At 30.6% G+C, this 57,671-nt stretch carries 66 protein-coding genes and 1 other annotated feature (2 of these 67 cut by a window edge); of the genes, 59 read left to right on the top strand and 7 right to left on the bottom strand.

Annotation, left to right across the window (positions count from 1 at the left end; translation table 11 throughout):
* The 31 genes from rplX to JMO20_RS12670 all read left to right on the top strand — a co-directional run.
* A protein-coding gene (gene rplX / locus JMO20_RS12820) for a 50S ribosomal protein L24 (RefSeq protein ID WP_202710074.1) crosses the window boundary here: on the top strand, positions 1-66 show its final stretch. 246 nt of this gene lie to the left of the window's left edge; the window shows 66 of its 312 coding nt (coding positions 247-312); its start codon lies beyond the left edge, outside the window; it ends in the stop codon at positions 64-66.
* 28 nt (positions 67-94) lie between these two features.
* Positions 95-637 (top strand): 50S ribosomal protein L5, encoded by a 543-nt coding sequence (gene rplE / locus JMO20_RS12815; protein ID WP_202710073.1) that lies wholly within the window; start codon positions 95-97, stop codon positions 635-637.
* Positions 638-657: 20 nt separating this feature from the next.
* Complete coding sequence (locus tag JMO20_RS12810) at positions 658-843, top strand: type Z 30S ribosomal protein S14 (protein WP_202710072.1); 186 nt, start codon at positions 658-660, stop codon at positions 841-843.
* Positions 844-875: 32 nt separating this feature from the next.
* Positions 876-1,274, top strand: coding sequence for a 30S ribosomal protein S8 (gene rpsH, locus JMO20_RS12805; protein WP_202710071.1), 399 nt, complete (start codon positions 876-878; stop codon positions 1,272-1,274).
* A gap of 35 nt (positions 1,275-1,309) precedes the next feature.
* The gene (rplF, locus tag JMO20_RS12800) at positions 1,310-1,849 is read left to right on the top strand and encodes a 50S ribosomal protein L6 (protein WP_202710070.1); all 540 of its coding nucleotides are present in this window, start codon (positions 1,310-1,312) and stop codon (positions 1,847-1,849) included.
* 17 nt (positions 1,850-1,866) lie between these two features.
* The gene (gene rplR / locus JMO20_RS12795) at positions 1,867-2,229 is read left to right on the top strand and encodes a 50S ribosomal protein L18 (protein ID WP_202710069.1); all 363 of its coding nucleotides are present in this window, start codon (positions 1,867-1,869) and stop codon (positions 2,227-2,229) included.
* 16 nt (positions 2,230-2,245) lie between these two features.
* Positions 2,246-2,752 carry a 30S ribosomal protein S5 gene (rpsE, locus tag JMO20_RS12790; RefSeq protein WP_202710068.1) on the top strand — a complete coding sequence of 169 codons (507 nt, stop codon included), beginning with the start codon at positions 2,246-2,248 and terminating at the stop codon, positions 2,750-2,752.
* Between the two features lie 12 nt (positions 2,753-2,764).
* Positions 2,765-2,941 (top strand): 50S ribosomal protein L30, encoded by a 177-nt coding sequence (rpmD, locus tag JMO20_RS12785; protein WP_202710067.1) that lies wholly within the window; start codon positions 2,765-2,767, stop codon positions 2,939-2,941.
* 28 nt (positions 2,942-2,969) lie between these two features.
* Positions 2,970-3,419, top strand: a complete 450-nt coding sequence (rplO, locus tag JMO20_RS12780; RefSeq protein WP_202710066.1) for a 50S ribosomal protein L15 — start codon at positions 2,970-2,972, stop codon at positions 3,417-3,419.
* Between the two features lies 1 nt (position 3,420).
* The gene (gene secY / locus JMO20_RS12775; RefSeq protein WP_202710065.1) at positions 3,421-4,695 is read left to right on the top strand and encodes a preprotein translocase subunit SecY; all 1,275 of its coding nucleotides are present in this window, start codon (positions 3,421-3,423) and stop codon (positions 4,693-4,695) included.
* 40 nt (positions 4,696-4,735) lie between these two features.
* On the top strand, positions 4,736-5,386 hold the full coding sequence (locus tag JMO20_RS12770) for an adenylate kinase (RefSeq protein WP_202710064.1): 651 nt from the start codon (positions 4,736-4,738) through the stop codon (positions 5,384-5,386).
* Positions 5,386-6,132 (top strand): type I methionyl aminopeptidase, encoded by a 747-nt coding sequence (map, locus tag JMO20_RS12765; protein WP_202710063.1) that lies wholly within the window; start codon positions 5,386-5,388, stop codon positions 6,130-6,132. The genes JMO20_RS12770 and map overlap by 1 nt, the downstream gene beginning before the upstream one ends.
* Before the next feature lie 20 nt (positions 6,133-6,152).
* Positions 6,153-6,434, top strand: coding sequence for a KOW domain-containing RNA-binding protein (locus JMO20_RS12760; RefSeq protein ID WP_202710062.1), 282 nt, complete (start codon positions 6,153-6,155; stop codon positions 6,432-6,434).
* 30 nt (positions 6,435-6,464) lie between these two features.
* Complete coding sequence (gene infA, locus JMO20_RS12755) at positions 6,465-6,683, top strand: translation initiation factor IF-1 (RefSeq protein ID WP_202710061.1); 219 nt, start codon at positions 6,465-6,467, stop codon at positions 6,681-6,683.
* Between the two features lie 15 nt (positions 6,684-6,698).
* Positions 6,699-6,812, top strand: coding sequence for a 50S ribosomal protein L36 (gene rpmJ, locus JMO20_RS12750; RefSeq protein ID WP_202710060.1), 114 nt, complete (start codon positions 6,699-6,701; stop codon positions 6,810-6,812).
* A gap of 153 nt (positions 6,813-6,965) precedes the next feature.
* The gene (rpsM, locus tag JMO20_RS12745; protein WP_202710059.1) at positions 6,966-7,334 is read left to right on the top strand and encodes a 30S ribosomal protein S13; all 369 of its coding nucleotides are present in this window, start codon (positions 6,966-6,968) and stop codon (positions 7,332-7,334) included.
* A gap of 20 nt (positions 7,335-7,354) precedes the next feature.
* A complete protein-coding gene (rpsK, locus tag JMO20_RS12740) occupies positions 7,355-7,759 on the top strand; it encodes a 30S ribosomal protein S11 (protein WP_202710058.1) in 405 nt (134 codons plus the stop codon).
* 28 nt (positions 7,760-7,787) lie between these two features.
* On the top strand, positions 7,788-8,414 hold the full coding sequence (gene rpsD, locus JMO20_RS12735; RefSeq protein WP_202710057.1) for a 30S ribosomal protein S4: 627 nt from the start codon (positions 7,788-7,790) through the stop codon (positions 8,412-8,414).
* A gap of 70 nt (positions 8,415-8,484) precedes the next feature.
* Positions 8,485-9,432, top strand: coding sequence for a DNA-directed RNA polymerase subunit alpha (locus JMO20_RS12730; RefSeq protein WP_202710056.1), 948 nt, complete (start codon positions 8,485-8,487; stop codon positions 9,430-9,432).
* 35 nt (positions 9,433-9,467) lie between these two features.
* Positions 9,468-9,809 (top strand): 50S ribosomal protein L17, encoded by a 342-nt coding sequence (rplQ, locus tag JMO20_RS12725; RefSeq protein ID WP_202710055.1) that lies wholly within the window; start codon positions 9,468-9,470, stop codon positions 9,807-9,809.
* A 76-nt stretch (positions 9,810-9,885) separates the two neighbouring features.
* Positions 9,886-10,704 (top strand): energy-coupling factor transporter ATPase, encoded by an 819-nt coding sequence (locus tag JMO20_RS12720; protein WP_279380132.1) that lies wholly within the window; start codon positions 9,886-9,888, stop codon positions 10,702-10,704.
* Positions 10,701-11,564 (top strand): energy-coupling factor transporter ATPase, encoded by an 864-nt coding sequence (locus JMO20_RS12715; protein ID WP_202710053.1) that lies wholly within the window; start codon positions 10,701-10,703, stop codon positions 11,562-11,564. Before JMO20_RS12720 ends, JMO20_RS12715 begins: the two co-directional genes overlap by 4 nt.
* On the top strand, positions 11,557-12,354 hold the full coding sequence (locus JMO20_RS12710) for an energy-coupling factor transporter transmembrane component T family protein (protein WP_202710052.1): 798 nt from the start codon (positions 11,557-11,559) through the stop codon (positions 12,352-12,354). The genes JMO20_RS12715 and JMO20_RS12710 overlap by 8 nt, the downstream gene beginning before the upstream one ends.
* A gap of 9 nt (positions 12,355-12,363) precedes the next feature.
* Positions 12,364-13,098 (top strand): tRNA pseudouridine(38-40) synthase TruA, encoded by a 735-nt coding sequence (gene truA / locus JMO20_RS12705; protein ID WP_202710051.1) that lies wholly within the window; start codon positions 12,364-12,366, stop codon positions 13,096-13,098.
* Between the two features lie 149 nt (positions 13,099-13,247).
* Positions 13,248-13,676 (top strand): 50S ribosomal protein L13, encoded by a 429-nt coding sequence (rplM, locus tag JMO20_RS12700; protein WP_202710050.1) that lies wholly within the window; start codon positions 13,248-13,250, stop codon positions 13,674-13,676.
* A gap of 20 nt (positions 13,677-13,696) precedes the next feature.
* A complete protein-coding gene (gene rpsI / locus JMO20_RS12695) occupies positions 13,697-14,089 on the top strand; it encodes a 30S ribosomal protein S9 (protein ID WP_202710049.1) in 393 nt (130 codons plus the stop codon).
* Positions 14,090-14,461: 372 nt separating this feature from the next.
* Positions 14,462-15,676 (top strand): gluzincin family metallopeptidase, encoded by a 1,215-nt coding sequence (locus JMO20_RS12690; RefSeq protein ID WP_202710048.1) that lies wholly within the window; start codon positions 14,462-14,464, stop codon positions 15,674-15,676.
* Positions 15,677-15,960: 284 nt separating this feature from the next.
* Positions 15,961-16,680 carry an N-acetylmuramoyl-L-alanine amidase CwlD gene (gene cwlD / locus JMO20_RS12685; protein ID WP_202710047.1) on the top strand — a complete coding sequence of 240 codons (720 nt, stop codon included), beginning with the start codon at positions 15,961-15,963 and terminating at the stop codon, positions 16,678-16,680.
* 385 nt (positions 16,681-17,065) lie between these two features.
* Positions 17,066-17,659 carry a biotin transporter BioY gene (locus JMO20_RS12680; protein WP_202710046.1) on the top strand — a complete coding sequence of 198 codons (594 nt, stop codon included), beginning with the start codon at positions 17,066-17,068 and terminating at the stop codon, positions 17,657-17,659.
* A gap of 186 nt (positions 17,660-17,845) precedes the next feature.
* On the top strand, positions 17,846-18,568 hold the full coding sequence (gene cuyB, locus JMO20_RS12675) for a cysteate racemase (protein ID WP_202710045.1): 723 nt from the start codon (positions 17,846-17,848) through the stop codon (positions 18,566-18,568).
* A gap of 32 nt (positions 18,569-18,600) precedes the next feature.
* Positions 18,601-20,970, top strand: a complete 2,370-nt coding sequence (locus JMO20_RS12670; RefSeq protein WP_202710044.1) for a homocysteine S-methyltransferase family protein — start codon at positions 18,601-18,603, stop codon at positions 20,968-20,970.
* A gap of 9 nt (positions 20,971-20,979) precedes the next feature.
* Here JMO20_RS12670 and JMO20_RS12665 read toward each other — a convergent pair whose 3' ends face one another.
* A complete protein-coding gene (locus JMO20_RS12665) occupies positions 20,980-21,453 on the bottom strand; it encodes a PRC-barrel domain-containing protein (RefSeq protein ID WP_202710043.1) in 474 nt (157 codons plus the stop codon).
* 303 nt (positions 21,454-21,756) lie between these two features.
* On the opposite strand from JMO20_RS12665, the gene JMO20_RS12660 reads away from it, so the two are divergent.
* Complete coding sequence (locus JMO20_RS12660; protein ID WP_202710042.1) at positions 21,757-22,719, top strand: GGDEF domain-containing protein; 963 nt, start codon at positions 21,757-21,759, stop codon at positions 22,717-22,719.
* 114 nt (positions 22,720-22,833) lie between these two features.
* Here JMO20_RS12660 and JMO20_RS12655 read toward each other — a convergent pair whose 3' ends face one another.
* Positions 22,834-23,892 (bottom strand): AI-2E family transporter, encoded by a 1,059-nt coding sequence (locus JMO20_RS12655; RefSeq protein ID WP_341534027.1) that lies wholly within the window; start codon positions 23,890-23,892, stop codon positions 22,834-22,836.
* A 291-nt stretch (positions 23,893-24,183) separates the two neighbouring features.
* Here JMO20_RS12655 and JMO20_RS12650 point away from each other — a divergent pair, with 291 nt between their 5' ends.
* From JMO20_RS12650 to serS, 5 genes are all read left to right on the top strand, one after another.
* Positions 24,184-24,840, top strand: coding sequence for a TraX family protein (locus JMO20_RS12650; protein ID WP_202710041.1), 657 nt, complete (start codon positions 24,184-24,186; stop codon positions 24,838-24,840).
* 216 nt (positions 24,841-25,056) lie between these two features.
* Positions 25,057-25,809: a metal ABC transporter ATP-binding protein gene (locus JMO20_RS12645; protein ID WP_207753498.1), complete on the top strand. Its 753-nt coding sequence runs from the start codon at positions 25,057-25,059 to the stop codon at positions 25,807-25,809.
* A complete protein-coding gene (locus JMO20_RS12640; RefSeq protein ID WP_202710040.1) occupies positions 25,806-26,627 on the top strand; it encodes a metal ABC transporter permease in 822 nt (273 codons plus the stop codon). Before JMO20_RS12645 ends, JMO20_RS12640 begins: the two co-directional genes overlap by 4 nt.
* A 102-nt stretch (positions 26,628-26,729) precedes the next feature.
* On the top strand, positions 26,730-26,951 hold the full coding sequence (locus JMO20_RS12635) for an alpha/beta-type small acid-soluble spore protein (protein WP_279380127.1): 222 nt from the start codon (positions 26,730-26,732) through the stop codon (positions 26,949-26,951).
* Between the two features lie 464 nt (positions 26,952-27,415).
* Positions 27,416-27,615: a binding site (T-box leader), on the top strand.
* A 153-nt stretch (positions 27,616-27,768) separates the two neighbouring features.
* A complete protein-coding gene (gene serS / locus JMO20_RS12630; protein WP_202710039.1) occupies positions 27,769-29,052 on the top strand; it encodes a serine--tRNA ligase in 1,284 nt (427 codons plus the stop codon).
* A gap of 162 nt (positions 29,053-29,214) precedes the next feature.
* Here the strand turns inward: serS and JMO20_RS12625 are convergent, their stop codons facing one another.
* On the bottom strand, positions 29,215-29,754 hold the full coding sequence (locus JMO20_RS12625; RefSeq protein WP_202710038.1) for a ribonuclease H-like YkuK family protein: 540 nt from the start codon (positions 29,752-29,754) through the stop codon (positions 29,215-29,217).
* A 126-nt stretch (positions 29,755-29,880) separates the two neighbouring features.
* Here JMO20_RS12625 and JMO20_RS12620 point away from each other — a divergent pair, with 126 nt between their 5' ends.
* From JMO20_RS12620 to JMO20_RS20405, 3 genes are all read left to right on the top strand, one after another.
* Complete coding sequence (locus JMO20_RS12620) at positions 29,881-30,939, top strand: DNA polymerase IV (RefSeq protein ID WP_202710037.1); 1,059 nt, start codon at positions 29,881-29,883, stop codon at positions 30,937-30,939.
* A 280-nt stretch (positions 30,940-31,219) separates the two neighbouring features.
* Positions 31,220-31,654, top strand: a complete 435-nt coding sequence (locus JMO20_RS12615) for a hypothetical protein (RefSeq protein ID WP_202710036.1) — start codon at positions 31,220-31,222, stop codon at positions 31,652-31,654.
* 53 nt (positions 31,655-31,707) lie between these two features.
* A complete protein-coding gene (locus JMO20_RS20405; RefSeq protein WP_279380126.1) occupies positions 31,708-31,833 on the top strand; it encodes a hypothetical protein in 126 nt (41 codons plus the stop codon).
* Positions 31,834-31,874: 41 nt separating this feature from the next.
* Here JMO20_RS20405 and JMO20_RS12610 read toward each other — a convergent pair whose 3' ends face one another.
* A complete protein-coding gene (locus tag JMO20_RS12610) occupies positions 31,875-32,384 on the bottom strand; it encodes a ferritin family protein (protein WP_202710035.1) in 510 nt (169 codons plus the stop codon).
* A gap of 167 nt (positions 32,385-32,551) precedes the next feature.
* Positions 32,552-33,298, bottom strand: coding sequence for a protease complex subunit PrcB family protein (locus JMO20_RS12605; RefSeq protein ID WP_202710034.1), 747 nt, complete (start codon positions 33,296-33,298; stop codon positions 32,552-32,554).
* A gap of 218 nt (positions 33,299-33,516) precedes the next feature.
* On the opposite strand from JMO20_RS12605, the gene JMO20_RS12600 reads away from it, so the two are divergent.
* From JMO20_RS12600 to JMO20_RS12560, 9 genes are all read left to right on the top strand, one after another.
* Positions 33,517-34,101 carry a TetR/AcrR family transcriptional regulator gene (locus JMO20_RS12600; protein ID WP_202710033.1) on the top strand — a complete coding sequence of 195 codons (585 nt, stop codon included), beginning with the start codon at positions 33,517-33,519 and terminating at the stop codon, positions 34,099-34,101.
* A gap of 62 nt (positions 34,102-34,163) precedes the next feature.
* Complete coding sequence (locus JMO20_RS12595) at positions 34,164-36,209, top strand: methyl-accepting chemotaxis protein (RefSeq protein ID WP_202710032.1); 2,046 nt, start codon at positions 34,164-34,166, stop codon at positions 36,207-36,209.
* A 172-nt stretch (positions 36,210-36,381) separates the two neighbouring features.
* Entirely contained in the window at positions 36,382-39,135 is a 2,754-nt protein-coding gene (locus JMO20_RS20620) for an ATP-binding protein (protein WP_202710031.1), read from the top strand.
* Positions 39,136-39,402: 267 nt separating this feature from the next.
* Positions 39,403-41,157: a methyl-accepting chemotaxis protein gene (locus JMO20_RS12585; RefSeq protein WP_202710030.1), complete on the top strand. Its 1,755-nt coding sequence runs from the start codon at positions 39,403-39,405 to the stop codon at positions 41,155-41,157.
* A 227-nt stretch (positions 41,158-41,384) separates the two neighbouring features.
* Positions 41,385-43,352, top strand: a complete 1,968-nt coding sequence (locus JMO20_RS12580; RefSeq protein WP_202710029.1) for an ATP-binding protein — start codon at positions 41,385-41,387, stop codon at positions 43,350-43,352.
* A gap of 361 nt (positions 43,353-43,713) precedes the next feature.
* Positions 43,714-44,574: a YitT family protein gene (locus JMO20_RS12575; RefSeq protein WP_202710028.1), complete on the top strand. Its 861-nt coding sequence runs from the start codon at positions 43,714-43,716 to the stop codon at positions 44,572-44,574.
* Positions 44,575-44,649: 75 nt separating this feature from the next.
* The gene (locus tag JMO20_RS12570; protein ID WP_202710027.1) at positions 44,650-45,405 is read left to right on the top strand and encodes a (S)-benzoin forming benzil reductase; all 756 of its coding nucleotides are present in this window, start codon (positions 44,650-44,652) and stop codon (positions 45,403-45,405) included.
* Positions 45,406-45,689: 284 nt separating this feature from the next.
* Positions 45,690-45,839 (top strand): hypothetical protein, encoded by a 150-nt coding sequence (locus tag JMO20_RS12565; RefSeq protein WP_202710026.1) that lies wholly within the window; start codon positions 45,690-45,692, stop codon positions 45,837-45,839.
* Positions 45,840-46,183: 344 nt separating this feature from the next.
* On the top strand, positions 46,184-46,693 hold the full coding sequence (locus JMO20_RS12560) for a ferritin (RefSeq protein WP_202710025.1): 510 nt from the start codon (positions 46,184-46,186) through the stop codon (positions 46,691-46,693).
* A gap of 77 nt (positions 46,694-46,770) precedes the next feature.
* Here JMO20_RS12560 and JMO20_RS12555 read toward each other — a convergent pair whose 3' ends face one another.
* Both JMO20_RS12555 and JMO20_RS12550 read right to left on the bottom strand, forming a co-directional pair.
* Positions 46,771-46,995: a small, acid-soluble spore protein, alpha/beta type gene (locus JMO20_RS12555; RefSeq protein WP_202710024.1), complete on the bottom strand. Its 225-nt coding sequence runs from the start codon at positions 46,993-46,995 to the stop codon at positions 46,771-46,773.
* A 153-nt stretch (positions 46,996-47,148) separates the two neighbouring features.
* Positions 47,149-47,700 (bottom strand): manganese efflux pump MntP, encoded by a 552-nt coding sequence (locus JMO20_RS12550; RefSeq protein WP_207753497.1) that lies wholly within the window; start codon positions 47,698-47,700, stop codon positions 47,149-47,151.
* A 314-nt stretch (positions 47,701-48,014) separates the two neighbouring features.
* On the opposite strand from JMO20_RS12550, the gene JMO20_RS12545 reads away from it, so the two are divergent.
* The 10 genes from JMO20_RS12545 to JMO20_RS12500 form a co-directional block, all read left to right on the top strand.
* Entirely contained in the window at positions 48,015-49,145 is a 1,131-nt protein-coding gene (locus JMO20_RS12545; RefSeq protein WP_243414729.1) for a sodium ion-translocating decarboxylase subunit beta, read from the top strand.
* Between the two features lies 1 nt (position 49,146).
* The gene (locus JMO20_RS12540; protein ID WP_202710023.1) at positions 49,147-49,281 is read left to right on the top strand and encodes an OadG family transporter subunit; all 135 of its coding nucleotides are present in this window, start codon (positions 49,147-49,149) and stop codon (positions 49,279-49,281) included.
* Positions 49,282-49,405: 124 nt separating this feature from the next.
* On the top strand, positions 49,406-49,756 hold the full coding sequence (locus JMO20_RS12535; protein WP_202710022.1) for a cupin domain-containing protein: 351 nt from the start codon (positions 49,406-49,408) through the stop codon (positions 49,754-49,756).
* 69 nt (positions 49,757-49,825) lie between these two features.
* Entirely contained in the window at positions 49,826-50,245 is a 420-nt protein-coding gene (locus JMO20_RS12530; protein ID WP_202710021.1) for an acyl-CoA thioesterase, read from the top strand.
* A gap of 487 nt (positions 50,246-50,732) precedes the next feature.
* Entirely contained in the window at positions 50,733-53,279 is a 2,547-nt protein-coding gene (locus JMO20_RS12525; protein ID WP_202710020.1) for an ABC transporter substrate-binding protein, read from the top strand.
* Positions 53,272-54,057 (top strand): Na-translocating system protein MpsC family protein, encoded by a 786-nt coding sequence (locus tag JMO20_RS12520; protein ID WP_202710019.1) that lies wholly within the window; start codon positions 53,272-53,274, stop codon positions 54,055-54,057. Before JMO20_RS12525 ends, JMO20_RS12520 begins: the two co-directional genes overlap by 8 nt.
* Positions 54,058-54,392: 335 nt before the next feature.
* Positions 54,393-55,730 (top strand): uracil-xanthine permease family protein, encoded by a 1,338-nt coding sequence (locus JMO20_RS12515; protein WP_202710018.1) that lies wholly within the window; start codon positions 54,393-54,395, stop codon positions 55,728-55,730.
* A gap of 190 nt (positions 55,731-55,920) precedes the next feature.
* Entirely contained in the window at positions 55,921-56,724 is an 804-nt protein-coding gene (locus JMO20_RS12510) for an FAD binding domain-containing protein (protein ID WP_202710017.1), read from the top strand.
* Positions 56,714-57,181: a (2Fe-2S)-binding protein gene (locus JMO20_RS12505; protein WP_202710016.1), complete on the top strand. Its 468-nt coding sequence runs from the start codon at positions 56,714-56,716 to the stop codon at positions 57,179-57,181. Before JMO20_RS12510 ends, JMO20_RS12505 begins: the two co-directional genes overlap by 11 nt.
* Positions 57,162-57,671, top strand: the beginning of a protein-coding gene (locus JMO20_RS12500; protein WP_279380125.1) for a xanthine dehydrogenase family protein molybdopterin-binding subunit. 1,794 nt of this gene lie beyond the right edge of the window; only the first 510 of its 2,304 coding nucleotides appear in the window; the start codon lies at positions 57,162-57,164; its stop codon lies off the right edge, out of view. The genes JMO20_RS12505 and JMO20_RS12500 overlap by 20 nt, the downstream gene beginning before the upstream one ends.

Raw genomic sequence — 57,671 nt, 5'->3', positions numbered from 1 at the left:
TATAAATTCTTAGAAAACGGTGAAAAAGTTAGAATTTGTAAAAAATGTGGTGAGGTTCTAGACTAGAAACTTACTGGTGAAAGGAGGTACAACTATGACTTCACGCTTAACAGAAAAGTACAAAAACGAAGTTGTTCCAGCATTAATGGAAAAATTCAAATATGATAATATTATGCAAGTGCCTAAGCTTGAAAAAATAGTTATAAACATGGGTGTTGGAGAGGCTAAAGATAACCCAAAAACTTTAGAAACAGCAGTAGAGGAATTAGCTATTGTTACTGGTCAGAAGCCAATAGTTACTAAAGCTAAAAAATCGGTTTCGAACTTTAAAATAAGAGAAGGTATGCCAGTAGGATGCAAAGTTACATTAAGGGGAGAGAAAATGTTCCACTTCCTAGATAAATTAGTGAATATTGCTTTACCAAGGGTTAGAGACTTCAGAGGGATTTCTCCTAAGTCTTTCGATGGAAGAGGAAATTATGCATTAGGAGTAAAAGAGCAATTAATTTTCCCTGAAATTGAATATGATAAAATTGACAAAGTGAGAGGTTTAGACATCATTGTTGTTACAACTGCTGAGACTGACGAAGAGGCGAAAGAATTCTTAGCACTAATGGGAATGCCCTTTAGAAAGTAAAAGAAGGAGGGAAAATTGTAGTGGCTAAAAAATCAATGAAGGTAAAACAACAAAGAAAAGCGAAATTTAGTACTCAAGAGTACAATAGATGCAGAATATGCGGAAGACCACATGGATATTTAAGAAAATTTGGCGTTTGCCGTATATGTTTTAGAGAACTTGCCTACAAAGGACAGATTCCTGGAGTAAGAAAGGCAAGCTGGTAGAGAGTTTACAAAATGAAAGGAGGCAGACTCTTATGGTTATGACTGACCCAATCGCAGATATGCTAACAAGAATAAGAAACAGTAACAATGCGAAGCATGATACTGTGGATATCCCAGCTTCAAATGTAAAAAAAGCTCTTGCTGAAATATTATTACAAGAAGGTTTTATTAAAGGCTATGATGTAATAGATGACGGTAAACAAGGCATTATTAGAGTTCAAATTAAGTATGGTAATAATAACGAAAAGGTTATTACAGGACTTAAGAGAATATCTAAGCCAGGACTAAGAGTTTATGCTAAGAAAGATGAAATACCAAGAGTGCTTGGTGGACTTGGTGTTGCAGTACTTTCAACATCAAAAGGTATAATTACTGATAAAGTGGCTAGAAAAGACGGAGTCGGCGGAGAAGTTCTTTGCTACGTTTGGTAATAAACTTTAATTTATAGGGAACAGGAGGTGCAACCATGTCAAGAATAGGTGTTATGCCAATATCTATCCCGACTGGAGTAGAAGTAAAGCTTGATGACAACAACTATATGATAGTAAAAGGACCTAAAGGATCATTAGAACAACAGTTAAACAGGGATATGAAAATTACAATACAAGATAATGAAATAACTGTTGAGCGTCCTACAGATAATAAAAAACATAAATCACTACATGGTTTAAATAGAACCCTTATAGCTAACATGATCGAAGGTGTTACAAAAGGTTATGAAAAAGTATTAGAAATAGTAGGTGTAGGATATCGTGCGCAAAAGCAAGGTAAGAAGTTGAACCTAAGCTTAGGTTTCTCACACCCTGTTGAAATGGAAGATCCAGAAGGAATAGAAGTTGAGGTTCCATCTAATACTAAAATAATAGTAAAAGGGATCGACAAGCAAAAGGTTGGAAACTATGCAGCAGTTATAAGAGACTTAAGAAAACCTGAACCATACAAAGGTAAAGGTATTAAATATGAAAATGAGAGAATCAGACGTAAAGAAGGTAAGACAGGTAAGTAGGAAAGGAGTGAATAAGGGTGCTTAATAAAGTAAGTAAAAATGAAAAAAGAAAGAAAAGACACTTAAGATTAAGAAATAAAGTACAAGGAACTCCTGAGAGACCAAGACTAAATGTATTCAGAAGCTCAAATCATATATATGCACAAGTAATTGATGACTTAGCTGGAGATACTTTAGTTGCTGCTTCTACTTTAGATGAAGAAATCAAATCAGATAGTACTGGAAATAAAGAAGCAGCTAAGAAAGTAGGAAAGCTAGTTGCTGAAAGAGCTGTTAAAAAGGGTATAGATGAAGTCGTGTTCGATAGAGGCGGTTATATATATCACGGTAGAATTAAAGAGTTAGCTGAAGGTGCCAGAGAAGGCGGACTTAAATTTTAACGAAGGAGGGGAATAAATGCAACGTGGACATATAGATGCAAGCGTTTTAGATATAAAAGAAAAAGTAGTTAATATAAACCGTGTTACCAAAGTTGTTAAGGGTGGTAGAAACTTCAGATTCAGCGCTTTAGTTGTAGTTGGAGACGAGAATGGGCATGTTGGTGTAGGAATGGCCAAGGCTCAAGAGGTTCCAGAAGCTATAAGAAAAGCTATTGAAGATGCTAAAAAGCATTTAGTAAAAGTTCCACTACTAGGGACTACTATTCCTCATGAAACAATTGGAGAATATGGTGCAGGTAGAGTTATGTTAAAGCCAGCCGTAGAAGGTACTGGAGTTATTGCCGGTGGACCTGTACGTGCCGTTATTGAGTTAGCTGGTATTAGAGACCTAAGAGGTAAATCATTAGGTTCTAATAACCCAAGAAACATGGTAAATGCTACAATAACAGCATTAGCACAGCTTAAAACTGCAGAAGATGTAGCTAAGCTAAGAGGCAAAACTGTAGAAGAAATATTAGGTTAGGGGGTTATGACCTTGGCTAAAATTACAATAAAATTAACAAGAAGTAAAATTGGAAAGACTCAAAAACAAAGACAAACAATTGAAGCTTTAGGACTAAGAAAAATTGGTCAAATTGTTGAAAAAGAAGATACTCCTCAAATTAGAGGTATGATAGACAAAGTAAGTCATATGGTTGAAGTTACAGAATAGATCAATATATGGAAGAGGAGGTGTCAATATGAAACTTCATGAGATAAGACCAAACAAAGGCGGAGAAAGCAGAAACCAAAAACGTAAAAGATTAGGAAGAGGTACTGCTACAGGACAAGGTAAAACTGCCGGCAGAGGTCAAGATGGTCAAAAGTCACGTTCAGGCGGAAAAGTAAGACCTGGATTTGAAGGAGGTCAGATGCCTTTATACAGAAGACTTCCTAAGAGAGGTTTTAAAAACAGATTCGCTAAAGAATTTACTACAATAAATGTTGAAGATTTAAATAGATTTGAAGATAATACAGAAGTTACTCCAGAGTTATTAATGGAAACAGGAGTAATAAGTAAATTAAATGATGGTGTGAAAATACTAGGTGATGGCGAGTTAAATAAAAAACTTACCGTAAAAGCCAACAAATTCAGCAAATCAGCTGCTGAGAAAATAGAGGCTTCAGGGGGAAAGGTAGAGGTGATCTAAAGTGTTATCAACTCTAAGAAATGCTTGGAAGATTCCAGATTTAAGGAAAAGAATTTTATTTACGCTATTAATGCTATTTATTTTCAGGTTAGGATCTAGCATACCTGTGCCGGGAATAGATACAGGATATATCGCAGACATGTTTGAAAGTCAGGAAGGCGGAGTATTAGACTTTCTTAACTTAATGGCTGGTGGAGCATTTAAGCAATTTACTATTTTTGCTCTTAACATTTACCCATATATTACTGCTTCGATTATATTACAATTGCTTACAATAGCAATACCAAGACTTGAAGCATTAGCTAAAGAGGGAGATGAAGGAAGAAAGAAAATTGCTCAGTATACTAGATATGCAACAGTTGTTTTAGCATTAGTTCAAGCAACAGCATACAGTATTGGATTTTTTAGAAATGCTTTAATCGAAACTGATATTCTTTCGGTAATAGTTGTTGTAGTAACACTTACAGCAGGTACAGCGTTCTTAATGTGGTTAGGGGAGCAAATCACAGATAAAGGTATTGGGAATGGTATTTCATTAATAATTTTCGTTGGTATTGTATCAAGAATACCTGGCGGAATATTTAAAGTAACAAACTTATTTGTAGAAGGTTTTGTAAACATTTTTGAGATAATAGCCTTCTTAATAGTTGCAGTTATAATAATTGCAGGTGTTATAGCAATACAACAGGGTCAAAGAAAAATACCTGTTCAGTATGCAAAAAGGGTTGTAGGTAGAAAAATGTATGGAGGACAAAGCACACATATACCTCTTAAGGTATTAATGGCAGGAGTTATTCCTGTAATCTTCGCTACTTCAATATTAGCTTTTCCTCAAACATTAACGCTATTCTTTAAGGGAGGATTCGGTGACTTTGTTCAGAAATACTTCACTATGAATAGTACAATAGGAACATGGATATATTCGGTTCTAAATGTTATTTTAATTATTTTCTTTACTTACTTCTATACAGCGTTACAATTTAATCCTATAGAGTATGCAAAGAATTTAAAACAACATGGTGGTTTTATTCCAGGAATAAGACCAGGAAGACCTACATCAGAGTTCTTAAACAGAGTAACTTCAAGAATTACAATAGTGGGAGCTATAGCTCTTGCATTTATTTCTACTTTACCTGTTTTATTGAACACAGTTACTAATCTTAATATTAGATTTGGTGGAACAGCATTACTGATTGTTGTTGGTGTAGCATTAGAAACTATGAAGCAAATAGAATCACAAATGTTAATGAGACATTATAAAGGATTTTTAAAATAGATAAAAGAGAAAGATAACTACTCCTTAAGGAGATGATATTTTGAGATTAGTTTTACTAGGCCCGCCTGGGGCTGGAAAAGGAACACAGGCAGCTAATATAGTTAAGAAATATCAAATACCACATATATCAACTGGTGATATTTTCAGAAAAAATATCAAGGAAGGCACGGAATTAGGTGTAAAAGCAAAAGAATACATTGACCAAGGCTTATTAGTTCCAGATGATATAGTTGTAGCTATCGTTAAAGACAGATTGGTAGAAGATGATTGTAAAGAGGGATTCTTATTAGATGGGTTCCCAAGAACAGTTGCTCAAGCAGAAGCTCTAGACCAAGAATTGAAAGACTTAGGATATAATTTAAACAATGTTATAAATATAGAAGTAGATAAAAACGAACTAATAGAAAGAGCAGTAGGAAGAAGAATCTGCAAAGAATGTGGAGCAACTTATCACATCAAATTTAATCCTCCATCTAAAGCAGGAATTTGTGATGTTTGTGGTGGGGAATTATACCAGAGAAAAGACGATACAGAAGAGACCGTAAATAAAAGAATAAAGGTTTATTTAGACCAAACTGAACCTTTAATTTCTTACTATACAGATCAAGGTATAATTGCTAATATCAATGGAGAACAAGATATCGATAAAGTTTTCAAAGATATTGTTGATGTACTTGGGAGCGAAAATTAATGATTATACAAAAAAGTAAAAGAGAAGTTGAAAAAATGAGAAGGGCTGGCAGGTTGGTAGCTGAGACCCATGCCTTTCTCAAAGAACTTATTAGACCAGGTATCACAACTAAAGAATTAGACGAAGCGGCAGAAAAATTCATCAGAGATAATAAAGGCATTCCGGCCTTTAAAGGGTACCATGGATTTCCAGGAAGTATATGTGCTTCAATAAATGAAGTAGTAGTTCATGGAATTCCTGGACTAAAAGAGCTAAAAGATGGCGATATTATTAGTATAGATATAGGTACGATAGTTGATGGATATTATGGCGATGGTGCTAAGACATATCCTGTTGGAGAAATATCTAAAGAAGCCCAGAGGCTGATAGATGTAACTAAGCAATCATTCTTTGAAGGAATTAAATTTGCAAAAACAGGATATAGACTTTCTGATATCTCCCATGCAGTACAAACTTATGTTGAGAAAAATGGTTTTTCAGTAGTTAGAGATTTTGTAGGTCATGGAGTTGGGCAAGAAATGCACGAAGACCCACAGATCCCAAACTTTGGACCACCAGGTAAGGGGCCCAGACTTAGAGCAGGCATGGTTTTAGCTATTGAACCAATGGTAAACATAGGTTCTTATCATGTAGAGGTATTGAGTGATAACTGGACCGTAGTAACTGTAGATAAAAAACTTTCAGCACATTACGAGCATACAGTTTTAATTACAGAAAGTGAACCGGAGCTTTTAACTGTTGTATAATCCATGAAGAGGTGAATTATATGGAAAGCACTAATGATATAGCTATAGGTCAAGTAGTTAAATCCAAGGCTGGTAGAGATAAAGGAAGAACTTTCATAGTAGTTGACATCTTGGATGACAAATATGTAATGATAGCTGATGGTGACTTAAGGAGAATAGATTCTCCTAAGAAAAAAAAGATAAGACATTTAATTGTCTATAAAAGTGTAATCGTTGATTATAAAGAGAAAGTTGAAAATAAGATGAAGGTGAACAATGCTTATATTAGAAAAGTATTAGAGCCTTTTAATAAAGAGATATAAATCGGTTTATCGAGGAGGTTCGATTGCCTAATGTCAAAAAAAGATGTTATTGAGGTTGAAGGTACGGTGACAGAAGCATTACCAAATGCTATGTTTAAAGTAAAGCTTGAGAACGACCACGAAATTTTAGCCCATGTATCTGGTAAATTAAGAATGAATTTTATTAGAATTTTACCTGGAGATAAAGTTACTATAGAATTATCACCATACGATTTAACAAGAGGTAGAATAACTTGGCGTAATAAGTAGCAAGGAGGGATTACAATGAAAGTAAGACCATCAGTTAAAAAGATTTGTGAAAAATGTAAGATCATTAGAAGAAAAGGTAAAGTAATGGTTATATGTGAAAATCCAAAGCATAAACAAAAACAAGGATAACTAGAGTAGGAAATTAACTCTAGTTATTTCCCATGTTTTTTAGTATAATGTTACTTTGATGATGCAAGTTAAAACGCGGCTGCTTAATATAAAAAGAGAAAACAGTATAGAATTGATAGAGTAGACACATAGTTTTAGGAGGTGTAAGATTAAATGGCCAGAATTGCAGGTATAGATTTACCTAGAGACAAGAGGGTAGAAATAGGTTTAACTTATATTTATGGAATTGGTAGACCTAGAGCTAATCAGATATTAGAAGAAGCAAATATAAATCCAGATACTAGAATTAAAGACTTAACTGAAGCTGAAGTAGCTAGTCTAAGAGGATTAATAGATCAGTTTTTAGTTGAAGGAGATTTAAGAAGAGAAGTTGCATTAAATATAAAAAGACTTAGAGAGATTGGAAGCTACAGAGGACTAAGACATAGAAGAGGACTTCCAGTTAGAGGACAGTCTACTAAAAATAATGCAAGAACAAGAAAAGGTCCTAAGAGATTAGCAAGTAAGAAGAAGAAAAAGTAATAGAAAAGGAGGGACTATAATTGGTAGCTAAGAAAAAACAAAAAACTAAAGCTCGTGTAAGAAGAAGAGAGCGTAAAAATATAGAAAGAGGCCAAGCGCATATTCAATCTACATTTAATAACACGATTATCACTTTAAGTGATATGCAAGGAAATGTTATTTCATGGGCAAGTGCAGGTCAATCAGGATTTAGAGGATCAAGAAAATCAACTCCTTTCGCTGCTCAAACAGCTGCTGAGGAAGCTGCTAAAAAAGCTATGGAACATGGTTTGAAAACTGTAGAAGTTTATGTAAAAGGACCAGGTTCAGGTAGAGAAGCTGCTATTAGATCACTACAGGCAGCAGGATTAGAAGTAAGCTTAATAAAAGATACTACTCCAATACCACATAATGGTTGTAGACCACCTAAGCGTAGAAGAGTTTAGTATATAGATGTAGGAGGTGTAAGATTAAATGGCAAGATATACAGGACCAGTATGCAGACTTTGTCGTAGAGAACAACAAAAGCTGTATTTAAAGGGAGATAAATGTTATACAGATAAATGTCCAGTAGCAAAAAGAAACTATGCCCCTGGACAGCATGGCCAAGGCAGAAGAGGAAATATGTCTAACTATGGTTTACAGTTAAGAGAGAAGCAGAAAGTACGTAGATACTACGGAATTTCAGAAAGCAAAATGAGAAAGTACTATGCTATGGCTGATAAGATGCAAGGGGTTACTGGTGAGAACCTATTAAAGATATTAGAAATGAGACTAGATAATGTTGTACAAAGATTAGGATTAGCTGAATCTAGAGCTGAAGCTAGACAACTAGTTACACATGGACACTTTGTAGTTAATGGTAGAAAGGTTAATATTCCATCTTATTTGACAAGTGTGGGTGACGTTATTGAAGTTAAGGAAAAGAGTAAAGCTTCTCCTAAGTTCAAGGAATTAGTTGAAAAGCATCAAGGTACTACTAAGCCGTGGGTTCAATTTAACTCTGAAAAACTGCAAGGAAATATAATTTCAGAGCCAAGTAGAGAAGATATTGATCTTCCAATTGAAGAACACTTAATAGTAGAGCTTTATTCTAAATAATAGATATAGATAAATTAGAATCGGTACCCTCAAGATAGAATACAAAGATTATAAGGAGGGTTAATTGTAAATGATAGAATTTGAAAAGCCCAATATAGAGATTGTTGAGATTAGTGATGATAATAGTTATGGAAAGTTTGTAATAGAGCCTCTAGAAAGAGGATATGCTACAACGCTAGGAAACTCCATTAGAAGAGTGTTATTATCTTCATTGCCTGGAGCAGCAGTACGTTCAATAAAAATACAAGGTGTATTACATGAATTTAGTACTGTTCCAGGAGTATTAGAAGATGTTTCAGAAATAATACTTAATATTAAGGAGTTAGCTGCTATAATGCACTCAGACGAATCTGCTACTCTTAGAATTGAAGCAGAGGGTAAAGGAGTAGTTACAGCAGCTGACATAACTAGTGATTCAGATGTAGAAATTTTAAATAAGGATCTTCACATTGCAACTTTAGAGGAAGATGGCAAGCTTTACATGGAAATGGAAATGGTTAAGGGAAGAGGATATGTTGGCTCTGAGAATAATAAAGATGAGTCACAACCAATCGGAACTATACCTATAGATTCTGTTTTTACTCCAGTTAAGAAAGCTAATTTCCATGTTGAAAATACAAGGGTAGGACAAAGAAGTGACTTTGACAAGTTAACTATTGAGGTTTGGACTGATGGTACTATTAAGCCAGAAGAAGCTATTTCTCTAGGTTCTAAGATATTAAATGAACATTTAGAATTATTCATTAACTTGACAAATCATGTAAGTGATGTAGAAATAATGGTTGAGAAGGAAGAAGACCAAAAAGAAAAAGTTTTAGAGATGACTATAGAAGAACTAGATTTATCTGTAAGATCATATAACTGTCTGAAGAGAGCAGGTATCAACACTGTTGAAGAGCTGACTCAAAAGAGCGAAGAAGATATGATGAAAGTAAGAAATCTAGGTAAAAAATCCCTTGAAGAAGTTGAACATAAATTAGCTGAATTAGGACTTGGCTTAAGAAAAGTTGAAGAATAAATAATGTTTTAGACCTAAGAAAAGGAGGGAGAAGAATGGCTAAGCAAAGGAAACTTGGACGCCCTACTGATCAAAGAATGGCTATGCTAAGAAACCTTGTTACAAGTTTGCTTAAAGAAGGTAAAATTGAAACTACTGTAACAAGAGCTAAGGAAACAAGAAAATTAGCAGAGAAAATGATTACCCTTGCTAAAAGAGGAGATCTACATTCAAGACGTCAGGCTTTAGCTTTTATATATGATGAAACTGTTGTAAAAAATCTGTTTGATGAGATTGCACCAAAGTATGCTGATAGAAACGGTGGTTATACTAGAATCTTAAAACTAGGACCTCGTAGAGGCGACGGTGCTGAAACTGCTATACTAGAGTTAATATAAAAGTGAGGGGATTAAGTTATTTATATATACTTAGTCCCCATTTTGTATAATGTGGGGGATAATAATGAAGGATATAATGATACAATTAGATAATGTTACCTTTGAATATAAAAACTATGAAGATGAAAATATCGCTGCATTAAAGGATGTCACACTTTCAGTAAGAAAGGGTGAATTTTTGGCAGTTTTAGGTCATAATGGTTCTGGCAAGTCCACTTTGGCCAAACTGATAAATGCGTTACTATTACCTACAAAGGGTAAGGTTTTAGTAAAAGGAATGGATACCCTAGATGAAGACAAGATTTGGGATGTTAGACAAGCTGCAGGCATGGTATTTCAGAATCCAGATAATCAGTTAGTGGCTACAATAGTAGAAGAAGATGTTGCATTTGGACCTGAAAATCAAGGAATTAATCCTAGTGAAATTCGAAAAAGAGTTGATAATGCTCTAGAAACAGTAGGGATGCTGGATTATATTAACCATGCACCTCATTTATTATCTGGAGGACAAAAGCAAAGAGTTGCAATAGCTGGAGTGTTGGCTATGATGCCTGATTGTATAATATTAGATGAACCTACTGCAATGCTAGATCCCTCTGGTAGAAAAGAAGTAATGTCTACAATAACTAGATTAAATAAAGAAGAAAATAAGACTATAATACTTATAACACATTATATGGACGAAGCAGTACAGGCAGATAGAATTGTGGTTATGTCTGAAGGCGAAGTAGCCCTTGAAGGAGAACCTAGAGAGGTATTTAGTAGAGTAGAAGATATTATTGGTTTAGGGCTTGATGTACCCCAGGTAACTGAGCTAGCTTATAAACTCAGAAAAGAAGGCATAAATGTCCCCTCAAATATACTAACTGTGGAAGAATTGGTGATGTCATTATGATTATGAAAATATCAGATTTAATCCATGTATATAGTCCAAATAGTCCTTTTGAAGTAAAGGCATTAGATGGAATTAATATAGATATAGATAAAAATGAATTTATAGGACTTATAGGTCATACAGGCTCAGGAAAGTCTACTCTTATACAGCATTTAAATGGTCTTTTGAAACCAACAAAGGGTAAAATTATCATAGATGGAATGGATATATCAAGTAAGGAAGTAAAATTAAAAGATATACGTAAAAAAGTTGGGCTTGTTTTTCAATACCCTGAGCATCAGCTTTTTGAGGAAACAGTATATAAAGATATCTCCTTTGGACCTAAGAACTTAGGTCTTAGTGAGAATGAGATTGAAGGTCGTGTTGAAGAAGCCATAGAAATGGTTGGTTTAGATTATAACGAAGTAAAGGATAGATCACCTTTTGAGCTTAGTGGTGGTCAGCGAAGAAGAGTTGCTATTGCAGGAGTTCTGGCTATGAAACCTAGAATCCTAATATTAGACGAGCCTACAGCTGGACTAGATCCAAGGGGTAGGGATGAGATATTAACACAAATTGAGAAACTATATCAAAACAATGATATGACAATTATTTTAGTATCCCATAGCATGGAGGATATAGCAAAATTAGTTAATAGGTTAATCGTAATGCATAAGGGAAAAGTTGCCATGGAAGGTACTCCTAGAGAGGTTTTTAAAAAAGTAAAAGAGCTAGAGGAAATAGGATTGGCAGTTCCTCAGATAACTTATTTTATGAAAGCCTTTAAATCAAAAGTAAATGATATTAATGATGAAATTTTGACAGTTGAAGAAGCTAAGAAAGAAATATTAAGGTATTTAAGGAGCAAAGAAAATGATTAAGAATATAACAATAGGTCAATATTTTCCAGGTGATACAATAATTCATAAATTGGACCCAAGAATCAAAATAATGATTATTTTTTTGTTTATCGTATCGTTATTTTTTATTAATAGTTTCTACCCTTATATTTTTGTGCTATTATTTGTAGCTTCTTCTATATTATTGTCTAAGGTGCCTGTAAAGTTTATCTTTAAAGGGCTAAAGCCTATAATGTTCATAATAATAATAACATTCCTAATTAATCTCTTTATGACAAGAGGAGAGATTCTATTTGAGTTAGGACCACTTGACATTACGAAAGAAGGAGTTTTTCATGCTACTTTTATGGCATTGAGATTAGTATTTTTGGTAATGGGTACATCATTACTGACATTGACAACTTCTCCGATAGCTCTAACAGATGGGATTGAAAGGTTATTGAATCCTTTTAGGAAAATCGGAGTACCCGCCCACGAGCTAGCTATGATGATGACAATAGCTTTAAGGTTTATTCCTACTCTACTAGAAGAAACTGATAAAATTATGAAGGCTCAAATGGCTAGAGGAGCAGATTTTGAGAGTGGAAATGTCCTTAACAGAGCAAAAAGCTTAGTACCTCTATTAGTTCCGTTATTTGTTAGTGCTTTTAGAAGGGCTGATGATTTAGCTATGGCAATGGAAGCAAGATGCTATAGAGGAGGAGAAAATAGAACTCGTATGAAGCAATTAAAGCTTACTGTTAGAGATTTTGTTAGCTTGAGCATTATGATAGTCTTAATGATAGGGATACTGTTATTTAGATTTTGGTAGGGTGTAAAAATGAAAAATATAAGGTTAACTATAGAATATGATGGTACAAGATTTAACGGATGGCAAAAACAACCAAACCAAAGGACTATTCAAGGAGAAATTGAGAAAGCCTTAAAGAAAATAACAAATCAGGAAGTTTGCATACATGGCTCTGGTAGAACTGACAAAGGAGTTCATGCTAGAGGACAAGTTGCAAGCTTCCATACGCAATCAAGAATTCCTGAGGATAGATTTAAAGTAGCTTTAAACAGTATATTGCCTAAAGATATAACCATAAAGAACTCTGAGCAAGTAAATAATGATTTCCATGCAAGGTTTAGTGCAATAGGAAAAGAATATAGTTTTTTAATATATAATCATAGAATAAGGTCATCATTAGTTAGAGAATACTCATATCATGTAAAATATGATTTAAATATTGAAAGAATGAAGAGAGCATCAGAGGATTTTATTGGAGAACATGATTTTAGAAGTTTTATGACTTCAGGTAGCTCAATTAAAGATACTGTGAGAAGAATTGATAAATTCACTATAAATAGAGATAATAATATTATTAAGCTTAGAGTTAGTGGAAATGGCTTTTTATATAATATGGTTAGAATTATGACAGGAACTTTGATTGACATAGGCTGTGGTAAACTATCAGAGGATATAATTCCTAGCATTTTAAATTCAAGAAAAAGGGATAACGCAGGTCATACTGCTAAGCCTCAAGGTTTATATTTAGAGAAAGTATTTTATTAAATTATAAAGTTAAATAATTACATACTAACGTCTTGACACACGTGGCCCATTGTATTAAAATAGGAATGTATGTTAGAATACTAAAAATCCACTAGCCCCGGGTTTTTATAATAAACTAACATTTGTGTCGGAATAAGGAGGGAAATGGATTGAAAAGTTACATTGCTAAGCCAAATGAAATTGAAAGAAAATGGTATATCATAGACGCTGAAGGCAAAAAGTTAGGTAGACTTGCTAGTGAGATTGCTAAAATACTAAGAGGCAAGAATAAGCCTACTTATACGCCCCACGTAGATACTGGTGACCATGTTATAATAATCAATGCAGAAAAAATTGAGTTAACTGGTAAGAAACTAGAACAAAAGACTTATAAATATCATACAGGACACCCAGGTGGATTAAGAGAAATTTCTTACAAAGAACTAATGGCAAATAATCCTGAAAAAGCTATAAGATTAGCTATTAAAGGAATGCTACCTAAGAATAGCTTAGGAAGAAATATGATTAAAAAATTAAAGGTATATCAAGGAACTGAGCATAATCATAGTGCTCAAAAACCTGAAAAGTACGAAATTTAGTTTCGAAGGGAGGACTATAAGTGGCTAAGGTTCAATATTTTGGTACAGGCAGAAGAAAGAAATCAATTGCGAGAGTAAGACTAGTGCCTGGTAATGGTAATATTACTATAAATGATAGAAGTTTAGATGAATACTTCAACTACGATACATTAAAGGTTATCGCTAAAGAGCCTTTAAAAATTACTGATACGTTAGATAAATATGATGTAATAGTAAATGTAAATGGTGGAGGATATACAGGTCAAGCTGGAGCTATTAGACATGGTATCTCTAGGGCTTTATTAAAGGCTGATGGAGAGCTTAGACCTATATTAAAAAAAGCAGGTTTCTTAACAAGAGACCCAAGAATGAAAGAAAGAAAGAAGTACGGTTTAAAGAAAGCAAGACGTGCTCCACAATTCTCAAAAAGATAGATTTTTGTCAATTTACAAGCAAGTTGATTTATATTACAAAATTTATACAAGAGATTATCAAAGTGTCAGGGGAGATTCCTCTGGCACTTTTTATTTTCTTTTGAGATATTAATAGTGCAATAAATCTTAAATGCTATAATATTACTGTAATGGAATAGATAAAAAGTCTAATATGTCAAATGAGAAGCATAATAAATAGTATAGAATACTAATATTACAGACTTAAAAAAGTTTATTATTATAATTAGAAATTGCATTAATAAAGAAAAGTTTTTAAGTTGTAAATATCAAATTTATTCTTTTAGACTATACTTAGCTTAAATATAGATTATGAAACATCTCAGTTTTAACAAAGTATGGGGAGTTGATTGAATGTTAAAGAAAATATCAATTTTTATTCTATTAATTAATTTAAGTTTGCCATTGAGTAGTTGCTATACCAATAGTAATGATATAAATACTAAAGCAATAGATAAAAAAACACTAGAAAAAGATAATCATGAAAAACAATATACAAATTCAGAAGAAACAATAAATAAGGTTCAAGAATTGATAAATAAACAATTAAAGCTTATAAATGAAAATAATATGAATGCATATATTGAGACTTTAGATAAGTCAGAGAATGAATATATAGCTGAAAAAAAGGCATGGTTTAGAGACATAACTAATAATAAGGTTGATGACTTTACTATAAAAGTTTTAGAAACAAGGAAAACACAGGAGAATAATATTGTAGCAAAGATAAATCAAAGATATAGATATAATGGAAAAGAATATGACATTACATATGAAAACAAATATATAATAGATAGCAAAAAGATACTCGATTCTGACTTGAATTTTCAAAGTCTAAAAACTGAACATTTTATAATAAAATATCCAGAATCAGAAAAAAATATTGCTAAAATTGTATCTCAAGGGTCGGAATCAGGGTATTTTGATATAATCAATAGACTAGGTATGGAACCCGAGAATAAGACAGTAATTAAAATATATAATGATTTAGAATTACTTAGACAATCAGTTAAGCTCACCTTTGCTTGGCAATTTGGAGGATGGTACGAGTACCCTGAATCAATAAAAATAGGTATTTCAGAATTTGACAAAAAATTATCAGATGATCAGTATAATAAAAAAGTAGAAAGGGTAGTATCACATGAGTTGACACATAAGATAACACTTACAAGGGCTAGAAACAACTTACCCTATTGGTTAGCTGAAGGATTGGCTACTCATTATACAGATTATTATGATTGGACGCCTAATAACTTTAGGAGATTTAGTTCCCTTTGGAGTATAGATGATCTTGAATCAAGGAACCTTGAGATAATGACTGATAATAATGATATTTCTAAATACTATAGATCAGCTGGTGCCATTACAACATATATATCATACGAATTTGGAAAAGATAAATTATTAGAAATTATAGAGGAACTAGGACATTATAGTTATGTTGAAGGTACAGGAGTTGAAGTAGACTCTATATCTATTGATAGATTTCATGAGGTTATAGAAAAAGTACTGGGAATGAGTATTGAGGAGTTAGACAATTATTGGATAAATTACAAAGAAAATTTATAATCTTTTTATTCCTCTTATAAATTTATAAAATTATAAAATGAGGAAATTGCATATTAAAATTTTATGCAAGATTATATCCTCGTGACTCCAGTATTAAGCTACTTTACTATTTAATTTAAGGAAAAAATGACTGAATAAGTGGCATCTCGGATTAAATCTTACAAAAATATATTTAATTTGTAAATATGCATTTTCTTCAAATAAATAGTTTAAATGGAAAGTAATAAGTACAGGCCATTAAGTAATAAAAATTATAGTATGAATGATGAAATGGGAGGAAAGATATGAGAATAATAAGAATAAAGATTAGATGGCTAATAATTTCAATTATAATAGTGGGTTTGCTTTCCATAAGCTTGTTATTGTTTAAGGGGAATAAAGATGAAGTCACAACAACTATGTCAATAGCGAATAAAGTAATAGTTATTGATCCTGGACACGGGGGAGTAGATCCAGGTGCTATATCAAATAGTGGTGTAAAAGAAAAGAACATTAATCTTCTAATTGCTAAAAAGCTTAAAAGACTACTTGAGCAAAGTGGAACAATAGTCATACTTACCCGGGAAGAAGATGTAGGATTATATACGGAAAAATCAACTACCTACAGACAAAAAAAGAATGAAGATTTAAGAAATAGAAGGATAATGGCTAATGAAATAAATCCAGATATTTTTATAACCATTCATTTAAATAGTTTTCCACAAAGTAGATATTATGGAGCACAAACATTTTTTCAACAGGGGAGTGAAGAAGGAAAAAAATTAGCTGTGTTAATTCAAGAAGAGTTAAAGAATGTACTTGATGAAGATAATGGAAGAGTACCTCAATCAAGGGATACTATTTATTTATTAAGAGAAGTTAAAGCATTAGCCGTATTAATAGAATGTGGATTTCTTTCTAATCCTGAAGAAAGCAGTCTTTTAAATAATCCTGTATATCAAGAAAAAATAGCTTGGTCAATATATACTGGAATAATTAGATATTTAAATGAGGAAAAACTATAATAATTAGTATAAATATAAACAAGATAGAATCAAGAACTTGAAATGTATAAAAGCTTACTAACATAAATATTAATTTTACAATGGTGAAACTAATAGAAAATTATACACAAGTTATTAACAAAACGATCTTTATCTTGTTAATAATTTGTTAATAATACAGTGTGGATAAGAAACGAAGTGTGGAAAAGTTAAATTTATGTAAAGTTATGTATTTGTAAAGGTTTAAAAATGCAATAAGGCTAAGTTCACATAAGTTATCCACCAATGATTGTGGATAATGTGGATAATGTTAATAACGAATTGTCAACCAATTCATAAAACATGGTTGACAATATTTCCTTTCCATAGTACTATAATATTGATAAAAAACATAGGAGGAAAGGAAATGGAAAATAAAACAAGGAATTTAGTACTAGTGGCATTATTTGCATCTTTAACAGCAATAGGAGCTTATATAGAAATACCTACACAACCAGTCCCAATAACATTGCAAATATTATTCTCGATGTATGCTGGGGTACTTTTAGGTGGTAGATTGGGTTTTCTTTCCCAGATTGGTTATATATTAATGGGGTTAGTTGGACTACCAGTTTTCGCTGGTGGAGTTGGTGGATTTCATTATATATTAAGTCCAACCTTTGGGTACTTAATTGGTTTTGCTTTATGCAGTTATGGGATTGGAAAATTTACTGAAAACATAGTTGAGATAAAGGGGATAAAAGGATTTATTAAAATATTACTAGTTAATCTTACTGGACTTATAATAGTATATTCTGTAGGTGTGCCTTATCTCTACTATATAATTAAATTATACTTAGGAAAAAGCATAACAATTTCAGGAGCTTTAAAAACAGGCTTATATCCTTTTATAATTCAAGATATTGTGAAGTCTATATTTGTTGCAATTACAGCTTTAAAAGTATTACCAGCTATTAGGAGAACAGGATATGTCAAGATAAAAAGAAGAAAAGAAATATAATAACAGATAATGAATAAAAATATAAAAAGCTGAGTGATGCATATTGCTTTACTCAGCTTTTTGATATATCTTTAAGTATATACGAATAATAAAGAGGAAATAAAACCATTAAAATGAAAAAGGGTAACTTAAATTAATATAGAATAAGTATAAAGAGCTAAGTTATTTTAAATGAGGAGGAAAAAGATGAGTAAAACTCTTGGAATTATTGGTGGTATGGGTCCCTTAGCTACTTGTAATCTCTTTGAAAAGATTATAAAGCTTACAGAGGCTGATTGTGACCAAGACCATTTAAATATACTAATATATAATAATGCAACTATACCAGATAGAACTGAATACATTTTAGGCGTAGGTGAAAATCCTAATATTCACTTAATTGAATCTGCTAAAAAACTTGAGAACTCAGGTGTAGATTTTCTTGTGATGCCTTGCAATACTGCTCACTACTTTTATAATGATATTGAAAAAGAAATTAATATTCCATTATTAAGTATGATAGAAGAGACAGCAAAATATATAAACAATAGGTATGCAATTCATAAGATTGGACTATTATCCACTGAAGGAACAATAAAATCTAAAATATATGACGACGCATTTAGCATATATGATATAGAGGTTATAAAGCCTACAAATGAGAAACAGCATATCATCACAAAACTTATACATGATATAAAGGCTGGGAGTATTGATGTAGATATAAATGCTTTTCAAACAGTACTAGATGAACTGACAAATAAAGGAGTAGAATATTTTATACTTGGTTGCACGGAAATATCCACTGCCTATAGTATTCACAATTTTGAAGGTATGTTTATAGATCCATTAGAACTAATAGCGGTTAGAGCAATCAAATTTGCTAATAAAAAAGTTAATCAAAATTATTTAAAAACTATAGAGGGTTAATTAATAGCTTATGCTTTGAAAGGAGAAGTGAATTGGATTTTAAAAGAATACTTAATGAGGAATTTGTTGTATTTGATGGAGCTATGGGAACGATGTTACAACAAGCTGGTATAAAGGCAGGAGAATTACCCGAGATATTAAATGTTACAAATCCGGATTTAATATATAATATTCATAAAAAATATATTAATGCAGGAGCTGATGTAATAACAACAAATACTTTTGGCGCCAATAGACTAAAATTTAGGGAAGAGAAATATAATGTTAGTCAAGTTATTAAGAAGGCTGTAGAAATAGCTAGGAAAGCTTCAATGGATAAATTAGTTGCATTAGATATAGGACCCATTGGGAGTCTTTTTGAACCAATTGGGGAGATGGAATTTGAGCAAGGATATAACATTTTTAAAGAACAAGTTATAGCAGGTTATGAGGCAGGGGCGGATATAATTATAATTGAAACCTTATCTGATTTATATGAAGCAAAGGCAGCAATTCTTGCCGCTAAGGAAAATAGTGATCTACCAATAATTTGTTCAATGACATATCAAGAAAATGGCAGAACTTTAACAGGTGCTGATCCTATTACCATGGTAAACATTCTGGAATCTCTAGGGGTTGATGCATTAGGAATTAACTGTTCCCTTGGTCCGAAGGCAATGGAGTCAACTATAGAAGAAATAATTAAGTATTCCTCAGTTCCTATTATTGTACAACCTAATGCTGGTTTACCTAAGGTTGAAAATGGTAAGACGGTATATGATATTGATTATAACGAATTTGCTGAATATATTTATAATATAGCTAATAAAGGTGCCTCTATACTTGGAGGCTGCTGTGGAACTACACCTGATTATATTAGAGCTATCAAGAATAGATTAAAGTATTTAAAGCCAATAAAAAGGCAAATACAAAGATTAACTACAGTTACCTCAGGTACAAAGACTGTTATAATAGATGGTGCAACTAAAATAGTTGGAGAAAGAATAAATCCTACTGGAAAGAATGAGTTAGAAAAGGCACTGAAAAGCGAAGAATTAGAAGTTATTCTAAATGAAGCAATGGATCAAAAAAAAGCTGGTGCTGATATTCTAGATATAAATACAGGTATTCCTAATATTGATGAAGAAAAGATAATGAGAAAAGTAGTGAAAAAAATACAGGCTATTGTTGATCTTCCATTACAAATTGATAGTGTGAATCCAGGAGCTATAGAAACTGCTGTAAGACATTATAATGGTAAACCCATAATAAATTCTGTTAATGGTAAAGAAGATGTAATGAATACCATATTTCCTATTGTAAAAAAATATGGAACATGTGTTATCGGCTTGACCTTAGATGAAAATGGGATTCCTGAAACTATTGAAGAGAAATTAAGAATAGCTGAAAGAATAATTGAGACAGCTAATCAATATGATATTCCTAAAGAAAACATATTAATTGATTGCTTAGCATTAACTTGTTCAACCCACCAAGGGATAATTAGAAATACTTTAGATGCTATAAGTCAAGTCAAAGAGAAATTTGGAGTAAAAACAACCCTAGGTATAAGTAATATTTCATATGGACTTCCTCAAAGACAATTACTCAATCGTACTTTTTTAGTTATGGCATTGTCATCTGGATTAGACCTACCAATAGTAGATCCTTTAGATAATGGCATTATTGAGGCAGTGAAATCTTATAAAGTTTTATCAAATCAAGATAAAAACGGTAAAGGATATATATCTAGCTTAGGATTACAAAAGCAAAATTCTAATCATGATGTAGATAATAGGGAGAAATTTAATCTTAGAGAAGCTATAATAGATGGATTAGCTGAAAAAGCAGAGGCTATAGCTGAAAAATTGTTAGTTAATGAGGACCCAATTTCTGTAATTGATAACCATATCATTCCGGCTTTAGATGAGGTTAGTGAACTATATGAGGTAAATGAAATATTTCTACCTCAGTTAATGCAGTCTGCTGAAGCAGTTAAAAAAGCATTTAAAATTATAAAAAATAATATAAAAAATAAAAGCAATCTCTCCAAAGGGAAAATTGCCTTAGCTACTGTTACAGGAGATATCCATGATATTGGTAAAGGAATAGTTAAAGTTATACTTGAAAATTATGGGTATGAAATTATTGACTTAGGAGTAAATGTTAAATCTGAAGAGATTATTGAGGTTATAGAAAATAAGGGAGTAAGATTAATAGGTCTTAGTGCCTTGATGACAAGTACTGTTTCAAATATGAAGAAAGTAATAGATGAAATTAAAGATAGAGGTATTCCGTGTAAGATAATGGTAGGAGGGGCCGTATTAAATGAAGAATACGCTAAAGAAATAAATGCGGATTTTTATGCTAAGGACCCAAAAGCTGCAATAAGAATTGCTCAGAAAGTTTTCAAAATAAAATGATAGCGGCTATTAAAGCCGCATATCATGTGCTTTTTCTTTATTATATTTTTCTTTTTTAGATTCTGGCTTAATGGGTTGTTGTAAGTTCATTCTAATTCCATAGTATTGATGCACTTCATCAGCCCATTCCATACTCATAATAGGCCACTTTTCTCTTGCAAATTTAGGAGCATCTTTTAAGCTTTCTTTATCTACATCTAACACAAAGATAAGTTCTGCTTCTTGAAAATCTATAATCTCCCATGGGACTGCAAATAATCTCTCACCAAATCCTAAAAATCCGCCAAAGGAGATAATTGCATATTTTATAATTCTTTCATTAAAGTCTATTACTATGTCTTCAATCTCCCCTAAGTTTTCACCATTAGAATTTTGAACTGGTAGGCCAATTAGATCAGTAGTTTTTTTAAATCTTGCTAAATTTTCACTTTCCTTATACATAGTTTCTGCTTTTTCAACACTTTTGTCTAAATAGTCATTCATAATAATCCTCCTTTATGTAAGAATTTTAATTTTTAAATATTTCCTATATTATTTATATAACCTAAATACTTAGTTTGAAACATATGGGGTTACATAACAATATAGAGATGAATAGTCCTACAATTTATGTTTAGATGGATTTATATAAAGTAAAAGGAAATTTAGGATGTATTAAGCCACTTTTTCATGAAAATAGTAAATATTTACATAGATTTCACCAAAACTAAATCAATATAAGTATAATTGTAATTAGGGCAATGCTCTTATAGGATTATTTTTATTGAGCTTGTAAGGAGGAGTTTTATGGAGAAGTATATTGGAGAAATAGTTCATCAAGTTTCAACAGTATCGTCTGATGTATTGGGAAAAGAGGTAAATGAAAAATTCGAGGGAAATAACACAATAGAAGGAGTAGTCATTTTATCTGAAAGACGACCTATAGGATTGATTACTAAGGTTCAATTTTATCAGGCACTAGGGAAGCAATATGGCTATGCACTCTATATGAAAAGGCCAATAAAGCTTATAATGGATAACAATCCTTTAATTGTTGATTATTACACTCCAATTCTTGATGTCAGTAAACTCTCCATGAAGCGAAAACAAGAGAAATTATATGACTATATAATAGTTTCAAAAAATGATAGATATTATGGAGTAGTTAGTATAAGGGACCTTCTTTTAAAAATATCTGAAATAAGGGTAGAAGATGCTATGTGTTCTAGTCCTCTCACTGGATTACCTGGAAATCAGAAAATAGAAGAAAAATTAAGAGAGATATTAGATGAAGAGCAGTATAGTATATTATATTTTGATTTAGATAATTTTAAAGCGTATAATGATTTATATGGATTCAAGAATGGTGATGGTATTCTTCAGCTAACTGGAACAATTATTAAAGACTATACGATAATACATGGTGGGCCTGATGCATTTATTGGGCATATTGGTGGAGACGACTTCATTGTTATACTTAATAATTATGAATACAAATCAATATGTGAGGCTATAGGAAAAGAATTTAATAAAAAAATCATAGAATTTTACAATGGTATTGACAGAGCCAGAGGGTATATTATAACTAACAATCGGCATGGTATACAGGAGCAATTCCCGATTATGAGCATATCTATAGCAATTGTAACAAATAGAGAAAAGAACTATAGATATTTAGAAGAGATTTCTACCGATGCAGCTAATAAGAAAAAAAAATGTAAAGAAGTTTGGAGTAGCTGTTATTGTGATGGAAAAGTATGTAACCTTTAGGATAGTGTTAGTAGCAATATTTTCTATGATCTAATTAATATAGATGAAATTTTGGATTATAAAAATGTATTAGCATAAAAAAAGCGGACTAATTCGCTTTTTTTATGCAATTTATTACAATTTAATATTTTTATTCTCCAATCTAGAAGTAACAAACTTGTTTAGAATTACTTTAATCATTCCAGTTATAGGAATGGCAAGTAACATACCTAGTACACCAAACAAAGCTCCACCGATTATGATGGCAGATATAACCCAGAAAGGTTTTAAGCCTACTTGAGTACCTAAAATTTTTGGACCTAAATAAAGTCCATCAAACTGTTGCAATGCAAGAATAAATATGGCAACCCAGAGAGCTCTAATTGGACTATAGAATAGTGTAATGATTACTGCCGGAACCATTCCAATAAATGGCCCAAAGTATGGGATCATATTTGTCACACCAACAATAGAACTTATTATCAATGAGTAAGGGATTCCTAATATAATTAATCCTATAAAACAGAGGATTCCTATTATAATTGAGTCTATAAGCTTTCCTATAAGGTACTTCGAAAAAACTACATTTAGCTCAGTACCAAGTTTAATTAGATAATCTACTTTTTCTTCTTCTAGTAGAGAATACAAAAGTCTCTTTAAATGTCTAGCAAAAAACTCCTTATCTTTAAGAATATATAAGGAAATAACTATACCTAAAACGAAGTTTAAGAAAGCAGATGTAATATTTATTAATTGAGAAATAGTTTCTTTTAAAGTCGAACTCAAATTTTGGCTAAGAGTGTTAACCATTCCATTTAAATTCTCTTCTAATGAATCCACAACACCGTACTTACTAAGAAATGAAAGCTTAGTTGACTGTTCTATTAGCCATTTTTCAGTAGTTGAAAAATAGTCTGGAAGATTATCTCTTATATTTGTAAAACTATCAATGATGCTTGGTGTTATAATAGTAATTATAAGAGTTATAAGCCCTAATAGAAAAACATAAATAATTAAGAGACTCCAAATACGTTTTAAATTAGCTCTTTTTTCTAAAATAACCATTAAAGGATTTAAAATGTATGCTATTAAGAAAGCCCAAATAAAAGGCATAATTAGCTTAATAACAAAGGGGAAAAAATTAGGTGCATTAATGATCTTAAATAGAATAAAGGCAAGTACTAATAAAAATATGAGTTTTGTAAAACTAAAATATTTAGTAATTGAAATTCCCTCCTTGCTAGTTATTAGTGGTACACATTATACTAAATTTTTAAATAACATGAAAAAAATTGTCGATATATAGGTATTATATCATTTTATACTAAATAGGTGTTAGTACATAAGGATATTTTATTTCATTATTTTGAGAAAATTCCAAATTAAAAGGATATAAAAAAATATTCAAAAATTAATTGCGAAATTTCCTTATTCTGAAAAAATTATATATAATATAATTAAACATTAGATTGATGGGGTGAAGCAATGGAGAGGGATAGAATTGAAACATCAGAAAAATCATTAGCATTAGGGAGAAATGATACTTTAAAGATTATAGCTATGGTAACAATGTTAATTGATCATATTGGATATCAATTATTTCCAACAATTATAGTATTAAGAATTATTGGAAGGATAGCATATCCTATTTTTGCCTATCAATTAACTGTAGGTTATAGGAAAACATCAAATTTAAAAAAGTATTTTACAAGACTTTTAATTTTTTCAGTAATATCACAAATTCCATATATGTTTTTCTCTCCAGGGAAGTTGAATATAATGCCTACTCTAGCTTTGGGCTTAATTGCAATTCATTTGTATGAAGAGGATAGGAAGCTGTTGTCTTTTTTAATGGTAATAATAGCTGAAATATTTAAATTTCAGTATGGTGGATATGGATTATTGATGATTATGTTGTTTTATATTTTCTATACTGACAAACCTAAAATTACTATATCCTTTCTTACATTAAATATTCTATATTATATTTCGGGAGGGTCAATTATTCAAACTTTGAGTATCTTGGCACTTCCATTCATTTTGGGAGATATAAAAATTAAAACTAAAGTAAACAAGTTTATAGGGTATTGGTTTTATCCAGTTCATATAACGATAATAGTATTAATAAAGGCACTTATTTAAAGAAATTACTTATTAAAATTTTATGCAATATTGTATGAAAAATCTTTAATCTAAGAAATTTATTATGATTAATGGCATCAATTGTTGGAAATATTTATAATGGGATGAAAATTCAAAGTGTATTTTTATAGTGACGAGATATTGACTAATTAATAAAAAGTGATAATATAATAATAGTCATAGATGCAAATCATTTGCATTAAAGGGGTGTAAATTATGTATATTATAGAAATGCAAGATGTAAATGTGAATTATGGTAGAGTTAGAGCCTTGGATAATATAAATCTTAAAGTAAAAGAGAAGGAATTCCTAGGAATTATCGGACCTAATGGCGGAGGGAAAACCACTTTATTAAAGGTGTTATTAGGTTTAATAAAACCAAATAGTGGTAAAGTAAAAATGCAAAAAGATATTAAGCTGGGGTATGTACCTCAGTTTACAAGCTTTAATAAAAAGTTTCCAATCAGGGTTTTAGATGTAATCCTTATGGGAAAGTTGACAAAAAGAATGAAATTATTACACAAATATTCTAAGAAGGATATTCAAGTTGCTGAACAAATAATGAATAAGCTAGGCATACTAGAATTTAAAAATAGGCAAATAGGTCAGCTATCTGGAGGACAGATGCAAAAGGTTCTCATAGCTAGATCATTAATGATAGATCCTGATATTTTGATCCTAGATGAGCCTACAGCAAGCTTAGACTCAAATGCTAAAAATGACATATATCAGCTATTGAAAGAAATAAATAGTGAAAAGACCATTATTATGGTTAGTCATGACATGGGGATTGTATCATCTTATATTGGTAGCATAGCGTGTGTGAATAAACAGCTTCATTATCATGGTGATGATATACATATTGACGAACAAGAAATTCAAGAAGCTTATGGGTGTCCTATAGACTTAATAACCCACGGTACTACACCCCATAGAGTATTGAGAGAACATAAGGGGGAAGAAAATTGATAGAAGCTATATTTAAGTATACATATTTGCAAAATGCATTTCTATCGGCTGTATTAGCTAGTATAGCATGTGGAATTATAGGAACTATTATAATCGAAAAAAAGTTAGTAATGTTAAGTGGAGGAATAGCACATACTTCATTCGGTGGCATTGGGCTAGGATATTATATTGGAATTGAGCCTATATATGGTGCTTTTGTATTTGCAATTATATCTGCCTTGGGTATAGCACAAGTGAGCAAAAAAATCCACACCTATTCTGATGCTTTAATTGGTATGTTTTGGTCATTAGGAATGGCATTGGGTATTTTATTTATTGCTATAACACCAGGATATCCTCCTGACATGACATCATATCTGTTTGGTGATATATTGACAGTATCTTCCTCGTCGATAATAATGATGTCAATGATTGACTTAATCATAGTTATAGTAATATTTTCACTATATAATTATTGGAAGGCATATTTTTTTGACGAAGAATTTTCTAAGGTAATAGGAATTCCAACTGAAATATTAGAAAAAATTCTTTTTATTATGATTGCACTTACAATAGTAGTTTTAATTAAATTAGTGGGTATCATTTTAGTTATAGCACTTTTAACAATACCACCATCAATTGCAAAGTTATTAAGCTATAACTTAATGAATATAATGCTTATATCTATTATAGTAGGAGTAGTTCTTTGTATACTAGGCTTATACCTTTCCTATAGATTTGATATAGCATCTGGCGCGACAATCATTCTAACATCAGGGGCTACCTATTTTATTTCTGCATTTATTAAATCACAATTTAAAACAAAAAATGGCAACTAAGTTATGAGTTAGTATGAATTGTTATTATTTCATTGTATCCTAAAACAAATCTCACAAAAAATAATAGTAAGCTTAAAAATTTATAGTAAATGAGGTGAGATTTTGGCTAGAGGTCCAATAGATCCAAAAGCAAGGTTAGCATTAGACCAAATGAAATATGAGATAGCAAACGAGCTAGGAGTACCATCAGAAATTTCAAATACTACTAGCACTAATGGCATAGTTGACAATATATTCTTTGCAGGTAAAGTTGGCGGAGAGATGACTAAAAGATTAGTAGAAGCTGGAGAAAAACAGCTTATTAATAAAAATAATAATTTTTAAAGCATTAAACACTTGAGAGAATTTCTCTCAAGTTTTTTTGTAACAAAAAAATATTTAGTTCCATATAATGGTATTAACTTGCAATTAATCAATAAAATAAAAGGAGGGCTTTTTAAATGACTGAAAACAAAGGTGGACTACTTAGTGGATTTTTCGGTGAAGATTCAAGCTTACTATTTTTCTTTTTACTATTAGTAATACTATTTGGTGGATTTTATAGATACTAAAGATCTATATGTTTCATTTGATATCCAATAGTAGTTTTACAATTCAAATTTTAAAGTTAGTTTAAATAAGAAGGGGTTATTTGATCTATAACTTCTTCTTATTTTATTTGTATAAAATATATATGAAATTTAAATATGTTTTTAAAAAAATTTATGATTTAAAAAGTTTTTATAATAAAGCCTTGAGACTAAATACTATATATGCTATAATGTTACAAATAATTGAAAAAGAGAATTAAAATGACTTTGACGAAAGCTACGATTACTATGATGCTATAGAGAGTCAGTGGTTGGTGAGAACTGATGTGTCAAGTAATTTTTCCACTTTTTGAGTCGCTAGTTAAAAGCTAGAAGGATTGTACCCTTTATTGTACAATGAGCTGGTTATCTTTATGATAACAATTAGAGTGGCAACGCGAGTAACTCTCGTCTCTATATGAATGGAGGCGGGAGTTTTTTATTTATCTAAAAATAGCTTATTTTAAGGAGATTTGGCTTTAAGTTTAAAAATTTTTAGTGTTTACTATGGGATAGTTTGAGTTGGTAAGAAAAGAGATCTATTAATCTAAAAAGTGTGAGGAGGTAAAATAATGATTGATATTAATGACATTAGAAAGGATCATGAAAAGGTTAGAAAAGCTTTATTAAAAAGAATGGAACATGTAGATTTTTCAGAAGTTCTTGAGTGGGATGAAGAGAAAAGAAAAATTATGGGTAAGGCTGAAGGATTAAGAGCAGAGAGAAATGACGTATCTCAGCAGATTGCAAAATTAAAAAAACAGGGAATGGATGCATCAGCTAAGATTGAGGATATGAAAAAGGTATCTGATACAATTAAGAATCTTGAAAAAGAGTTAGGTGTATATGAAGAAAAGATACAAAATTTTCTTGAAAGTTTACCAAATATACCAGATGAAGATGTAGCATCCGGCGGAAAAGAAAATAATAAAGTTATAAGAGTATGGGAAGAAAAGCCTAAATATGACTTTAGTCCTAAAAATCACATAGATCTGGTTAAAAGCTTAGATATAATTGACTATGATAGGGGAGTAAAACTAGGTGGAAATGGTTTTTGGCTTTATAAAGGAGATGGAGCTCTATTAGAGTGGGCATTACTGAATTATTTTATAGAAGAGCACTTAAAGGATGGATATGAATTTATATTGCCACCACATATTTTACAATATCAATGTGGTTATACTGCAGGTCAGTTCCCTAAATTTGATGAGGATGAATTTTTTATAGAAGAAAAAGAAAATAAAGGCTATCGTCAGTTTTTATTACCAACATCTGAGACAGCCCTTGTAAATTTACATCGAGATGAAATATTAGATGAATCAGAGCTACCAAAGAAGTACTTTGCATATACCCCATGTTTTAGGAGGGAAGCTGGTAGCCATCGTTCAAATGAAAGGGGAATGATTAGGGGACATCAATTTAATAAAGTAGAAATGTTCCAATTTACAAGACCAGAAGATTCTGCTGCTGCACTAGAAGAGTTAATCGAAAAGAGTGAAAAGCTTGTTAAAGGATTAGGCTTACATTATAGGGTTAGTAAGCTTGCAGCCAAGGATTGTAGTTCTGCTATGGCTAAAACATATGATATAGAAGTATGGATTCCTAGTATGGAAGAATATAAAGAGGTTAGCTCAGCTTCATGTGCAAATGAATATCAAGCTAGAAGAGGGAGAATTAGATTTAGAAGAAAAAATAGTAAGGATAAAGAATTTGTACACACCCTTAATGCATCAGGACTAGCGACAAGTAGATTAATACCAGCATTAGTTGAGCAATTACAGCAAGCTGATGGCAGTGTGCTAGTACCTAAAGTTTTAAGAAGGTGGATTAATAAGGATATTCTACAAGCTAAATAACTAATATTAAAAATATAAAAAAAGTATATAAAAGCAATAGACATGGTGTAAAATAATCATAAGCTATGATCAATTTTGGTCATAGCTAAATTTCTCTATTGAAAATATTCTGTATGTAACTTGTGACTTCATTAAGATTACATAGAAAGTAAACTATCAGATTTACTTAGTATATTTATCAGCATATGAAGAAGCAACATAAGACTCGGGTTTGATTTTAGTTTCAAATCCCATTCCTGCAAAATAACTTGTCATTTCATTAATGAGTTTCTTCGTATCACCCTTTTTACCAATATCTATATGTACTTCATGGTGAAATTCAGCTCCTTTGTTTATATAGGGAAGAATAATTTCTATTATTTCATCAAGAAAATCTGGTGTAAATTTAGTAGCTATCTGTTGAGTTAAGAGAGTTTCAATTGCAATCTTTTCTCTCAAGTTTAAGATTTTTCTATTGTTAGAATACTTACTCATACATCCCCATGCACCTTTACCCAATCTATAAATCATTATTGCAGAAACAAAAAGTGTACTATTACTTTTTGCCTGTGAGTCAGTGCCTATGGCTAGAGTATATATGCCTCTAGGATCCTTTTGAACAAAATTCAAAATATTGATTTTTACATCTTCAAAAGTCATATTTCTTGAAACAGTATTAAAGAATTTTATATCTTTTAAATAGGCCTCGATTGTAGTATTCATGATTCCTCCTTGTTTACAAAAGGTAAATTACTCCATATATCTATAATATATATTAATTATTAAAATATGATAAAATGTATATGAATAAATATTAAAAGTAAGTTAAACAGAGGTGGAAGTATTCTTATGAATATCATACATGTAGATATGGATGCTTTCTTCGCTGCCGTTGAAGAACTAGATTTTCCTCAATTAAAGGGAAAGCCTGTTATTGTAGGTGGGGGAGAAGAACGTGGAGTAGTGACTACTGCAAACTACATAGCTAGAAAATATGGTGTGCATTCGGCAATGCCTGGATTTAGAGCTAGAATATTATGTCCAAATGGTTGTTTTAGACCTGTAAGACATGAAAGATATAGAGAAGTGTCTAAAGAAATTTTTAGTATTCTTTATCAAATAACACCTTTAGTTGAGCCTGTATCTATAGATGAAGCTTATTTAGATGTTTCAAAATCTAATGAAGATGCTGTTGAGATAGCAAAATTCATAAAAAGTAGTGTAAGAGAAAACGTAGGATTAACAGTATCTGCTGGAGTTTCATATAATAAATTTTTAGCAAAGCTTGCCTCTGATTGGAATAAGCCAGATGGACTTAAAATTATTACCAAAGACCAGATTCCTGATATATTGAAGCCCTTACCTGTCAGGAAAATACATGGAATAGGCAAAAAAACTGCTGCTCGACTAAAAAACAAGGGTATTTTTACTGTAGATGACTTATTAAAGTTACCAAAAGAATATCTCTTCACAACCTTTGGTAGATTAGGACTGGAAATTTACGAAAAAATAAGGGGAATTGATGATAGAAAGGTTGAAGTATCAAGAGAAAGAAAATCCTATGGTAGAGAAACCACATTAGAAATAGATGTTATAGCTAAAGATGAATTAAAAAAATATATACATACATTTGCAGAAAGCATATCACAAGGGCTTAATAAGAATGATATACATGCTAAAACTGTCACAGTAAAATACAGGACATCTTCATTTGAAACCCATTCAAAAAGTAAGACATTAGAAAGATATATACAGAATTGTGATGAGATAATTGAGGTTGCTGATGGAATTCTCAATGGTATTGAAATAAATGAACCAATGAGATTAATTGGTCTAAGTGTTTCAAATCTTAAGGAGAGTAATATATACCAAATGTCTTTTTTTGATAAAGAAATTAAGAAACAATAATTTTAACTGCAAAAAAGAGAAAGTGTAGTATTAAAATCTTTTGCAATATAAAAAATTCCTAGTGAAATTAAATATTTCATAGGAGTTTTTATTTTACAAAAAATTCAAAAGAGAATAATCAAATATCGTCGATAGAGGATAATTTCCTAGGAAATATTAGCATATAAAAAAGAATTATAATGAAAATTGTTTGCTTAATATAAGTATGTAACATTTTGCAAGCATGTTCATATTATACTAATGCCAAAGACATCAAATATAGTTTAAAGGAGGTAAAGCAATGGCTGAAATAAAAGCAAATGACTTTGGAAGTATGTTTTATAATATAATGTATGATGATTCGATGGTAGATCAGTTTGATGAATTTTCAGAGAAATATGGAAATGCTTCTGATGCAGAACTATATACAGAAATAGAGAAAGTACAAGCAGAAGTTTCAAACGAAGTAAAGAAAAAACACATTGAAAATCTAGAGTTAATAGCTAAAATGGATAGCATTGTTCCTACAGAAACAATTAGAGGAATTCAGGAGGCAAAGCGATTAGTCAAAATAGATGAAACTTCTTCAAATGCAAAAAAAATAAGTGATAGGGAACTAAGAAGACAATATGTAAGCCCTACAAGTCTATTGTTATGGTTTTTATTATTAACGGTTATTTGGAGGGGAAGAAGATATTATAGAAGAACATTATTTGGACCATTTAGACGCTTCTAGAACAGTCATCTAATAAGTAATATTGATAAAGCTGTCCACGAGGACAGCTTTATTTGAAGGAAACTCTCCTCTCTATAAGTAGGCTATCCTTATTATTTCTAGATGAGATTGCTTCTAAGTCTAGGATTGATATTTCTGAAGTAATAGAAGCAAAATTATCTAGACCTATAGAGAAGTGAGAGAGTTCTAGATAACATGATAAATTATAAAAAAACACTCTTTAAAAAGGATAGAAATTTTGGTCGAACCAAACATCCTTCATAGAATCTTTAAATTCATTATAGAATAATTCTCTATGTTTATTTTCCCACTTAGCTAAAGTATCGAGTAACTCTTTGGCTTGGTCATTATCAGTTTCTTCTAATGCTTTTTGATAAAAGTTAGCGAAATCATTTTCGATTAAATATGCCATTCTCATAATTGTCATATCAGACATATTATCTTTAATATTTTCTGATATTATTTTGTCTTTCTCTTCATTCATTACTGCTTCAAAGATTTCTTCTCCACCAGAAAGGTCTATGTTTAAATCATCCCAGCTTTTGTTTTGAGATAATTCATCATAATATGCCTTTAATAAGTTATAGTGTTCTCTTTCTACCTTTGCTAAGTTTTCAAAGATTCTTTTTCCTCTTTCATTTTCAATATCGTCCTTATACTTCAAATAAAAATTTTCACCTTGCTTTTCCATATGCATTGCATATTTTAGTATTTTAATTACTTTTTCCATATAATCATCCCCTTTCTCTAAAAAAGTTTATACCCTAAAAATTAAGCAATAAAAATTTATTTCAAAAAAAAAGAGAGCCTATAGATACTTTAGACTAACTTAGGGGACTAAGAGTGGTCATTTGAAAATTTTAAAGTATCTATTATTTATACTCTCTTATATTAAAACTAGTTTATGGTGTTAATCTTTAATAGCATATATTGATTATTTTCATTAATAGTATAAAGAAATTCTACTTTAGAATTTGGGTCAATTGTGTTTTGGCTAAAATAATCTTTTGCTTCATTAGTTAATCTAAAAGCCCATGGTTCTCCATTAATCTCGATTTCAATTGAATTATTATCTATTCCTCCTACAAAAACTCCTTCATTATGTAGTTCTTTTAAATTGGAATCTGGATGATTGGTATTAGTTTTAGGGTTATCATCAGATTTGTTTTTATCTTCTGTAGACATATATTCTATATTAATATTATCAGTACCACCTTTAAATCTCACTATATCAAAGGGATAAGTAAGTACAGTTGCTACGTCAGCTGACTTTTCCCCATCTTGAGGAGTTGTTTCCTTCAGAGTTACACCAGTAATACCTTCATTATCTACAATTTTAACAACCTTAATTGAATATCCAGTACTTGGCCTTTGACCAGCATATACTATCAAAGTTATCTCTCCATCTTCATCGGTAAACAAATCATAGCCTTTTTTATATTTGTTATCTTCTATATATTGTTGAACCTCTGTAGATAGATTTTCATACAGAATTCTATCAAATTCTAAGTTGTTTACAGTAATACCTTGACTATATTCATTCTCTTGGTTATTAGAATCAGATTTTGCATCGTTAGGACTAGAACATGCAACCAAGACCATTGATAATACGATACCTAAACTAACAGCAATAATCTTTTTCATTTTAAATCTCCTTTCAAATGAAGTGTTTTTTTTACATAGACGAAAAATAAGTTTATTTGTTCCATATTAGTATTTGTGGAAATTGAATTTATTTTCATTATGTATAAGTAACAAAATCTCCAAAATACGATAAATATTGTTGAATGTTGTAAGTTCTTGTTATAAAATGTATATAAAGCTAATAACCATTAACTAAAATGGGAAAAGGTGGAATGCAGATGTGTTCAACAAGGCTAAAAATTAGAAAAACGGCCCTTGTAGCCTTTGCTAATAAAGGATATAAAGGGACCACGATTAAGGAGATATCAAAGAAGGTCGGTATTACTCCACCATCTGTTTATAAGCATTATTCTTCAAAGGACAAGTTATTTTTAGATGTCATGGATTATTGTGTTGGAGAATATGAAGAGTATTTTTGTAAATTCTTTGATACTCTGAGATCTAATTGTAAGAAAGAAGTACTATTTTTATTATTTAAGGAAGAAATAAAATTTTTTATAAATAACCAAAATATATCTAGGTTCATTTCCAATAATATGAGAATCTCAACTAAAGGCTATAATGAACTTATACATAAAAAACTTGAAAAAACTTGGAAGAATCGTAGACAACTATGTGCGGATATTTATCTTTCTTTATCCCAGAACTCAAAACTAGAGCGGATAACTGAAATTGATTTTTTTAATGCATATGAAAGGTTATTATTTGGTGTTATCGCTCAGATATCTAATTTTGAATTTAATTATGATGAAGAATATCTTAATAAAGCTTGGATGTTATTTTGGAATGGGATATTTAAATAAGAAAAATCTAAGAAGTAGTGAATTTTAAAAATGAATATAAGATAATAGAAAGGGGAGTTATTATGTCTAATAAAAAGAAGCAGTTAAAAAGCAAAAAGATTAATAGTGGGATTCGATTTAAGCTAATGATTATGTTTGTAGTTATTACTTCATTATCATTAATTATTTTAGGTATCAGTTCTGATTTGATAGCTACTAATATGATGAAAAGTAGATTAGAAGAAAGTACTGAAAACTTAATAAATGAATCAAGCAAGATGATAACTACTTACCTAAATGAAGTTGAAAAGAACACATTAATGTTGTCAAAGGACCCAAATGTACAAGCATTAAATCGAAATTCAGACTCCGAACAGTGGATGCTTAAAACCTTTGAAGGTTTTATAGATGCCCATCAAGATGTTACTAATGTCTATATTGGTACAAAAGATAAGAAAACATACATATATCCACAGGTAGATTTGCCAGAAGGATTTGACCCTACTACTACAAAATGGTATGAAAAGGCTGTTGAACAACAAAAGATGATTTGGACAGATCCATATCAAGATACAAGCACCGGTCAAATAATAGTAACTTGTGCCGTGCCAGTATATGATTCTGGAAGGGGAAATGAGTTTATAGGAGTATTTGGAGTAGACATTACTTTAACTGACCTTTCAAAAAAGATTAATGACATCCAAATTGGTGATAATGGATATGTAATTCTTTTAGATAGTAATAATAAGATACTTGCACATAAAGATTTAAGTATGATTAATGAAGAAGTCCAAGTAGAAAAGCTTAAAGATGAAATAAATTCTAAAAGTGAAAGCGTTGTTGAATATGAAGATAAAGAGAATGAAGAAGATAAAGAAATGTATAGTAAGTATGGAATATTTACTAAAATTGACGAATTTGATTGGACTATTCTAGGAATATTATATTCAAATGAAATTCATAATGAAACGAATAAGATATTAGAGGTTATAATAATTGCAGGATTGATAACCCTATTAATAGCTATTATTGCTTCATATATTTTCTCAACCTCAATAACTAAGCCCATAAAGATTTTAAATGAAAATATGAATAAAGTTGAAAGTGGAGATATGACAGTTAAAACTAAATTAAAATCTAAAGATGAAATCGGATTATTAGGAGCTGGATTAAACTCGATGATTGAAACATTAAATAGACTAATAACCGATATAAAGAATGTTTCCGAAGAAGTTATAACGTCATCAGAAAATCTAGCATCTATTTCTCAACAAACAAATGCAGCATATCAAGAGGTGTCAAATACGGTTCAGCAAATTGCTATTGGTGCATCTGACCAAGCAGCAGATGCTGAAAAAGGAGCTGCCTTATCCCATAACTTATCAATAAAACTTAATGAGTTAAAGGATAGTTCAAATGAAATGTTAAGTTCAACTGAAGAGGTAAACAGTATTAATACAAGAGGTTCAAATGCAGTTAGAGAACTTCAACAGAACACTAATGAAAACAATAAGGAGACTGAAAAGATTGAAAAAGCAGTTAATACTCTAGCTAACAGAGTAACAGAAGTAGGTGAGATATTAGAGACTATTAATTCGATTACAGAACAAACTAATTTACTTGCACTAAATGCTTCAATAGAAGCGGCTAGAGCTGGTGAGCATGGTAAGGGCTTTGCTGTAGTGGCAGATGAAATTAGAAAACTAGCTGAAGACTCTAAGAAATCTGCTAATAAGATATCTGAAATAATTGAAGATGTTAAAGAAGATAGTCAATCTACAGTTGTAATTATGAATGAGGTTAAAGAAAGGACACAGTTGCAAACTCAGTCTGTAACTGAGGTTAATAGCTCATTTGAAATGATTAATGAATCAATTGGCGATTTAACTAATAAGATTATGGGGATATCTAGCTTTATTAATCAAGTAAATAGTGATAAGGATGCATTACTTGAGTCTATTGAAAATATTTCTTCTGTATCAGAGGAGACAGCAGCATCGTCACAAGAAGTTTCTGCTTCCATGGAAGAGCAAACAAATGCTGTTAATGAAGTAGCTAGTGCTGCAGAGAGGCTAAATGAGCTAGCAGTGAAACTTGATAAGGAAGTTAGTATATTTAAAGTAAAGTAGCAAAATAGATTTCTATAATATATAAGAAATATATAAGAAATATATAAGAAAAAAATGATGGTGGTTTCTGCCATCATTTTTTATGTGCTTGAAATAAAATATATATACACAAATAAAGGTTTTAAAAGAAAAAAATTGAAATAATTATATATAGCAAATAGGGGGGGTTATAGTGTACGGTAATAGTCTATACCAGAAGACAATATTAATAGCGATTATAATTATTTTTTTTGTTTTAATACCAAAAAACCAATCAATGGGGCAAGAATCTGTGAAGAAAAAAGTCCTTATATTGAATTCATACCACAAAGGATATAAGTGGACTGATGATATTGTTAAGGGTATTGAAAAGGTGCTAAATTATCAATCTCATACTTATATAATAAAAAAAGAGTATATGGATACAAAAACAATAAATGATGAAACATATTTTGATATACTATATAAAATGTATAGGAGTAAATATAGGAATTATAATTTTGATGTTATTATAGCTACTGATGATGACGCATATAGATTCTTAAAAAAATATCATGATGATTTGTTTGGGGATACTCCAGTGGTACTGTGTGGTTTAAATGAAATAGATAGATTTATATATTCCAACAGGGATATATACACAGGAATAAAAGAAGACGTTCAAATAAGGGGGACATTAGACTTAGCGTTACAGCTACATAAAGATACAGAAAGTATCGTAGTTACCTTTGACAATTCTTTATTTGGAAAGTACATGCAAGAAAGGATAACTGATATTATTCCAGACTATGAAAATAGAGTGAGCTTTATATTATTACAGGAGAACAAAGTTAGTGACATAATGGAAAAAATCAATAGTGTTTCTGATAAAAGTATAATTTTACAATCAGGAATTTTTGAAGGAGAGTCTAAGGAACTAATTCCTATGAGTGAAATAAACAAAACTATATTTGATAAGTTAAATAGGCCAATCTATGTTTTGTGGGATTCTTTAATTGGCGAAGGGGTTATGGGAGGTAAAACAATCAGTAGCGTTTATACAGGCGAATATGCTGCTGAAAAAGTATTAAAGCTATTCAGAGGTGAGGACGTAGAGAATATAGAGTTTGAATCTAGCAGTCCTGCGTCACATGTCATTAATTATGAAACTATGAAGAATTTTAATATAAAAAGAGAAATGGTTTCTCCTTTTGTTAAGATTATCAATAAACCTAATACATCCATTAATATTCAGAAAAAGTTTCTATACTATTTCGTAGGTTTTTTAGTAGTAATATCTGCTGTAATAAATTTTATTCTTGCTTCAAATATACGCACTAGAAAAAAATCAGAAAAAGATTTAATAAAAGAAAAGAATATATTGTTTGGAATTTTAGAAGCTACTGCAGATGGAATAATGGTAGTAGATGAAGAAACAAAGAAGATTTTACATTATAATAATAAGTTTATAGATATGTGGAAGATTCCTAAGGAAATGATAGTTACTGAAGATGATACAGAGCTAATTAGTTATGTGAAAGACCAACTAATAGAGTCAGATGATTTTCCATCAAAGATAGATAGAATAGTTAGAGAGAAAAGACAATGTAGTGATGTAATCGAATTTTTAGATGGCAGAGTTTTTGAGAGGAGCTATAGACCATTAGTTATTAAGGATAAATTTACAGGAAGTGTCTGGAGCTTTAAAGACATAACTCAAAGAATGAATTTCGAAAAGGAACTTAGAAAGAGTGAAGCACTCTATAAGAAGTTAATCAAATTATTACCTGATGCAGTTTTTGTAAGAAAAGATAATGAATTATTAATTGCAAATGAATCTGCATTTCGTCTTTTTGGGATACAAAGTTTGGATGAAATTGAAAGAAATAAATTGGATGATGTAATAAGTTGCCATCCTGATTATAGAGGGATAACATCAAAAAGAGTAAAAAAATTAATTGGGCAAGAGGGAACTGTTGATTTCATTGAACAGAAGGTCGTTCTCAAAAACAAGGAGGTTGCATGGGTAGAAATAGGATCATCATCCTTTGAATTTGAGGATAACATGTATATTTTAAGTGTTATTCGAGATATTAGAGAAAGAAAAAAGGCAGAAGAATTACAAAAAAAGATTATTGAAAAGAATACTCTTTTAAGGGAAGCAAAGGAATATGATAGACTTAAAACTGAGTTTTTTTCAACCATATCCCATGAGTTGAAAACTCCTTTAAATATTATATTGAGTGGCATTCAATTAATAGAAAGAAATCATATGTCTGTTGAGGATTGTGATAAGTATGATACAACTAAAAAGTATATGAAGATGATGAAACAAAATTGCTATAGACTTTTAAGATTAATTAATAATCTGATAGATATAACAAGAATTGATTCAGGCTTCATGAAACTAGATCTAAAAAATCATAATATAGTAAATGTAATTGAAAATATTACATTGTCTGTAGCTGATTATATAGAAAGTAAAAATTTAACATTAATATTTGATACAGAAGTTGAAGAGAAAATTATGGCTTGCGATGTTGAAAAGCTTGAAAGGGTAATGCTAAACCTACTTTCAAATGCAGTAAAATTTTCTGATTTTGAAAATGAAATATTAGTGAATATATATGACAAAGGAGATGAAATACAGATAACTGTAAAGGATAATGGAATAGGAATTCCTAAAGATATGCAGGAAAAAATATTTCATAGATTTAGACAGGTAGATTCATCTCTTAGACGAAAGGCAGAAGGTAGTGGTATAGGGTTATCACTGGTAAAATCAATTATTCACCTTCATGGCGGAAATATTTCCGTTAATAGTGAATTTGGAAGAGGTAGTGAGTTTATTATAACATTACCAGTTACGATCCTTAGTGAAAGTAATACTATCAATGAAGAAATAGCTGCAACTAGTAACACAAATGTAGAAAGAATTAGCATTGAGTTTTCAGATATATATTCTTAATTTAAAAATTATATGCTAAAATTTAAAACATAGATAAAAAGCTTTAAGTATAGAATATTTGTTTTAAATTTACATTGACGTAGAATATAATCTTTGAAAAAATCTAAGGGATAGCTTGTTTAAATTAAAGAAAAAAGGGTAATATACGTTTGATATATATTCTATATTGTTAATAAAAAAACTAATTTTTCAATATCTTTTAATAACTTACGATTATTGAAAGTATCCAATGTTTTAATGACTTAAAAATTATTAGGGGGTCAAAGGATGAGGAAAAGATTTAGAAAGACTATTTATAATAAGTTATTGATATTATGTTTACTACTGCTTATACTACCTAGCTTAGCAATAGGGCTACAAAGCTACAGGACTGCAAAATCAGAGTTAGATAATAAAGGAAAGGTTATTCTATCTAATAGTGTAGAGCAAGTAATACAATTAATAGAAGAGAAGCAAAGAGAAATTGAGAGAGGAAATATAGACTTAAGTCAAGCTCAAGAGGAAGTTAAGACATATCTATTAGGAGAAAAAAATGAAGATGGAACTCGTACTATTGACAACGAAGTTGATCTAGGTGATAATGGGTATTTTTATGTGCTTGATGATGAAGGCAACACTATTGCCCATCCTTCTTTGGAAGGTAAAAGCATGTGGGAAATGCAGGATAAAAGTAATGAAGGATATTACTTTGCACAAGATGCAATTAAAAAGGCAATGAATGGTGGAGGATTTGTAGATTATAAATGGGAGTTACCTAATTCTAGTAAAGTTGCTTCTAAAATAATCTATGGAAAGCAGGATAATAACTGGGGATGGATAGTTACAGCAGGAACCTACACCCAAGACTTTAATAAAGGGTCTAATAAAGTAGTATATATTATGCTAATTACTTTGGGAATAGCATTTTTAATAGGAATTATATTTATAATATTATTTGCTAGACATATTTCAAAGCCGATAAGAAAAATAAGTGAATCATTAGAGGAAGTAGCTAATGGAGATTTAACAATTGAAGAGATAAAGGTTAAGAATAGGGACGAAACTGGAGGTTTAGCTGAGTCTTTCAATAAGATGTTGAATAATCTAAAGAATATTATCAAATCTATAAATAATTCGAGCAATACTGTATCTAGTGCATCTGACTCTTTATCTGAAATTTCAAAAGAAACATCCACTGCCATTGAAGAAGTAGCATATACAATATCTGAGATTGCAAATAGTTCAAGTGAACAAGCAAAGGATGTTGAGGATGGCTCTGTTCAAATAGTAGAATTAGGTAAAGAGATTGAAAATGTCGCAAAGTTATCATTGGATATGGACGATATATCTAATAAAACTAATAATTTAGCTGGAGAAGGTATAGAAGTAGTAAATACTTTAATTAATAAGACTAAAGAGAGCGAAAATGCATCAAAAAATATTAATGAAGTAATAGTAGAAGTCAATAATAGCACAGGACAGATAGAAGTAATCACTGAAACTATTAGAAATATAGCTGAACAAACAAATCTATTAGCTCTGAATGCTTCTATAGAGGCAGCTAGAGCTGGAGATGCAGGGAAAGGGTTTGCAGTTGTAGCTGATGAAATAAGGACATTAGCAGAACAATCATCGGAGGCGATTCAAGGTATTAATGGTATTTTAGAGGAAATAAAAAATAAATCTGAAATGGCTGTTAAGTCGATGGATGATGCAAAGGGGATAGTGTTAGAACAGAATGTAGCGGTATCAGATACTGAGAATATATTTAATCAAATATCAGAGAGTATATTAAGGCTAACTAATATAGTATCAAATGTATCAGACCATAGTAGTAGCATGAATAACAAGAAAGAAAAGCTTATAACTATGATAGAAAGTTTATCAGCTATTTCAGAAGAGACGGCGGCTTCAACACAAGAAATATCTGCATCAACACAGCAACAATCAGCGTCTATTCAGCAGGTAGCTAACTATGCTGATAAGTTAGACAATCTATCAGATCAACTTATGGAAATAATAAATAAGTTTAAAATTGAGTAATATAATCTATTTAATAAACAATAATAGAATCAACCTAGGATGGAAATTAAGATTTAAACCGTTAATTTATAGGAAAGATAAATAAGAATACCATTTTGGTATTCTTATTTATTGATAAAGTACCTAATACTCTATATAAATGCATTGACATGAATTTAATCTGTAATTTAGAAAGTTCTGTGTGGGGCCATCTTCAAAAACACATTCAAAAAAAGAGGGGGATAAAATTGGAACATGACAACAGTTGGGAAAAAGCAAGCAGTGTATTCAATAATTTTCCAGGTATTTTTTTTACGGTTGATTCGAATTTATGTTTTACTTACTTAAATATTAATGCAATTTCTTTATTTGATGCAAGGGAAAAGGATTTAATAGGAGTTAAGATAGATAAAGTTCTAAATATAGAAACTAGTGTTTGTACCATAAGTAGAATAAAGGAAACATTGACAAAAGGTGTTTCACAAACCTTTCAGACGTTTTTTTTAAATGAAGTTAAATGGTTTGAAGTTAGAGTTTTTCCTATTACCGAAGGAGTAGGAGTATTTTTTAGAGATATAACAAAGGGTAAAAAGATTGGTATAGTTTTAGAAGATAATCATAAGAAATCTAAGTTTTTAGAAAGTAGCTCAAACCATTACATATCATCTGAAGCTCCTAGAAAGTTATTAATCGATTTATTTGATAATTTGTCAGAATATTTGGATTTGGAAATCTATTTTAATTATATGTTTGATGAGGAAACTGGAAGATTACATCTATCTAACTACAAAGGGATTCCTAAATATGTAGCTAGTGAGCTAGAATGTCTAGAAATTGGAGATGAAGTCTGTGGTGAAGTGGCAAAAAAACGAGAGAAAATAGTTAAAGAGGATATCCAAAACTCTTCGGACGAATCATTAAATAACTTGAAAGGATTAGGAATACAATGTTATGCATGCTATCCTTTGATTGCCTATGGACAGTTAGTTGGGACTTTGTCCTTTGGTTCCCGTAAGAATAAAAATTTTAGTTTAGAAGAACTAGATTTACTAAAGTCTATTTCGTATCAAGTTGCAATAGCAAATGAGAGAATAAAGACAGCACAAATATTAAAAGAAAAAAATAGAGAGCTTGAGGATACAAATAGACAGTTAAAAACACATAGGAATTTTGCTTCAAAGGTTTTTGATATAACTCCTGACCCTCAAGTAATAATCTCTCTTAATAATGGCAATATTGTTGACATTAATAGTGCTTTCCTAGAAACTGTAGGATTAAATCATGAAGATATTATTGGTAAGAGAATTGAAGATCTGAATTTTTGGATTGATAATAAAAGATATTTTGAATTACTTCAGAAAGTAATTGATAATGGTGAGGTTAGAAATGAAGAAATTATTTTTAAAACATCATCTGGAGATTTACATACTGCATTATATACGGCTGTGAAGGGAAGTCTTAAGGGGGAAGAGATAATTCTAGGAATATATAATGATATTACTGATAGAAAATCCTATGAGGAGAAGATGTCAAGGATGCAAAGATTAAATGTATTAGGAGAAATTGCTGCTGGAATAGGGCATGAAATTAGAAATCCTCTATCGGTAATAAGGGGTAATCTACAGCTCCTTAGTATGAAAGAAGAAATGAGTAGTCATGGAGAGCGACTCAAGCTTATGATGTCAGAGTTGGATAGGACTATAACTATTATAGCAGATTTTTTATCTCTAGGGAAAAAACAAGAGTCAAATAAAAGAAAGAAAAGTATAAACAGTATAATAACAGATCTTGAATCATTGATAAGATATGACGCATTTATTAGCGATAAGCAAGTTGAAATACAGTTAGCAGATATACCGGAAATTCTAATAGATGAAAATGAAATAAGACAGCTAATATTAAATCTAGCCAGAAACGGCTTAGAAGCCATGGATAAGGACGGAACTTTAATGATAACTACTAACTACTATAATAAAGAAATAATTGTTGAAGTTAAAGATGAAGGTAAAGGCATACCACTTGATATATTAGATAAGATTGGGACCCCTTTCTTTACTACCAAGGAAAAAGGTACTGGTTTGGGGGTTATGGTATGTAAAAATATTGCTTTGAGACATAATGCTGAAATAGATATAGATACCAGTGACGAAGGAACATCTTTTAAAGTGAAATTTAAGGTAGATGAAAATAATTTATCCAAGAATAAAAGGAAGTAGGTTTTAGGGATATAGCCTACTTCCTTTTATTTTGGGGTTATTTATTTTTAATTTTGGGGGTTAATATAATAATCGGGGTTATTATATTAAATATCTTTCATACTGTATATTTATATTAAAATCTAAAATTAATAAAATATCTATATAAATTATATACAAATATATAGAGTTTATATACAAATTATTATAAAATTAATTATACTAAGAAATGTTGAAATGAGAGTAAAATAGACTAATCCAATAATTTTTAATAATAAAAGTAAGTGCTCATCCTTTATAAAATAATACCAAGTTAATTCTATTTTATACAGGGTATGGATTTAATATAGGATATTATTCATATTGTAAGGGGTGTTTTATTTTGATAAAAAACAGTATTAAGACAGACTATTTTCTTAGAATTTTTTTAATCCTATTAGGATCAATGATAATAGCAATAGGAATTAATCTTTTTATAGTTCCCAATAAGTTACTAGCAGCTGGATTCTCAGGTATATCAATTATATTGCAGTATCTAACTGGAATCTCTTCAGGAATATATCTATTATTATTAAATATTCCTGTGTTTTTCATGGCTATGAAGAAAATTGATAGAGAATTTGCTATAGTAAGCTTGATAGGAATGCTCAGTTTATCTCTATTCTTAGTTATAACTAGACCTTTAAGCGGAGTTATTGAAATAAAAGATACATTAGTAGCAGCGGTTTATGGAGGTTTGTTTAATGGAATAGGTGCCGGGATTATTTTTAGAAGTAGAGGTTCCACAGGAGGAACAGATATAATTTCGATAATCTTTAAAAAACAATTTGAAATAAGTGTATCTTCAGTGTTCTTTTTGATTAATGGAATAATTATTCTCATAAATGCCACCATTGATAGTTATGTATTGGCAGTGTATACTCTTATAAGTATTTATATAGCAACATTTATAATGAATAAAATATTGGTAGGCTTAGATAAAAAGAAACTGCTTTTGATTGTGACTGAGAAGGAAGATGATGTTTCAAGGGCTATAATGGAAAACACTAGACGTGGGGTTACTTTTTTAGATGGAGTAGGAGGATATACTAAAAAAAGAAGGAAAATAATATATTGTGTTGTATCTTCGAGACAATTAGCGCAAGTTAAGAAAATATTAATCGATGTTGATAAAAAATCATTTATGTCAATAATAGACACTTCTGAAATACATGGTGCAGGATTTAAAAAACCAGTATTTTAGATATGTATAATGAAAAGTATGATACTAAAAGGATATAATATAAAAGAACAAATAATTTTATTAGGAGGAAATAATGTGAATTATATAATTGTAACTGGTGCTTCAAAAGGACTAGGAAAATCTATCACGCAAAAATTAATGTGTAGGGAAAATCATTTAATCTGTATTTCCAGAAAAGAGAATAAGGAATTATTGGATTCTGCAAAGAATAATAATCTTATGCTAGATTATATTGAATATAATTTAAATGATGTAAAGGGTATTGAGGAAATGATGAGCAAGATATTTTCAAAAATAAGTAAAGAACATATTCAAACGTTGACATTAATAAATAATGCAGGAATAGTAGCTCCAATAAAACCTTTAGACAAAAGTACAAGTGGAGAAATAATTAAAAATGTAAATATTAATCTAATAGCACCTATGATATTAACTTCTTCTTTCATAAAAATGAGTAATGGACTAGACATAAAGAAGAGGATAATAAATATTTCATCTGGAGCAGGGAAAAGACCTATTTTTGGCTGGGGAAGCTATTGCACCTCTAAGGCAGGAATTGATATGTTGACTAGATGTACAGGTCTAGAACAAGAGGATAAAAATTATCCAGTCGAGATTGCTTCTTTTGGACCAGGAATAATGGATACTGATTTACAAAAAGAAATACGATCATCGGATAAAAATGATTTCAAATCATTGGAAACTTTTGTTAAATATAAGGAAGAAGGTAAACTATCCCATCCTGACAAAGTGGCAGATGTAGTTATTGAATTATTAAACTCTGAGGATTTCCAACAAGGTGGCGTAATTGATGTTGATGATTTTCAGTAGTAAGAACGGAAGGATTACCTAATAATCAATAGATTAGATACTATAATATAGTCTAACGTTAGATTAGTATAACTGGCAATATTAGTAGCCTATGGTATTCATTTAATCTTATACATAAAATAGTTAACAAAAAAGTGCTTTACAACTATAAGAAATAGTATTATACTTATAAATCTGTAGGCACTTTTTTTTTAGATAATTCACAGTCCAAGTTGTTTGATACTAATATAAAATAAATAGGATATTATTATGGATTGAATAGGAAGCATATAGAGGTGATATCAATGAAGAGACGTAAGATATTTGAAATTAAGAATGGACGAATACTCTATAGAGATGAAATGGAATTTAAAACAGTATTTCATGAAATTTTTTGGAAACTAAAGATGAAGGGCAAAGGACGTATCGTGAGGGAGTTTGTCAATGAACAATAATATAATTCTAATAAAATAAATCACCTTTTATTCAGATTTTCAATTTGAATTTGGGTGATTTATTTTAGTTAGATGAAATTGATAATAGCTTAAAAATGTGATATATTAATAATAATTTGTAAAAACTGCTATTTTGATTAATATTAGTAATAGAAAAAATATATATGATAATACTTTAATTTGATTATAATTTATAAATTATATAAAAAAGGGTTATATTTATTATGGAGATGGATTTTTTTACTATTAGTAGAATTTGATTAACATGTTAACCCTTGGGTAAATAAACCACTGGATAGTAAATGTTAGTCATTTTGAATATAACATTTTAAGGAGGAATTATAATGGTATCAGAAAAATTGATGAAAGAATTAAATGAACAAATAAGATTTGAAATGGAATCAGCACATTATTATTTAGGTATGGCTGCTCACTGTGATGCAGAAGATCTACCAGGATTTGCACACTTTTTTAAAGTTCAAGCAGAAGAGGAAAGATTTCATGCAGACAAGTTCTATAACTTCGTGAATGATATGGATGGAAGAGCTATAATAGGGGCCTTAGGGCAACCCCAAAATGAGTTTAAATCTGTTTTAGAAGTATTTGAATATGCTTTAGAGCATGAAAAGAAGGTAACAGCAAGGATATATAAATTAATGGATATTGCCAACGAAGAGAGAGAGCATGCTACAATAAGTATGCTAAAATGGTTCATTGACGAGCAAGTTGAAGAAGAAAATAGTATGAAAGATATTATAGTTAAAATAAAAAGACTTGGTCAAGATAGCCATGGATTATATATGTTAGATCAAGAATTAGGACAAAGAACTTTCACTCCTCCGGCCTCTGAATAATTTTATAAACAAAAAAACAAAGATAGGTAGTAATCTACCTATCTTTGTTTTTTATATTTTGTTTCATTTTAATTTAATTACCTAGTTGTTGTTCCACTCATATTTCTTTCAGCTTGCTCAACTAACCTCTTAGTCATGTAACCACCTACATAACCATTTTGTCTAGCTGTTAAGTTACCTTTATCCATTGACTCATAGTTACTCATTCCAAGCTCACTAGCTATTTCAGTTTTCATTTGATTTAATGCTTGACGAGCTTCAGGAACTACTGATTTATTTCTTCCAGTTGTGTTATTAGCCACTTTTGATTGCCTCCTTTCAAATGTTTATTTGTTACTGTACTAGTATTATGTGTAGTATTTAGAGAAGTAAACAATGTAATTTTTAGATTTATTAGTTTTCACTAGTAAAAGATAAATAAATTGTTATTATTGGCTTTTTTTGTATAAAAGCAATTATAGAAATATCATTTTTAAACCAAATAGTATTAATATTATTCCACCTAAAAATTCAGCATACTCTTTAACGAAATTAACTTTTCTAATATGTTTACTAATAATAAAGGCACAACCAGTTAAAAAAGCAGTAATGAAGCCAACAATAATGGAATTTTTAAATAGTACCTCCTTCAAATAGAAAATATTGAAGCTTGAAAAACCAACCACTAAAGCATCTATACTCACACATATACCTAGAATAAATATTAGTGTCAAATGAATTCTAGGAAACTTTTCTTCCTGAGAAAGACCTTCTTTAAACATTAAAATCCCTACTAATAGAATTATTATTCCTCCAATAACATTGGGGATAGCGAATATATATGTATTAAAAAAGTTACCGACCAAACCTCCAATAAAAACAAAAAAATATTGAAAAAAACCAAATGATATTACAAATAATAGTGCTAATTTTTTTGTAATTCTTCTATCCAAGCCTAAAGATAAACCTACCCCGAAAGCATCTAATCCTAAAGCTACTCCAATGGCGCTTACCTCTATTAGTCCCAAAATAATCCCTCCTAGTTATAAAATTAAATATGATAAATAAAAGTTCATTAACAAAAAAATCTATCCACATAATATAATATTATTTTGGTAGGTATATTTATTAATAGAACTTGTAAAACTTTAAGTAAAATAATATAATATATATGGAAAAAATTACATGTAAAATAAAGGGGAGTAGCAAGCGATTTTCGCTTAATTAGCCGTCATCACGGTAATATTACCCGGCTGATTATTAAATGCAAGACCTTTGTTTAAACATTTGAATGTTTAAATAAGGGTTTTTTATTTAAACACATAAAAAGGAGGAGTTATCTTTGTTAGATATTATTTCAGGAATTCAACTTCCATCATGGCAACAGTTATTAATGTATGGAATAGGTGGTCTATTGATTTTATTGGCAATTTGGAAGGATTATGAGCCTATGTTATTACTTCCAATAGGCTTTGGAGCAATTTTAGCAAATATTCCTGTAGCGCCAGGTATTATTCCTGGAATCACTAGTGAAGAAGGGGTATTGGGAATTCTGAGAGAAGCGGGAATTATAACTGAACTCTTTCCTGCACTTATATTTATAGCAGTAGGTGCAATGATTGATTTTGAACCATTGTTAAAGATGCCTTCAATGCTATTCTTTGGTGCTGCAGCACAAGTGGGAATATTTATGACATTAACTTTTGCTTTATTAACTGGAGAATTTACCGTTAATCAAGCGGCAGCTATTGGCATTATAGGAGCAGCCGATGGACCAACTTCAATATTTGTTGCAGCAAAATTTGCAAAGGATCTTCTGGGACCTATTTCAGTTGCAGCCTATTCATATATGTCTATGGTACCTATAATACAACCAAGAGTCATAAAGCTTTTGACCACAAAGAAGGAAAGAAAGATTAGAATGGAGTATAGGGAAATTAAAGTATCCAAAAAGGTTAAAATATTATTTCCAATACTTGTTACCATAATAGCGGGAATTATAGCACCAATAAGTGTAACATTAATAGGGCTATTAATGTTTGGAAATCTAATAAGGGAATCTGGTGTAGTTGAAAGATTATCAAAATCTGCTCAGAATGAGCTTGCAAATCTTGTGACTTTATTATTAGGTATTACTATAGGATCCACTATGGAAGCTGCCGATTTTGTGACAAAAGAGACAGCGATAATAATGGGATTAGGTCTATTTGCATTTATTTTTGATACAGCAGGTGGAGTATTATTTGCTAAATTTTTAAACCTGTTTGTAAAAAAGAAATACAATCCAATGGTAGGAGCAGCAGGAATTTCAGCCTTCCCTATGTCAGCTAGAGTTATACAAAAAATGGCTAGAGAAGAAGACCCAACGAACTTCATACTTATGCAAGCAGTGAGTGCAAATGTAGCAGGGCAAATTGGTTCTATAATAGCAGGTAGTGTTATTATATCAATGTTATCTAAAGGAGTGGGTTAAGATGGATTTAAAATATGTACTAGATATTGGGTTAGATATGACTATACAAGGAATGGGAACTACCTTTTTAATATTGATATTACTATATTTTTTAATTAAAGGATTATCTTTAATTCTTGTTCCAAGGAAAAAATAAAGTTAATTTCAAATTATTTTTTCTTAGAATTTCTGGGAGTGTTATTTACTTAATAGTAATAATACTCTTTTTTTACTAAGTATAATTTTTTTTGAGCTTAGCAAACTATAATAGAGGTGAGAACATGAAAATAGAAAAAATACAGGATAAGATAGTCTATTCTGAAAGTACATTTACAAAACGGTTAATATTTAGTGAAGAAAAAGTTTTAAACTTTGTTTTAAATTTAGTTCCAGGTCAAGAAATTCCGTCCCATACTCATGAAGAGAGTGACTTAGTTTTATACGTAGTAACTGGAAAAGGTGATATAACTATTGATGGAAATACAAAAACAATAGAAGAGGGAGATATAGTCTATTGTGTAGGTAAAGAAGAGTTTTACTTAAAGAATAATTATAAAGAAAACTTATCTTGCTTTGTGGTATTAGCACCGAGACCTGTACCTAAAATTTATGCAGATGAAGTAGGAAAATAAAAATGTATTTGATATATTAGTTTAAATAAGTTAATATTAAGAAAAAGCCTTATAAAGGGAGGTTTTATCTTGAAGATTTTTAATACATCAAAGCTTGTAAAGTCAGAGGATTTAAATCATCATGGAACATTGTTTGCTGGGAGATTAGCTGAATGGTTTATTGAAGGAGCATTCATAACAGCAGCAGGTATCTTTGGAGATCCCAGTGGATTGGTTTGTAAAAAACTTCATGGGTTAGCTTTTAATGCACCTGTAAAGAAAGGTGCAATCATAAATTTAGAGACTAAGTTAGTTTTAGTTGGAACTACTAGTATAAAGGTATATGGAAAGGTTACAAAAGTAAATGGAACTGAGTCATTAGTTGATGGATTTGTTACCTTTGTATGTGTTGATGAAAATGGTAAGAAAAAAGCCCATGGATTATTACAGCCCAAAGCTCAAAATGAAGAAGATAAAAGGTTAATAGAAATAGCCAAAAAGCTAAGATAAAAGTGAAGAATGGCGAAATTAGATTGTAGGTAATTTGAAACGAAATAAAAAGAATATATTAGCAAATAAGAGTCAAAGATATAGTCTTTGGCTTTTTTATATTTATTCAAGACTAATGAAGTATATAATATTATTTATCTAGGATAAATTATTCGCTTATAAAATGACACATTAAAATTTTCTGCAAAGTCATATTATCTTTAGTTTATAAACAGCAAATTTCTCAATTATAAAACATTTCATATATAGAGGATATTTAAATAAAACAAAGAATTCGTTCATATATATGGAGTTAAAATTTATATTATAAAATTGTAACATATGCAAAATAAAAAGTTATATATTAGAATTATATACAATGTTATATTTTCTTTAGGTTATTGGCAAGCAATTATTTCAAATCAAAATAGCAGTATAAGAATAGTATGTAATCAAAATGTATTTCTAATAAGAAGTAATAAAAGATATTGTTCAAAGGAGAATTGATGTGAAGATTATCTTAATGAATAGAAGGTTCATTTTAAATAAAAACTATCAATCTAAATCTAGAAAAAGGGTTATCTATAGATTAATATTAATGCTAGTTATTTCAGTAGTTACTACTGTAATGATGATTCCATATACAACGTACTCCTATGCAGATGGGCAAGAAAAAGTAACTCTTCAGCTTAGATGGAACCATCAATTTCAATTTGCTGGATATTATGTAGCTAAATGGATGGGTTATTATGACGAAGAAGGTCTAGATGTCAATATAAGATCGGGATTTACTAAAGATGGAGAAGTACTATTAGCCACGGAAGAAGTTGCAGGTGGAAGGGCAGATTTTGGAATAGGTGGAGTTGATGTGCTAATTGCAGAGAATAGTGGGGAAAATTTTACAGTGATTGCATCTATATTTCAGAAGAGTCCCGTTGAATTCTATATGAAAGAAGATACAAAATATGCTTCACTTGCAGACTTAACTAAGCTAAATACAGCTAGAAGAAAAGATGATCTATTAGATATAGAATTGCAAGCGATGTTTATAAGTGAAGGTATACAGCCAGACAATTCTAAATTTCTTAATAAAAATATTGAATTTGCTATTGATGATTTAATCACTGGTAAGTATGATGTTATTCCTGGATATTTAGGAACAATCTCTTTCTATGCAGATAAGCATAATGTAGATATAAAATCTATTAAGCCTATAGACTATGGGATAGATTTTTATGGAGATTCACTTTTCACCAGCAGAGAACTTGCATTGAGTAACCCTGATTTAGTTGAAAAGTTTAGAAGGGCAAGTATGAAAGGGTGGATATATGCTCTTGAACATCCTTATGAAATAGCACAGAAAATATCAAAGGAATTTAATATCAATGGAAAAAGTGAAGATGAGCTATTGGAATATAATTTATTTCAAGCAAAAAGAGTTGATGAGTTAACCCTATATCCTGTGGTAGAGATAGGAAATATTAACCCCTTTAGATGGGAAAAAATGCAACAAGCTTTATTAGAGCTAGAGCTAATTGATGACGGGGTAGATTTAGATAAATTTATTTTCGATTATGAAAAGATTAATAGCACGAAAACAGAAAATACAGTAAAGCTATTATTTGTTATATTAGTTTTATGTTTAATAATATCTATATGTATTTCCATATCTAAGATTATTATTAAGAATAGAGACTTACGTAATGAGGTTTCAGAAAGAGAGCGGGTCGAAAGCTCAATTAGAAAGATGAATCAAAGGTATGAGACTATATTTAATAGTGTTCTGCTAGGGATTACAGTTACTACAATAGAGGGAGTAATATTACAAGCAAATGATAAATGGCTTGATATGATAGGATACTCTGAGGAAGAAATAGTAGGAAGGAATATTATTGAGTTCATTTCTGATGATTTTAGAGAGTGCCAACTTGAGGTAATTAATAGATTTAAAGAAGGTGATGTGAAAAATTATATTGATGAGAGAAAGTATATACGAAAAGACGGTAAATTCTTTTGGGGCAATTTATTTATGACTACTACCTATGACCAAAACAATGAAGAAAAAGTAAATATAGGTATGGTTGTAGATATTACTAACAGAAAGTTTGAAGAAGAAGCGGTTAAGAGGAGTGAACAAAGGTTTAGAAATATAATTAATGAGGTTGCTGAAGAAATATCAGAAAAAGAAGGAGTAACTAAGATTTTTAATTCTAATAATGATTTTATTAATGAGCAAGATATAATCAATGAAAAAAATAGACTTTCATTAAAATTAGAAAAGATTAATTTAGAGCTTGAAAAAATGTTTAAAAAAGAACTAGATGAAAATAAGAAAAAGGAAGCTCTAATTATATATCAAGCTAGATTAGCGGCAATGGGCGAAATGATAGCAAATATAGCACATCAGTGGAGACAGCCGTTAAATTCCTTGGGGCTAGTATTATCTAATTTAGAGGACGCATATAGGTTTAATGAATTAACACAAGAGTATCTTAGTAATTCAATTAGAAAATCTAAAAGATTAATTAATAAAATGTCTAGTACAATTGATGATTTTAGATCCTTTCTTAATCCTAACCAACAAAAAGAAGATTTTATAATTTATGAAAGTATTAATATGGTGTTAGAGCTCGTTGAGGAAAATCTTAAATTTAATAATATTAAAGTTAAATTCAATCATATAGACATGGTTAAAGGATATGGCCTGGAAAATCAGTATTCTCAAGCTGTTTTCAATATAATAAATAATTCAATAGATGCTTTGAAAAATAAAAGTATAAAAGACAAAAAAATTAGTATTTCCATATATGAGAAGAAAGATATGGTGATTGCAGACTTTGAAGATAATGGTGGAGGTATTGATAAAGAGGTTTCGAAAAAAGTTTTTGACTTATATTTTACAACTAAAGAGAAGTCGGGAGGAACAGGTTTGGGACTGTATATGACTAAGGTTATAATTGAAAATAATATGGATGGAGAGATAAGTTGGAGTAATACAGATAAAGGATTGTTGATGAAGATAGCTATTCCAAAACGAGGTGAACTGAATGAATAGGAATACATATAAGAGCATACTAAATAATATTAAGGTTTTATTTGTGGAAGATGAAGATTTTGCTAGAAAAGAACTAGCTCAATACATACGTAAAAGGGTCGGCAAACTCTATGTTGCTTCCAATGGCCTAGAAGGGCTAAAACAATTTGATACTCATATACCTGATTTAATAATCACTGACTTAAAAATGCCAGAAATGACAGGACTTGAGTTTATAACTAGTATAAGAGAGCAAGGTCATGAAGTTCCTATAATTATTATTTCTGCTTTATCCGATAGCTCTACTATACTTGAAGCAGTGGATATGGGTATAGTTAAGTATGTGGTAAAGCCCATAGATACAAAGGAATTGATAAACACCATGGAGAAGATAGCTTCAGAGCTACTAAAGGATAAGCTTGATGAATCAATTGTAGTTAATAAATCCTTTGTAATGAATAGAGAAGAAAAGAAGGAATTAGAGAGAAAAATAAGTGGAGAGATGGCCTATTTTATAAAAAAATATACAGGAAAGGGACCTCAAAATATTCAAGTTTTTATAAAGGGAAATGAAATTGAAATTGTAGCTAAGGGGGTATTGACTATATTGGAAGAAAATTTGACTTCTTCCAATAGGAATCATAGCTTAGTGAATTATAATAGGAGATTATTATATTTGGAAAATAAGGAAAGAATTGAAGAGAAACTAGGAGAAATTATAAATAGTAAGGTCTCCCTGCTAGATGTTGAGATTGATTCTAAACAAAATATCGATATTTTAAATCTATCCTTCTTATAGATTGTATTTATCAATCTTGTATTACAGATAGAGATATGTTATAATGTTGTTAGATATTTACTTCTCCATATTCTGAAAAAAAGCTGAAATGGATACACTATGTAAGCCGTTTTAGTATCGGAGGGAGAGAGTATAAAATTTAATATTTGCTTGACAATGGTTAAGGAAATATATTAATATGCCTTAATAGGTCAGTGCTAAAGAATAGAAATATTCTTTCGTGCTGACCTTTTTTGTTTGCTTTGTATTAATATTCTACAGACCATTGAAAAAGCACATATTACAAGGGTTAATTATGGCTAAAGGTTGGAAATGAAAAAATAGGGGGAAAAAAGATGGAAAATAGTGCAAAAGTCAATAGTTCAAAGTATGAGCTTAATGGTAAACCACCATTGAAAGAAGCTATTCCTTTAGGCTTGCAACATATTTTAGCTATGTTTGTAGGGAATGTAACTGTACCTATCATAATAGCAGGAATATTAGGTTTTTCTAATGCGGAACAAACTATCTTAATTCAAAGTGCTATGTTTGTTGCAGGGATAGCAACTTTAGTTCAGTTATATCCAATAGGTAGAGTAGGGGCTAAGATGCCTGTAGTAATGGGAACTAGCTTTGGATTCTTACCTACATGTATAGCAATTGGAAATTCCTTTGGACTTGCAGGTATTTTAGGGGCTCAGCTTATAGGTGGATTTTTCTGTGGCTTTTTAGGTCTTTTCCTAAAGCCATTGAGAAAGTTTTTCCCATCCTTAGTTACTGGGACAGTAGTTCTTACCATAGGGCTATCACTTTTACCAACTGGGATAACTTATATGGCAGGTGGGTCTGGGGCAGCTGACTTTGGTTCTCCTTCCAATTGGTCTATAGCGTTAATAGTTTTAGTTACGGTTGTATTCTTTAAGCAATTTACTAAAGGATTTACAAGCTTAGCATCAATTTTAATCGGTCTAATTGTTGGTTACTTAGTAGCTATACCACTTGGAAAAGTAGACTTCTCAGCTATTACGCAAGCAGGATGGTTTGCAATACCTAGACCTCTTCACTTTGGATTAGCATTCCATTGGGAGGCAATAGTTGCAATGCTTATAATGTATGTAGTAACAACAGTAGAAACAGTAGGAGACATCTCTGGTATTGCAATGGGAGGAGCAAATAGAGAAGCAACAGATAGAGAATTATCAGGGGGAATTATATCAAACGGGTTAGGTAGTTCATTTGCAGCTTTATTTAATGCACTTCCAAACACGTCTTACAGCCAAAATGTTGGATTAGTATCATTTACAGGAATAATGAGTAGGTTTGTAGTTGCAACTGGAGCTATATTCTTATTAATAGCAGGATTATTTCCTAAGCTAGGAGCAATAGTTGTTACTGTACCACAAAGTGTTCTTGGTGGAGCAACTGTAGTTATGTTTTCTCAAATAGCTTTAACAGGTATAAACCTGATAACTAAAGAGAAGCTGACTACCAGAAATAAAATAATAGTTGGATTAGCATTAGCCTTAGGATTGGGGCTAGGTCAAGTACCTGATGCATTAGCTTATTTACCTGACTCTATACAATTAATATTTGGTGGCTCAGGTATAGTAATAGCTTGTATCGTAGCACTTCTTTTAAATATAATACTTCCACAAGACAAAATTCAAAAGAAGGTAGAGAAGGAAATTGCATAAGTAATAAAAATACCAACCTTTAGCCCTAAAATATAATTAAGAAAATTGCTTACTAAAATTATGTAAAAAATTATATTTACTTTGCGATTGCATAATTTTTTAACTAAATAAAATTTAATTAGAGGTATAGCAATGTATTCTACTTTAATATTAGAGTGCATTGCTTATTAATATAAGAGAGGTGAAATATTTGATAACTATTAAAGAATATGTTATGCCTAAGAATATAGATAAAGCATATGAATATTTAATTTCTAAGAAGAACTCTATGATATTTGGCGGAGGGGCTTTTATAAGAATGGGTTCAAAGAATATAGCACTTGGAATAGATCTCTCTAAAGCAAATTTGAGATATATAAATGAACAGGATAACGAAATTGAAATAGGAGCAATGGCCACCTTTGGAGACATTGAAAGGTCCGAAATATTAAAGAGATTTTCTGGTGGGATATTATCCATTGCAATCAAAGATATAGTGGGAATACAGTTAAGAAATATTGTCACCCTTGGCGGTACAGTTTATTCCAGATATGGATTTTCTGATTTAATAACTGCCTTATTAGCTTTAGATGCAAAAGTAAAACTTTATAAAGGAGGAGTAAGAACTTTAGAAGAGTTCTTAGAGAATGGAAGTAAAAGCAAAGATATTTTAGAAAAAGTTATCATTTCTAAGACTGACGGTTTTTCAGTGTTTAAATCTATGCGGAACTCTAAAGGAGACTATGCCATATTAAACCTAGCAATATCTAAAGTTGACGGAAAATATAGAATAGCTATAGGAGCAAGACCACAAAGAGCAATAATATCTTCCCAGGCCATGGATTTCTTAAATAAGAACCAGATTAATGATAAAGCTATTGAAAAAGCTAGTAATATACTTGCTTCTGAAACCGTATTCGGTAGTAACCCTAGGGGAAGTAGCAAGTATAGACATGAAATAAGTAAAGTTTTATTTAAAAGGGCAATTGAGGAGGTAATGGCCAATGAAAATTAATGTTAAAATTAATGGTATTAAAAAGGCTCTTGATGTATCTCCCGATGAGTACCTTGTGGAAACCTTAAGAAATAACGGATACATGAGCTTACGCAAGGGTTGTGACACTGGTAGTTGTGGTATGTGTACTATACATCTCGATGGAGAAGCGGTCCTTTCTTGTGTTTTAATTTCAGCTAAAGCAGATGGTCATGAGATTACGACAATTGAAGGAGTACAAGAAGAGGCTAAAGATGTGGCTAAATATTTAGTGGATGAAGGTGTGGACCAATGTGGATTTTGTGGAACTGGAACAATTATGAGTATTCTATATCTCGAAAAATGTGTTGATAATCCTACAGATGAAGATATACTTCACTATTTAAGAGGGAATTTATGTAGGTGTACCGGATATGCAGGACAATTAAGAGCAATAAAAAGATATTTGGAGGCGAAAAATGATGAAGGTAGTAAATAAGTCTATATCTAAAAAGGATGGAATGGCTCTACTACAGGGAAAACCTCTATATACAGATGATCTTGCTCCGAAAGATTCATTAGTAGTTAAGGTTTTAAGAAGCCCCCACTCATTTGCTAGAATTAAGGAAATAAATACATCAATAGCTAAAAAAGTTCCAGGAGTAGAATGTATATTCACATATAAGGATATTGAAAGAAGGCCATTTACAAGGGCAGGGCAATGTTATCCTGAGCTTTCAGCCTACGATAAATTTTTATTAGATGAATATGTAAGACATGTAGGAGATGATGTTGCAATTATTGCAGCAGTTGATGAAAAGACTGCTATAAAGGCTATGAAGCTTATAAAAGTTGATTATGAAAAGCTAGACCCTGTTTTAGATTATAGAAAGGCAGAAGGTCATAAAAATATTGTCCATCCAGAAGATGATATTTTTATCCATGCTGATGTTGGATTTAATAAAGACAAAAATATTGCCTGTGAAGTT

The organism is Sporosalibacterium faouarense (assembly GCF_016765695.1).
GTDB lineage: Bacteria > Bacillota > Clostridia > Tissierellales > VENL01 > Sporosalibacterium > Sporosalibacterium faouarense.
Note: the sequence above shows the minus strand (reverse complement) of the source record. Positions and strands in the feature narration are given on the sequence as shown.

Bases quoted from the DNA above. Each gene is read 5' to 3' on its own strand.
- JMO20_RS12720 (WP_279380132.1), top strand. From the start codon at position 9,886: ATGATACAATTAGATAATGTTACCTTTGAATATAAAAACTATGAAGAT.
- JMO20_RS12610 (WP_202710035.1), bottom strand. From the start codon at position 32,384: ATGGAAAAAGTAATTAAAATACTAAAATATGCAATGCATATGGAAAAG.
- rpsE (WP_202710068.1), top strand. From the start codon at position 2,246: ATGCAACGTGGACATATAGATGCAAGCGTTTTAGATATAAAAGAAAAA.
- JMO20_RS12605 (WP_202710034.1), bottom strand. From the start codon at position 33,298: ATGAAAAAGATTATTGCTGTTAGTTTAGGTATCGTATTATCAATGGTC.
- cwlD (WP_202710047.1), top strand. From the start codon at position 15,961: ATGAGAATAATAAGAATAAAGATTAGATGGCTAATAATTTCAATTATA.
- truA (WP_202710051.1), top strand. From the start codon at position 12,364: ATGAAAAATATAAGGTTAACTATAGAATATGATGGTACAAGATTTAAC.
- rplQ (WP_202710055.1), top strand. From the start codon at position 9,468: ATGGCTAAGCAAAGGAAACTTGGACGCCCTACTGATCAAAGAATGGCT.
- JMO20_RS12760 (WP_202710062.1), top strand. From the start codon at position 6,153: ATGGAAAGCACTAATGATATAGCTATAGGTCAAGTAGTTAAATCCAAG.
- JMO20_RS12515 (WP_202710018.1), top strand. From the start codon at position 54,393: ATGGAAAATAGTGCAAAAGTCAATAGTTCAAAGTATGAGCTTAATGGT.
- JMO20_RS12595 (WP_202710032.1), top strand. From the start codon at position 34,164: ATGTCTAATAAAAAGAAGCAGTTAAAAAGCAAAAAGATTAATAGTGGG.
- JMO20_RS12585 (WP_202710030.1), top strand. From the start codon at position 39,403: ATGAGGAAAAGATTTAGAAAGACTATTTATAATAAGTTATTGATATTA.
- map (WP_202710063.1), top strand. From the start codon at position 5,386: ATGATTATACAAAAAAGTAAAAGAGAAGTTGAAAAAATGAGAAGGGCT.
- JMO20_RS12690 (WP_202710048.1), top strand. From the start codon at position 14,462: ATGTTAAAGAAAATATCAATTTTTATTCTATTAATTAATTTAAGTTTG.
- rpsM (WP_202710059.1), top strand. From the start codon at position 6,966: ATGGCCAGAATTGCAGGTATAGATTTACCTAGAGACAAGAGGGTAGAA.
- JMO20_RS12535 (WP_202710022.1), top strand. From the start codon at position 49,406: ATGAAAATAGAAAAAATACAGGATAAGATAGTCTATTCTGAAAGTACA.
- rplE (WP_202710073.1), top strand. From the start codon at position 95: ATGACTTCACGCTTAACAGAAAAGTACAAAAACGAAGTTGTTCCAGCA.
- JMO20_RS12665 (WP_202710043.1), bottom strand. From the start codon at position 21,453: ATGAATGACTATTTAGACAAAAGTGTTGAAAAAGCAGAAACTATGTAT.
- JMO20_RS12520 (WP_202710019.1), top strand. From the start codon at position 53,272: ATGAATAGGAATACATATAAGAGCATACTAAATAATATTAAGGTTTTA.
- rplF (WP_202710070.1), top strand. From the start codon at position 1,310: ATGTCAAGAATAGGTGTTATGCCAATATCTATCCCGACTGGAGTAGAA.
- cuyB (WP_202710045.1), top strand. From the start codon at position 17,846: ATGAGTAAAACTCTTGGAATTATTGGTGGTATGGGTCCCTTAGCTACT.
- JMO20_RS12715 (WP_202710053.1), top strand. From the start codon at position 10,701: ATGATTATGAAAATATCAGATTTAATCCATGTATATAGTCCAAATAGT.
- JMO20_RS12650 (WP_202710041.1), top strand. From the start codon at position 24,184: ATGGAGAGGGATAGAATTGAAACATCAGAAAAATCATTAGCATTAGGG.
- JMO20_RS12540 (WP_202710023.1), top strand. From the start codon at position 49,147: ATGGATTTAAAATATGTACTAGATATTGGGTTAGATATGACTATACAA.
- JMO20_RS12615 (WP_202710036.1), top strand. From the start codon at position 31,220: ATGGCTGAAATAAAAGCAAATGACTTTGGAAGTATGTTTTATAATATA.
- JMO20_RS12660 (WP_202710042.1), top strand. From the start codon at position 21,757: ATGGAGAAGTATATTGGAGAAATAGTTCATCAAGTTTCAACAGTATCG.
- JMO20_RS12710 (WP_202710052.1), top strand. From the start codon at position 11,557: ATGATTAAGAATATAACAATAGGTCAATATTTTCCAGGTGATACAATA.
- JMO20_RS12565 (WP_202710026.1), top strand. From the start codon at position 45,690: ATGAAGAGACGTAAGATATTTGAAATTAAGAATGGACGAATACTCTAT.
- rplO (WP_202710066.1), top strand. From the start codon at position 2,970: ATGAAACTTCATGAGATAAGACCAAACAAAGGCGGAGAAAGCAGAAAC.
- JMO20_RS12730 (WP_202710056.1), top strand. From the start codon at position 8,485: ATGATAGAATTTGAAAAGCCCAATATAGAGATTGTTGAGATTAGTGAT.
- infA (WP_202710061.1), top strand. From the start codon at position 6,465: ATGTCAAAAAAAGATGTTATTGAGGTTGAAGGTACGGTGACAGAAGCA.
- rpsD (WP_202710057.1), top strand. From the start codon at position 7,788: ATGGCAAGATATACAGGACCAGTATGCAGACTTTGTCGTAGAGAACAA.
- serS (WP_202710039.1), top strand. From the start codon at position 27,769: ATGATTGATATTAATGACATTAGAAAGGATCATGAAAAGGTTAGAAAA.
- JMO20_RS12620 (WP_202710037.1), top strand. From the start codon at position 29,881: ATGAATATCATACATGTAGATATGGATGCTTTCTTCGCTGCCGTTGAA.
- rpsH (WP_202710071.1), top strand. From the start codon at position 876: ATGGTTATGACTGACCCAATCGCAGATATGCTAACAAGAATAAGAAAC.
- rpmJ (WP_202710060.1), top strand. From the start codon at position 6,699: ATGAAAGTAAGACCATCAGTTAAAAAGATTTGTGAAAAATGTAAGATC.
- JMO20_RS12505 (WP_202710016.1), top strand. From the start codon at position 56,714: ATGAAAATTAATGTTAAAATTAATGGTATTAAAAAGGCTCTTGATGTA.
- JMO20_RS12560 (WP_202710025.1), top strand. From the start codon at position 46,184: ATGGTATCAGAAAAATTGATGAAAGAATTAAATGAACAAATAAGATTT.
- JMO20_RS12645 (WP_207753498.1), top strand. From the start codon at position 25,057: ATGTATATTATAGAAATGCAAGATGTAAATGTGAATTATGGTAGAGTT.
- JMO20_RS12680 (WP_202710046.1), top strand. From the start codon at position 17,066: ATGGAAAATAAAACAAGGAATTTAGTACTAGTGGCATTATTTGCATCT.
- JMO20_RS12625 (WP_202710038.1), bottom strand. From the start codon at position 29,754: ATGAATACTACAATCGAGGCCTATTTAAAAGATATAAAATTCTTTAAT.
- JMO20_RS12600 (WP_202710033.1), top strand. From the start codon at position 33,517: ATGTGTTCAACAAGGCTAAAAATTAGAAAAACGGCCCTTGTAGCCTTT.